This window comes from Kitasatospora indigofera (assembly GCF_014655955.1).
GTDB lineage: Bacteria > Actinomycetota > Actinomycetes > Streptomycetales > Streptomycetaceae > Kitasatospora > Kitasatospora indigofera.
This window is the reverse complement of sequence record NZ_BNBO01000012.1, coordinates 1-57,671: the sequence shown is the minus strand read 5'-3', so window position 1 is coordinate 57,671 and position 57,671 is coordinate 1. Positions and strand designations below refer to the sequence as shown.

Genomic DNA, 57,671 nt, shown 5'->3' with positions numbered 1-57,671 from the left:
GATCGCCCACGCCAAGGCCAACGTCACCCGCAACGCCTCGGTCTTCGGCTTCGGCGCCGGCCAGGACCTCCAGGTCAAGGACGTCGTCATCGACCCGGACGGCAGCCAGCACGTCCGTCTCGACCGCACCTACCGCGGGCTCCCCGTCGTCGGCGGCGACCTGGTGGTCCATCAGGACGCGAAGGGCCGGCTGAAGGACTCCTCCCGGGCGGCCGCGCACGACGCCGCCGTGAAGTCCACCGTCCCCGCCGTCCCCGCCGAGACCACGGCCGGCCGCGCGCTGGGCCAGGCGCCCGGCATCACGGCCGCCACCAGCAGCCCCGAGCTGGTCGTCTGGGCCGCCGACGGCACGCCCCGGCTCGCCTGGCGGACCACCGTCGCGGGCGTCGGCGAGCACGGCCAGCCCGCGAGCCGGATCGTCGTCACCGACGCCACCACCGGCGACCAGATCGAGGCCTACGACGCCGATCAGGAGGCCACCGGCACCGGGAAGTCCGAGTACACCGGCACGGTGGGCATCGAGACCACGGCCCAGACCGGCGGCGGCTACGCCCTGGTCGACGCCGTCCGCGGGCACAGCACCCGGGACGCCCGCAACGCCTCCGCGAACTCCATCGGCGCCACCTCCGGCGTGCTGTTCACCGACGCGGACAACGTCTGGGGCGACGGCAAGAAGTTCTCCACCGACCGGGCGACCGCCGCCGTGGACGCCCACGCCAACACGGCCTGGACCTACGACTACTACAAGAACACCTTCGGCCGGAGCGGCATCAAGAACGACGGCAAGGGCGCCACCGTCTTCGTGCACGTCGGCACCAAGTGGGACAACGCCCAGTGGTCCGACGCCTGCTTCTGCATGATGACCGGCGACGGCGACGGGGTGACCGACCCCGAGCAGGTCGACCTCGACACCATGGGCCACGAGATGACCCACGGCGTCACCAGCGCGACCGCCAACCTCCGCTACAGCGGCGAGTCCGGCGGGCTGAACGAGGCCACCAGCGACATCTTCGGCACCATGGTGGAGTGGTACGCCAACAACGCCGTCGACACCCCGGACTACCTGTTCAGCGACCAGTCCACGCCGCCGTGGCTGCGCCGGATGGACAAGCCCTCGCTGGACGGCGCCTCCGCCGACTGCTGGAGCAAGAAGGTCGCCCAGCTCGACGTGCACAACTCCTCGGGGGTGGGCAACCACTGGTTCTACCTGGCCAGTGAGGGCAGCGGCGCCAAGACGGTCAAGGGCGTCGCCTACAACAGCCCGACCTGCAACGGCTCCACGGTGACCGGCATCGGCAACGACAAGGTCGCCAGGATCTGGTACCGGGCGCTGACCGTCTACATGACGTCCACCACCAATTACAAGGGCGCGCGGGTCGCCTCGCTGAGCGCCGCCAAGGACCTGTACGGCGCGGGCAGCGCCGAGTACAACGCGGTCGCCGCGGCCTGGAGCGCGGTCAGCGTCAGCTGACCCGCCGCGCACCGCGCACCGCGCGCACCGCACAGCGGCACGCGCACGCCGCACCGCTCGCCGTCCGGGGCCCGTCCAGGTCCCGGACGGCGTCGCGCTGCCGGGGGTCGCCCCGGGCGGGAGGCCGGCGCGGGCCGGCTCCGTCGGGGCCGCGCGGATGTGGGACATGTCATGGCGAAGAGCCATGAAAACGGGACATTCCGGGCATCGGGTTTGCGCCCGGTGCCGGTGCGTGGGTACGAAGGGTCGGAGGACAACGTCAGGCCCGACCAGCGGAAGGAAACCTCATGCCGGCTCTGCGAGACGTGAAACCACTTCCCGACGGGGGGCCCGCGGCACCGTCCCGGGACCGGTCCGCCGACGGCCCGGCAGCCCTGCCGGCGCCGCCGTTCCGGACGGTCCGCCCGGGTGAGGACCTCGGGACGCTCGGGCCGGCCGACGCCCGGGCCCTGTCCAAGGAGCTGTTCGTCCGGCTCGGCCGGCTGGAGCAGGGCACCCGCGAGTACTCCTACGTCCGCGGGACGCTGGTCGAGCTGAACCTGACCCTGGTGCGGTTCGCGGCCGCGCGCTACCGCGGGCGCGGCGAACCGATGGAGGACATCGTCCAGGCGGGGACGGTGGGCCTGATCAAGGCCATCGACGGGTTCGACCTGTCCGCCGGGGTGGAGTTCCCGACCTTCGCCCTGCCGACCATCCGCGGGGAGCTCAAGCGGTTCTTCCGCGACACCGGGTGGATGGTGCACGTCCCCCGCCGGCTGCAGGAGCTCAGGCTGGCCCTGGCCAAGGCCGGCGACGAGCTGGAACAGCGCTCCGAGCGGACGCCCACCGTGGCCGAACTCGCCGCCTACCTGGACCTTTCGGAGCGGGAGGTCGTGGAGGGGCAGAAGGCGGCCAACGCGCACTGCCCGCGGTCGCTGGACGCGCCGGACGACGGGGACGGCGGCGGCACGACGGCGGACCGGTTCGCCGTGGAGGAGAAGGGCTTCGAGGCGACGGTGCACCTCGAATCCCTCAAGCCGCTGGTGGCGGAGCTCCCGGAGCGCGAACGGACCGTGCTCGCGCTGCGGTTCGGGGCGGAGCTGACCCAGGCGCAGATCGGCGAGCGGCTCGGACTGTCCCAGATGCAGGTCTCCCGGATCCTGCTGCGGATCCTCGGGCGCCTGCGCGCCGGCCTGCTCACCGACGACTGACCGCGCGTCCTCGGCCGTTCACGGGCCGCCGTTCACGTGCCGCCGCTCTCCTGCGGCCGTTCACTCCTGCCGTTCACGTACTGCCCTGCCGCTGCGCCGCCGTTGGCGCACGGACGTTCGTCCGCTGCGGAGCCTGCGGCCGCCCGTCCGGCGGCGGGATGGGCGCGGACCGGGCATCCGGCGGATTCGCGCCGACGTGAGCGGGTAGGAGGTCGTTCCAAAGTCCGCCGAGCGTAGGAGGAACCACCCCATGGGAATCCTGATCCTGATGCTCGCCCCGCTGCTGCTGGCCGTGATACTCGCCTGGGGCAGTCTGAACGCGTCCGCCGCACGGCACCGTGCGGAGGGCCACGCGTCGAAGCCGGGGCCGGACCGGCGCCGAGGTCCGGCGAAGCACGCCTGAGCGGTGCTGACGGGACGTCCGGCGGCCGACAGCCGGCCGGACGTCCCGTCGGCCGTTCGTCGGCCGGGCCTCCGGGCCGGGCCTCCGGGCCGGGTGGCGGGCCCGCCGTCCGGCCCGCCACCGCCCCTGCCGTGGGCCGTCCCCGTTCTTCCCTGTCGTCCTCCCCCCTCGCCTTCCCCTCCCGCGTCCGCCTGACGGCCCCTGGGCCGCCAGGTTCGCGCTGTTCGTTGACGCGTGCGAGGAAAGCGCTTACCGTCGGCCTCGCCCGGACCGGAGCAGCTCCTGCCGGGCGCCGCGGCGCGCATCCCCCCACAGCGCCCCGCGGCCCCCCGCTGCCCGGATCCCCGGCAAGGAGCCCGATGAGCGCCGACCCGCACGACCTCACCCCCTGCGAAGCGACCCCGTCGTCCGGTCCGGCCGGGCCGTCCCGCCGAGGAGTGCTCCGGCTCGCCGCCGGATCCGCCCTCGCCGGATCGCTGCTGCTCTCCGCCGCGCCCGCCCGGGCCGCCGCCGACGCCTACGACGTGCTCCGGCTCCGCTGGCGCGACCTGCTCACCGGCACCGGCTTCGCCCCCGCCGCCGAGCCGTACGCCACCGCCCTGCGCGGCCTCGGCGACCGGGCCGGGGCGCTGTACGGCACCATGGCGCCCGGTACCGGCTCGCTCTGGCCGGACCTGCCGCTCGGCAGCGTCTCCGCCAACATCACCGGCAGCTACGTACGGCTGCGCACGATGGCGCTGGCCTGGGCGCAGCCCGGCACCGGGCTCACCGGGGACGCCGGCCTCGGCGCGGCGATCGCCGCCGGCCTCGACCACCTCCGGGCGAGCGCCTACACCCCCACCGCCACCGCCTACGGCAACTGGTGGGACTGGCAGATCGGCGCGCCGCAGGCGCTGCTGGACACCTGCGTGCTGGCCTACGAGCTGCTCACCGCCGCCTCGCTGAGCGGGCAACTCGCCGCCGTCGACCGGCAGGTGCCGGACGCGAGGGTCGCCTCCTACACGGGCACCAGCACCGGCGCCAACCGGGTCGACCTCTGCCGGGTGCTCGCCCTGCGCGGGGTGCTGGGTCGGAGTCCGGCCAAGCTCACCACCGCCGCGGGAGCCCTCTCCCCGGTCTTCCCGTACGTGCGCAGCGGTGACGGCCTCTACGCCGACGGCTCGTTCGTGCAGCACACCTGGGTCCCGTACACCGGCTCGTACGGCGAGGTGATGCTCGGCGGGCTGAGCAAGCTCTTCGCCCTGCTCGCCGGGTCCGCCTGGCAGATCGGCGATCCCTTGCGCCAGACCGTCTTCGACTCGGTCGGCGCCGCCTACGCGCCGTTCCTGTACAACGGACTGGTGATGGACTCGGTGTCGGGCCGCGCCCCCAGCCGGGGCCTGCAGAGCGCCGACCTGCTCCAGCTCCAGCAGGACGACCACGGGCGCGGGCACGCGATCATCGGCCACATCCTGCGGCTCGCCGACTCGGGCGCCGCCCCGGCCGCGCAGTCCGCCGGCTGGCGGGCCGCCGTGAAGGGCTGGATCACCCGCGACCACTACCGCCCCTACCTCGCGAACGCGGCCGTCGACCTGCCCGAACTCGCCCGGGCGCAGCAGTTGCTGGCCGACAGCTCGGTGACGGCGAGCGGCGAGCCGGCCGGAGCCCGGGTGTTCGCGATGGACCGGGCGGTGGTGCGGCGGCCGGGCTGGGCGGCCTCGCTGAGCCTCTGTTCGGCCCGCACCACCTTCTACGAGACCGGCAACGGGGAGAACCTCCGTGGCTGGCACACCAACAGCGGCCTGCTGGCCTGGTGGGGCGCCGACTACGGCAACGGCCAGTACTCGGACGCGTTCTGGCCGACGGTGGACCCGTACCGGCTGCCCGGCACCACCGTGTCGCGCAAGCCGCTGGCCGACGCCGCGGGCGGTGCCTGGGGCGCCGCGCGGCCCGCCGCCGTCTGGGCGGGCGGCGCCACGGACGGCAGCTACGCGGCGGTCGGCCAGGACGTCCGCGGACTGTCCTCCACCCTGAGCGGCCGCAAGTCCTGGTTCCTGCTGGACGATTCGATCGTCTGCCTGGGCGCGGGCATCAGCTGTGCGGACGGCGTGCCGGTGGAGACGGTCGTGGACAACCGCAACCTGGGCGCTGCCGGCACGCACGTCCTCACGGTGGACGGTGTCCGGCAGCCCGACACCCTTGGCTGGTCCGGGCGGCTGACCGGGGTCCGGTCGCTGGCGGTCGCCGGCTTCGGCGGGTACGTCTTCCCCGGCGGGGCGACGGTGAACGCCACCCGCGAGGAGCGGAGCGGCAGTTGGCACGACATCAACGTCAACGGGAGTACGCAGGCACTGACCCGGCGCTATCTGACGGTCTGGTTCGACCACGGGACGGACCCGGCCGACGCCGCCTACGCCTATCTGCTGATGCCGGGCGCGGACGCCGCGGCGGCGGCCGCCAGGGCGGCCGCGCCCACCGTCACCGTGCTCGCCAACACCGCTTCGGCGCAGGCCGTTTCGGACAGTGCCTCGGGGGTCACCGCGGCCAACTTCTTCGCCGCGGGGACGGCCGGGCCGGTCACCGTGTCGGCGCCCGCCTCGGTGCTGCTGCGGGAGTCCGCGGGCGAGCTGGCGATCACGGTCTGCGACCCGTCGCGGGCGTCGGCGACCGTCACCGTCACCGTCGCCCGCTCCGGCTACCTGGGCGCGGTGGCCGGTCCCGGGGTCACCGTGCTGTCGGTGGACGGTGCGGTGGAGCTGCTGGTGGAGGTCGGCGGGGCGCAGGGCGCCGGCCGTACCGTCACGCTCAGCAGGACCGGTACGCCCGCCGGCGCCGTCGCCGCGGCCCTCGCCCCCACCCGGGACGGCTACCTGCGGGACGGCACCTACGGCGACACCAACTACGGTACGGCGAGCACCCTCACGGTGAAGAACACCAACACCGCCGGGAGCGGTTTCGGCCGCAGGGCGCTGCTCGGCTTCGACGTCCCGGCCGTCCGGGGGACGGTCCGCCGGGCGGTGCTGTGGACGTACGGGGCGGTGGCCGACTCCGGCGGTACCCAGGCCTCGCTGCAGGCCTTCGCCACCGGCGGCGAGGCCTGGACGGAGACCGCGGTGACCTGGAACCGCTCACCCTCGCTCGGCGCCGCCCTCGGCACCGGCCGGGTCTGCGACGTGGCGGACTGGGCCGGCCTGGACGTCACCGCCGCCGTGGCCGCGGCGGCCGGCGGCGAGCTGACCCTCGCGGTCTGGCAGCCGCTCGGCGCGGTGGGCCTGGCCGTCAACCTCAACAGCCGGGAGAACGCGGCCCGTCAGCCCTTCCTGGAGATCATCAGCTCCTGACCCGGCGGGGCGGGGGAGCGGTCCGGGGCCGGCGGCCGGGTGGCCCGTTGCCGACGGTGCCCTCTTGACCGAGTACCGTCGCCGCCCCCGACACTGGGGGCCGGGGACCGCCGGGCAGGGCCGGCGGTCCCGGACCGACCGGGTGAGGGAGCGTCAATGACCGGGATTTCACACCGTTTCGTCGAGTCGGCGAGCGGGCTGCGGATGCATGTCGCCGAGGCGGGCAGCGGGCCGCTGGTCCTGCTGCTGCACGGCTTCCCGGAGAGCTGGTACTCCTGGCGGCACCAACTGGTGGCGCTGGCCGATGCCGGCTACCACGCGGTGGCGCCGGACCAGCGGGGGTACGGGCGGACGGGCGGCCCGGACGAGGTCGACCAGTACAGCATCCTGCACCTGGCCGGTGACGTCGCCGGGCTGATCGGGGCGCTCGGCGCGGACCGGGCGGTGGTGGTCGGGCACGACTGGGGCGCGCCGGTGGCCTGGCACACCGCGCTGTTCCGTCCGGACCTGGTCCGCGGAGTGGTCGGCCTCTCCGTCCCGCCGTACCCGCGCGGGCGGGCCGGGCTGTCGCAGACGCTGCGCGGCCAACTGGGCGACCCGGCCTACCTCGCGTACTACATGATGTACTTCCAGCAGCAGGGCGTCCCCGAGGCCGAGCTGGGCCGGGACCTGGACACCACCTTCCGGCGGCTGCTCGCCGGAGCCCCGGTGATGGCCGCGCACGGCCTGCCGATGGTGCCGGAGGGCGGCGGGTTCCTGGACGTCTTCCAGGATCCGGAGGAGCTGCCCGACTGGCTCACCGAGGCCGACATCGCCTTCCTGGTGGCCGAGTTCGAGGAGAACGGGTTCCGCCGCCCGCTGCACTGGTACCGCAACCTGGACCGCAACTGGGAGCTGACCGCGCCCTGGCACGGCGCGAGCATCCAGCCGCCGGCCCTGCTGATCGTGGGCGACAAGGACCTCGTGGTCGCCAACCCCCAGGCCCGGGAGAGCCTTTCGACGCTGTCCGGCCACGTGCCCGGTCTGCGCGAGGTCCGCCTGCTGTCCGGCTGCGGCCACTGGACCCAGCAGGAGCGGCCGAAGGAGGTCTCCGAGGCGCTGGTGGACTTCCTGGCCGGCCTCTGACCGGGCCGGGCCCTGGAAGGGGAGCGGGTGCACTCGGCGTCCATCCCCGCGGTCGCGTGACGGATGGCACGTCGAGTGCCGTCTGACCCTGACCGGGAGATGCATAAAGAATTCATATAAAGTTGCTATGCTTCAGGAATGAGCCGCCGAGACGCCCCGCACGCCGCTTCCGATGCCATCGGGTCAGCCCTCTACGGTCTGGCCACCAGGGCCGTGAGACGCCTTCCCCGCGACATGAGCCTGACCTCCGCCGCCACCTTGGCCACCCTGGACAGGACCGGTCCGCGACGGATCACCGACCTGGCGGTGGCCGAGGGCGTCACCCAGCCCGCGATGACCGTCCTGGTCCGGGTGATGGAGGAATCCGGGCTGGTCGAGCGGAAGGGCGATCCGTCCGACAGGCGGGTCACGCTGGTGTGCCTGACCGAGGCCGGCGCGTCGTACGTCCGGACGCGACGCCGGGCGGGCGTCGAAGCGTACGCGCGGTTGGTCGACGAACTCACCGGTGACGAGGCCGAGGCCCTGGCAGCTGCCCTTCCGGCGCTGCTGCATCTGGCGGAGCTCCAGAGCCACGTCCGAGAGGAGTCGGACCGGTGACCGCGGCCCAGGCTCATGACCAGCCCGTGAGCACGGCCCTGGCACGTCCCGGGGCACGTCTGCTGGTCCCCGCCCTGGTGTTCGTCGCCCTGGTCGTGGCGGCGGTCGCCAGCCTCGGGACGCCGCTCATCACCAGCGTGGCGACCACGTTCCACGTCTCCCTCGACAGCGCGCAGTGGACGCTGACCATCGCCCTGCTCAGCGGCGCCGTCGCCACACCCGTCCTCGGCCGGCTCGGAGCCGGTCCGCACCGGCGGGCCACGATTCTCGTCACACTGGCGATCGTCGTCGCCGGCAGCGCGCTCACCGTGCTGCCGCTGCCGTTCGCCTGGCTGCTCGTGGGCAGGGCGGCCCAAGGCGTCGGACTCGGTCTCACGGCGCTGATGATGGGCGTGGCCCGCGACCACCTCCCCGAGGAGCGCAGCGCGGCGACGATCGCCCTGATCTCGGTGGTCTCGGTCATCGGAGCCGGCGTGGGCTACCCGCTGGCCGCGCTGCTCGCCGAGTTGGGCGGACTGCGGGCCGCCTACGGCCTCGGCCTGGTCGTCACCGCCATCGCCTTCGTGACCGCGTGGCGCTCCATGCCCGCCGCTCCCGAAGGCCGCTCCGCTCGGGTGAACGTGGGCGGTGCGCTCGCCCTAGCGGGTGGACTGCTCCTCGTCCTGTTCCTGGCCGGCGGGAGGAGCCTCTGGAGCCGGCACCTCGCCGTGGCGGTGGCCCTGGCCGTCGCCGCCGTACTCCTGCTCTGCTTCTGGACCCTTTCCGAGCTGCGGACCAGGACGCCCCTGGTCGACGTCCGGGCGGTACGGCACCCGGCGGTCGCCGGGGCGAACATCGCCATGTTCGTCGGCGGGATCGGCATGTACCTCCTGCTCACGCTCATCACCCGCTACGCGCAGACGCCGCACAGCGCCGGCTACGGCTTCGGACTGACCACCTTCGTGGCGGGGCTGGTCCTCGTCCCGTTCTCCGTGCTGGGGTTCGTCGCCGGCAAGCTCACGCCGCGGGTCCGGACGCGGATCGACGGTCCCCTGCTCCTGGCCGGCAGCGCCGCCGTCGTCGGCGGCGGGTTCGTCCTGTTCGCCACCGCCCGGTCCAACCTGGCCGAACTGCTCACGGCCATGGGCGTGCTGGGCTTCGGCGTCGGCAGCTTCTCGGCCGCCGTGCCCGGCGTCATCCTGGCCGTCACCCCCAAGAGCGAGACGTCCAGCGCGATGAGCTTCAACTACGTCGTCCGCAGCGTCGGGTACTCCCTGGGCAGCGCCGTCGGCGGTCTGGTCCTGGCCGCCGGCACCGCCACGGGCCACCTCTTCCCGGACGAGGACGCCTACACGACCGCGGCGCTGGTCGGCGTCGCCGCGATGGCGATCACGACGACGGCCGCCCTCGCCCTCGCCCGCCGACGCTCACCCGGGACCGATCCGGTCACAGCCCCGGCCGAAGAGATCGAGAAACGGCACGCATAGGATCCGGCGTGACGACCGACGCACGAAAGGCATCGCGAAGGCGAAGAATCCAGAAATACCAGGGATGGATTTCGCGGGCCCGCTGGCTTTCCGTCGGGGCCTCCGGGTCGATCCGGTGACCCGGGACCACAAGGCCGAGGACGGGAAAGGACCCGCTGCGGTTTCCCCGGGAGCGGTATTCCTTTTCGTCGAATTCGGCGTCGGAAGGCGAGCCTCCTCGGCAGGGGGTGACTTCGCGGGTGCGGGTGCGGGTGCGGGTGTGGGCGCGGTTCCGGTGCCGCGTGCGAGGTACCCGTCCCTGGCCGGCAAGGGCACTTCGGCGCCGGGCCCGCCGGGCGGACAACCGCCCCGCAGGCCCGGTGTTCAACTCCCGGTCAGGGCGCGACGGCCATGGCGAAGACGTGCAGAGCGGTGCCGGAGGTGCCGGTCCCGGCGGGGAGCGTGACGGAGGTGAGCTGCTTGCCGGCGGGCAGCGCGATCTTGTCGAGCCACAGCGAGGCGGTGTGGTTGTAGGCGGGGGTGCTGGCGTCGTTGTAGGCGACGTCGTGCTGGTTCTGGTGGGAGACCTGCTTGACGAGGGTGTTGCCGTTGGTGGCGGAGGTGTTCCACCAGTCGGTCAGGGCGAGGGTGAAGGCCTGGGTGCTGCCGTCGGAGAAGCGCAGGGTGCCCTGGGCGGAGGGGGCGTTGCTGGTGGCGAAGCCCACGATGCCGAGGGTGGATCCGGTGCCGCTGACGGCGACGGTCTGCCCGGTGGCGTGGATGTTGTCGGGGGTGCCGTAGCGCCCGGGGTGCCAGGTGAAGGTCACCCCGGCGGTGGTGACCTGCCGGCCGGGCGTCAGGCCGGCGGCCTCCAGGGCGTCGCCCGAGAAGGTGCGGCCGCTGAGAGTGGCGGAGGCGTGTCCGCCGGCGGTGGCGTTGTCGTCGGCGGTGACCCCGGTCTCGTTGTACAGGCTGGTGATCGGCAGCGCCTCGTCGGCGCCGTCGCCCTGGTAGGCGCCGCGGTTGGGGGAACCGGTGGCGGGGACGGCGTGGCCGAAGAAGTCCAGGCCGCCGTTGTCCGCGATCACGGCGCCGCTGCCGAGGGCGGGCGAGCCGGACCTGAGCCGCAGGCCCTTGGCCGCCGAGTCACCGGTGAGCCTGGGGTCGGTGGTGACGGCGTGGGTGTCCCCGGCGGGGGCGGCGATGCCGCCGTAGTAGACGTTGGAGTCGAGGACGACGCCGCTGCCGGTGGCGAAGGAGCCGGAGGGGGCCACGAAGATGTTGTTCTTCATCACCTTGTTGTTGCCGATCGTGTCGACGACGGGCCGGGACGGGCAGTAGAAGGTGTTGTTGTAGATGTAGTGGGTGCCGGGGGCGCCGCTGCTGAGCACCAGGCGGCAGTCGTCGACGGCGACGTTGTAGCGCAGGACGACGTCGGTGGTGCTGGGGCCGGCGGAGGCCGGGTTGGAGACGCAGCCGGACACGCAGTTGAGGTAGAAGCCGCCGGCGTTGCCGTACGAGTAGTTGTACTGGTAGGTGCAGGTGCCCGTGACGCTGATGTCGCAGTCCCAGGCGGTGGCGTCGAAGGTGGAGGGCTTGCTGCCCCCGACGCTGTTGTACTGGAAGGTCGGGTTGCTGCTGTTGTAGGGCCACATCCCCGCGAAGTTGCCGGCGACGAAGGGGTACTTGCCGAGGCCCAGGTCGGTGGCGGTGTTGTGCTCCACCAGCGGTGAGGCCGAGTTGTGGACGACGATGCCGTCGCCGCCGGCCTCGTCGATGGTGTTGCCGGCGATCCGGACGGAGGTGTGCTTGGTGCTGGTGTCACCGGCGAGCTTGATGCCGCCGCCGCCGGTGTCGTGGATGTGGTTGTCGGTGACGGTGATGCCGTCGAAGTGGCCGGCGCCGGTGCCCGAGACCTTCACCACGATGCCGGCGGAGGCGGAGAACCAGGGGGCGTTGGCGCCGGTCTTGTCGCCCCAGCCGGAGGTGTCGGAGACCTCCAGGCCGGTGATGACGATGCCGGCCTTGTGGGCGCTGGTGGTGGACTCGACGAGGACGCCGTCGCGCAGGCCGCGGTCGCTCGCGTCGTTCTTGACGTGCAGGTCGCTGACGGTCCAGTAGGACTGGTCGACGAGGCGGACACCGGCGGTCGCCCCGGCCCCGTCGACGACCGGTGCGGCGCCCGTGCCGTACGCGGTGATGCTGGCCGGCTGTCCGGCTGCGCCGGATCCCTGCGGCTGCAGGGTGCCGGTGCAGGTGGTGCCGGCCTTCAGGCTGAGGGTGTCCCCGGGGCCGAAGACGTGCGCGTTGGCGCCGCTCAGGGAGTTCCAGGGGCTGGACTGGGTGCCGCTGCCGGCGGAGCCGGCCGAGCAGTCGAGGAAGTACGACGTGCCGGTGGCGGAAGCGGTGGTGCCGGTGCCGGTGCCGAGGGCCAGGCCCGCCACCAGGGCGGCGGCGCCCAGCAGGCTGGTCGTGGTGCGTCCGAAGGAATTCATCGGGGCCTTTCCACAAAAGGGTGGGGGGTGAGCGTGGTGCTCCGATGCCGAGCGGGAATTCAGCCGTCCGTGGCCGGGAGAACGAGGCGGACGGCATTCGGCGGTGTGCCGATCCTGGGAGTCGTGGAGTCCGGCTGTCAATACGTCTGACGAGGACATCGGAATGTCCGGGGCCCGCCCGGAAAGGAATTCCCTGGCCTGACGGGACGCGGCCGTCGTGGCCCGGTGGCGTTTTTCCCGGGCGTGCGGAAAGCCGCGATGCCGAACGGCGACGCGTGATGTCCGGCCGGGAAATAGCTCGGCCGGTTCGGGTCCGGAATGCATTCGGGAGGATTCTCGGGAACGGTCGCCGCAACAGTGCGGTGGTCCGGGGCGCCGGGGGCCGGTCCTCGGCTTTCGCGGGGCTGCCCGGCGGGTGGGAAGGTGCCCGGTCATGTCCCCGGGGTGACCGTCCCCCGGCGGCCCGGTGGACCGGTCCGCGGGAAGGGAGCGGTGGTCCAGCCTCCCGCCGGGAGCGGTCCGCGCGGCGTGACCGGCGGGCTGACGGCCGGACAGGGCCGGTACGGCGGCGGCGGGTTGCGCCGGGGCGCCGGCGGCCGAGGGGGCGGGGGCATGCGCGGGCTCCTGACGGCAGCGGGTGGCGGGCAGGAGCGGGAGGGGGCGGCGGGCGGTGCTCCGGCCGGGCTGGGTACCGGACATCGTGAGCGGCCGCGCTGATCGGAGTCAAGATAAAGGGATCAAATGATCAAATGATCTGGGAAAGCGCGGGAATCGCGATCATCTGCTCAGGGCTCGGATGTGGGGCTGCACCGGGGCAGCCCGGGGCCGCACCGGGCTCCACGAGCCGCACGCGGCGCCCGGGCGCCCGGCGGTCAGGGGCGGGGCCGTCCGCGCTCCTCCGCGCACTGCGGGCAGGCCCGGGCCGCGTCGGCCGCCGCCCCCGGCCGGGCCCGCACCCGCACACCGGGCCGGCGACGGCACTGCCGCCGGCCGGGTCCGGACGGGTGCGACCGGTCGTGCGGCTACAGCTCCGTCAGCGGCCGGGCGGGGTCGGCCAGGGCGGCCGGGTCCACCGGCCGGCCGGAGCGGACCAGCTCCCGGATCGGGTCGGTGACGTCCCAGACGTTGACGTTCATGCCCGCCAGCACCTTGCCGCCGGAGAGCCAGAAGGCGATGAACTCGCGCCCGGGCACGTCGCCCCGGAACACCACCCGGTCGTAGCCCTCGGGCTCGACGTACCCGGTGTACTCCATCCCCAGGTCGTACTGGTCGGAGAAGAAGTAGGGCACCCGGTCGTAGGCGGCGTCCTGACCGAGCATCGCGCGGGCGGCGGTCTGCGGCTGGTTGAGGGCGTTGGCCCAGTGCTCGACCCGGATGTGCTTGCCGAACAGCGGGTGGAAGGCGTTGGCGACGTCCCCGGCGGCGTGGATGTCCGGGTCGGAGGTGCGCAGCCACTGGTCCGTCCGCACGCCGTTGTCGGTCTCCAGGCCGGCGGCCTCGGCGAGTGCGGTGTTGGGGGTGATGCCGATCCCGACGATCACGGCGTCGGCCGCCACCGTGGCGCCGTCACCCAGCCGCACCCCGGTCACGGCCCCCGGGCCGCCGGTCAGGGCCTCGACCTGGACGCCGAAGCGCAGGTCCACCCCGTGGTCGCGGTGCAGGCCGGCGAAGACCTCCGCGACCTCCCGGCCCAGCACCCGCAGCAGCGGCAGCCCGGCGCTCTCCAGCACGGTCACCTCGGCGCCGGCCGCGCGGGCCGCCGCGGCGGTCTCCAGGCCGATCCAGCCGGCGCCGATCACCACGATCCGCGCCCCCGGGCGCAGCGCCTCCTTCAGCCGTTCGCTGTCCCCGACCCGGCGCAGGTAGTGCACGCCGGGCAGGTCGGCGCCGGGCACGGGCAGCTTGCGCGGGGAGGAGCCGGTGGTGAGCAGCAGCTTGCGGTACCCGATCCGGCCGTCGTCGGCCAGCGTCACGGTGTGCGCGGCGGGGTCGACGGCGGTGACGGTGGTGCCGAGCCGCAGGGTGACGTCGTGGTCGGCGTACCACTGCGGCGGGTGGACGTAGATCTTCTCCCGCTCGGTGCTGCCGAGCAGGTACCCCTTGGAGAGCGGCGGCCGCTCGTACGGGCGCTCGTGCTCCTTGCCGAGCAGCAGGACCGGCCCGTCGTGCCCGGCCTCGCGCAGCGCCTCGGCGGCCTTGGCCCCGGCCAGGCTCGCGCCCACGATCACGATTGCTTCGTCCGTGCCTGTGCCCATGGTCAGCTCCTCGTCGGTTCGCCCGCGCCCTGCCCCGGACAGCCTGCCCGGCGGCCGGGGGCGAGTCGAGACCATAGGGCGCGCGGCGCGACCGGCTCCCCTGTTCGGGTGACGGCCCGCGCCGGGCGGGATCGCCGCAGGCCGCGGCCCGGCCGGCTCAGCGCACCTGCGCGAGCGCGGAGCCGGTCGTCGCGTCGCGGACCAGGGCGGTGTCGGCGAACTGCTCGAAGCGCACGATCAGCCCGCCCCGGACGACGAAGTGGTGCGCCACCCGGACGGCCAGCGGCTTGCCCGTGGTCCGGTGGCGGGCGGTGTAGCGGGCCAGCACGACCACGTTCTCGCCGTCCACCACGTAGCTGTCGTCGTGGGCCGTCCAGTCCTCCCAGTCGGCGGCCAGCCGCTCCATCACGGCGGCGGTGACGCCGGCCGGGGTCCGGTACGTCCCGGCGAGCGGGAACCCGGCCATCTCGGTCCACTCGACGTCGTCGGCGAGGGTGGCCCGCAGCGCGGCCAGGTCGCCGCGGGCGGAGGCCAGGTACTGGCGGCGCACCACGTCGGCGGGGGCGGCGGAGGGCTCGGGCGTGCCGGTCATGGTCAGCCCCACGTCGTCTCGCCCTTGGCGACCTTGGTGCCGAGGTCGACGGCCAGGGGCAGGCCCGCGTCCGGGTAGAGGCGCTCCAGCTCGGCCCTGGCGGCGGCCGCGTCCGGCGACTTGCCCACCTCGGTCTCGAAGGTGCGCAGGTAGTCACGGGTGTAACGGATGGCGGTGGTGTCGGTGGGCGCGCCGGCGGTGCGGTGGCCCGCCACCACGAACTCCGGTCCGAGCGCCTCCAAGCCGTCGAGCAGGTCGATCCAGGCGGCGCGCTGCTCGGCGGCCGGGGTGTCCGCCGTCCAGACGTGCAGGCCCTGGAAGAGCAGCACGCCGCCGAGCAGCGCGCGGTGCTGGTGCTGCCAGAGGTAGTGCCGGTCCGGCAGGTGGAAGTCGGCGCCGCGCAGCTCGAAGCGGTGGCCGGCGAAGTCGATCTCGTCGGTGGGCAGGATCTCGGGCAGCACCAGGCGGGAGGGGAGTTCGTCGTCCCCGAGGTGCGCCCAGGCCCGCAGCTTGGCGGGATAGGTCTCGGTGATGTGCTCGACCACCAGGTGCGGGGCGAGGAACCGGACGGTGGGGAAGGCGTCCTGGATCTCCTCGGCGCCGAAGTAGAAGTCCGGGTCGCCGTGGCTGATGAAGACGGTCGTCAGCCGCTTGCCGGTGGCCCGGACGGCCTCGACCAGGCGGCGGCCGTCGGAGCGGGTGAGGCCGGCGTCGACCAGCATCGCCTCCTGCTGCCCGGTCACCAGGACGGCGGTCTTGTTGAGCGAGCTGTCGGGGCTGTCGACGACCTGGAAGTCGAGGGTGCTCATGGGGGTCCTTCCTCGGGTGGCGGGGTGCCTCAGCCGGCCCGGACGGCAGTGGCGGGGGCGGGAAGCTGCGCCCGCACGCCGGGGCATTTCTCCTGACCTTGCAGTAACTGACTGAACAGGCATTGTCGCCGTCGTGCACTCTGCCGTCAGCTTCCGCCGTCCGGTGCCCGCCCGCACCCACGGCTGCGCCGAACAGGGCAGCCGGGCGGGAGCGGCCGGCAGCCCGCCGGAAGCCGTCCGGGACGCACGGCACGGGCCCCGGCGGGCCCCGGGCGGCCCCGGCGCTCAGTGCAGCCGGGGCAGCGCCTCCCGGGCGCTCCGGCTGAGCATCCGCAGATCACTCACGAAGCGCTCGCGCCGCTCGGCCGGCAGCCGGTCGAGGAAGAGCCGCTGGACGTTCTCGGCGTGCACCCGGGCCGCCCGGACGCAGGTCTCCTCGCCCAGCGGGGTGAGCGTCACCAACTGCACCCGCCGGTCCTCCGGGTGCTGGGTGCGGCGCACCAGCCCGGCCGCCACCATCCGGTCCACCAGCCGGGTCACCCCGCCCGTGGTCAGGACCCGCTCGCGGCCGATCTCGCGCATCGGCAGACCGGGCGCACCGGCCCGCCCGAGCACCAGGAGCACCTCGAACACCGAGTGGCCGACCCCGCACTCCTCCTCGACCGCCCGGCCCAAGATGTGCTCCAGCCGGCCGGCCGCCCCCAGCAGATGACCGAACGCCAGCACCCTGTCGTCCCCCGCCGCCTGCGCCGCCGTCGAGATCTCCCTGCCGCCTGCCACCGGACACCCTCCTCGCCCCGCGAGCCACCACCGCGCCACCGCGTCACCGCGCCGCCGAGAGCACAGCATCGCGCATCCGCCGCCCCGCCCGGCGCACCCGGGGCGGGGCGCGCGGCAGCACCCGGCGGCGCTTCCCCCGTCCGGGAACACCGTACGGGCGCGTCGCGTTCGATTGGCATGACCAGCGAATCCGCACCCCGTACCCCCGAGATCCTGCGCTACGCGGCCTTCGCCGCCGACCCGGCCGGCGGCAACCCCGCCGGGGTCGTCCTGGACGCCACCGGGCTGGACGCCGGGGCGATGCTGGGGATCGCCGCCGGCCTCGGCTACTCCGAGACGGCCTTCCTCACCCCGGGCACGGCCCCCGGCCACCACACCGTGCGGTACTTCAGCCCCCTGATGGAGGTTCCGTTCTGCGGCCACGCCACCGTCGCGTCCGCCGTGGCGCTGGCCGAACGGGCCGGGCCCGGGCGGTTCACCCTCCACACCGGCGTGGGCGAAGTCCCGGTCGAGGTCGAGCAGGACGGATCGGGCCTGCTGCGCGCCACCCTGACCAGCCTCGCGCCGCACACCGAGCCGGTCACCGAGGCGGACGTCGAGCAGGCGCTGGCCCTGCTCGGCTGGGCCGCCGCCGACCTCGACCCCGAGCTGCCGCCGCGAATCGCCTACGCGGGCGCCCGGCACCTGGTGCTGGCAGCCGGGACCCGGGCCCGGCTCGCCGACCTCGCCTACGACTTCGACGGGCTCGCCGCCTGGATGACGGCCCGCGACCTGATCACGCTGCAACTGGTCTGGCGGGAGGACGCGCACACCTTCCACGTCCGGGACCCGTTCCCGGTCGGCGGCGTGGTCGAGGACCCGGCCACCGGCGCGGCCGCCGCCGCCTTCGGCGCCTACCTGCGCGAGATCGGCGCGGTCAAGGCCCCCGTGGAGCTGACCCTCCACCAAGGGGAGGACCTCGGGCGTCCGGGCGAGCTGCGGGTGACGCTGCACGAGGGCGACGACCGGGTCCGGGTCTCCGGCACGGCGGTCGTCATCCCGTCCTGATCCCGTCCTGATTCCTTCCTGGCCGCCTGGCCGTGCCCGCCTGACCGCCTGCCCGTGCCTGCCCGCCTGCCGGACCGCGCGACCGCCGCCCGGCCGGGCGCCACCCGATATTCGGTGGCGCCCGGCCGGGGTGTGCGGAAGCCTGCCCGGATGGAACAGACGAACGGTCGAACGGTCACCGTCCATCTCACCCACCGGGGGAGCCGGCTCGGGCGGCTCGGTCCGTTCGAGGTCGACGGCGTCCGCTGGCCGATGGTCGGCAGCACCGTGGCCCGGCTGGAGGAGCAGCTCGGCGTGCCCGTGGCGGTGTTGCGCCTGATCGGCGTCACCGACGGCGAGGGCGGCCGGGGCGGGCACACCACGTACCACGCGGAGGCGCTGGAGCGCCCCGTCCGCGGGCTCCCCGGAGCGGTGGACGAGGACGACGCCGCGTTGCTCGGCCCCGCCGCCCGCCGGGCCGACTGGGCCACCGCCGAGGGGCTGCGGGCCGGCCTCGACTGGGCCGGCCAGGCCCTGCGGGCCGCCGGCCGGCCGCCCGTCGGGCCCGCCGAGCAGATCCGCACCTGGAACCTCTCCGGCCTGTTCCGGCTGCCCACCGGGAGCGGCGCGGCCTGGCTGAAGACCACCAACCCCGCGTTCAACGCCTGCGAGGCGAGCGTCGCCGGGCTGCTGCGCGCCGTCGACCCCGGCCTCGTCCCCGAGGTGATCGCCGCCGACCGGGACCGCCGCCGGCTGCTGCTCGCCGAGGTGCCCGGCGAGGACTGCTGGGGCCCCTCGGCCGAAACCGTCGCGGACGTCGTGCCGCGCCTGGTCGCCGCCCAGGCCGCCCTCGCCCGCAGCGGCGCCGCCGCCACGGCCGGCCTGCCCGACCGCACCCTCGGGCACCTCCCCGCCCGGCTGCGCCGGGTACTGGACGGCGAGGCCGCCCGTGACCTGACGCCCGGGGAGCTCGCCGCGGCCCGGAGCCTGCTCGGCCGGCTGCCCGCCCTGATCGCCGGACTGGAGTCCTGCGGGCTGCCCGACACCCTCGTGCACGGCGACTTCCACCCCGGCAACTGGCGCTCCGACGGCCGGCGCACCGTCGTCCTGGACTTCGCCGACAGCTGCTACGGCCACCCCGCCCTGGACGGGCTGCGCCCGCGCGCCTTCGTCTCCGAGGAGCGCTGGGCCCAGGTGGCGGACGTCTGGGCGCGCGCCTGGGCCGTCCACGCCCCCGGCTCCGACCCGGTCCGCGCCCTCGCCCTGGCCGAGCCGCTCGCGCACCTGCTGTACGCGGTCCGCTACCAGGAGTTCCTGGACAGCATCGAGGCCACCGAGCGGCCCTACCATGAGGGCGATCCGGCGTCCGAGATCCGCGCGGCCCTGGCCTGCGGCTGAGCCCCGGAACCCGTACCCCCGTGATCGAGAGGCACCACCCATGGCGTCCGCCCGCCCGTCCCTGCTGTACGTCTCCGACCCCGCCTACCCCGCCAACGGCCGCAGCTACGGGGACGAGGACATCCGCCTCACCGCCCGCCTGCGCGAGTACTTCGACCTCGCGCTCTGCCACCCGCTGGACGCCCGCGCCCTGATGGGGCGCTTCGACGCCGTGGTGGTCCGCAACAGCGGCCCGGTCCTGCACTACCAGCAGGAGTACGAGGACTTCCGGCGGGCCGCGCTCGCCGCGGGCGTCCGGGTCCACAACCCGCTGACCGGCCGGGGCGACATGGCCGGCAAGCAGTACCTGCTGGACCTCGGCGCGGCCGGCCACCCGGTGATCCCCACCGCCGACGGCGACCTCGGCGCCGCCGCGGCTCTGGCCGCCCTCCCGGCGGCCGGCCGGTACGTGGTCAAGCCCCGCCTCGGCGCCGACTCGCTCGGCCTGCGCGTGCTGGACGCCGCCGCCCTCGCCACCGAGCCGCTGGCCGGCTGCCTCGTCCAGCCGTACATAGCGCTGCGCCACGAGGTGTCGTTCTACTACGTGGACCGCGAGTTCCAGTACGCCCTGTACGCCCCGGACCCGGCCCGTCGCTGGGAGCTGGAGCCCTGGGCGGCCACCCCCGAGGACCTCGCCTTCGCCGCCCGGTTCATCGAGTGGAACACCCTGCCCTTCGGGATCCAGCGCGTCGACGCCTGCCGGACCGAGGACGGCGGGCTGCTCCTGGTCGAGCTGGAGGACCTCAACCCGTACCTCTCGCTCGACCTCGTGGACGCGGACACCCGCGAGGCGTTCGCGCAGGCCTTCCGGCGGTCGGTCGAGGGGCTGCTGCGGGCCGGCTGACCCGGTCGGCAGTCGCGGAGGGGCCGGGCCCGGCGCGGGCCCGGACGCGCTCCCCGGACACGCTCCCCGAGGTCGGTCGGCGGGGTGCGACTGCGGGCCGGCGGTCACTTGACGCTGATGTGACGGGTGCTCGTCCGGTGCAGGTGGGCGTCGATCAGGGCCGTGGTGGCGTCCGGCTGTTCGATCTGCGGAAGGTGGCCGGCCCCGGGGATGATGTCGAGAGAGCCGTCGGCGAAGGCGGCGGCGTACGCCGCGCCGTAGGCGGGGGTGACGATCCGGTCGCTCTCCCCCCAGAGCAGGAGGGCCGGCGCGTGCACGCGTCCGAGCCGGCGCAGGAGTTTGGGGTCGTGCATGTAGGGGTCGCCCGCGAGGGTGCGCATGGTGGCCATGTTGCCCTGCCGGCGGGCCAGTTCACCGGAGGGGAGACCGGCGGGGTCGACGTGGAAGCGGTCCGGGTCGTGCCAGGAGTGTTCTGCCGCGCCGCGCGCGTCAAGGGCGAAGAAGTCGGTGATCGGTTCCGCTTCGACGTTCACGCCGACGGCGTCGATCAGGACGAGGCCGGTGATGACTCCGGCGGTGTCGCGTACGGCCATCTCGGCGGCGATCCAGCCACCGAGCGAGGAACCGACGACGAGGACGTCGTCCAGGCCCCGGTCGTGCAGGTGGTGGAGGTAGCCGAGGGCGAGGTCGTCGATGCCGGTGAGCCACTCGGGGCGGTGGGTGCCGTCCCAGCCGGGGTGCACCGGCGTGATGGCGTGGGCGGTGCGGGAGAGGTGCCCGGCGAGGCCGGCGACCGTGGCCGGGCCCCCGCCCCCGTGCAGGATCAGGACCGGCCGGCCCGTTCCGGCTTCGGACAGGGTGAGGGGCAGGTCGGAGTACCCGGCTGAGGGGTGGTCTGGAAGCATGCCCCCAGAGTAACTAAAGATCTTTATATAAGCTAGTTTGGTTGAGTCGTAGACTGGGCCCATGATGGGTGAGTTGCAGGAACTCGGCAGAGCGGTCAAGCAGGCGCAGTACCGGCAGCACCGGGCGCTCGACACGGCGCTCTCGACGGTCGGCACCACGCTGGCCCAGTGGGACGCCCTGCGGGCGATCGGCCGCGCAGCAGGGGCGTCGGCCCGCGAACTGGCCGCCGCGACGTTCCAGAGCGAGCAGGCCTTCGGAGCGCTCGTCGGCCGCCTGACGGCCCAGGGCGTGGTCGAACGGCGCCCGGGACACGGCCGGCGCATCGAACACCACCTCACCTCCGCCGGTGAGCGGACCCTGGCGGCCGCCGACAAGATCGCCGACGAGGTTCTCGCCACCTGCTTCGCCGCCCTGCCCGCGGCGGACCGCGTGACCCTGCTCGACCTGCTCCGGCGCCTCAACGCGGAGGAAGCCGGACGGCCGGGCCGGGTTTCCCGACCGGACTGATCGTGCCCTTGGCCGGGGGAGGCCGTTCCTCGTCGTCCGCCTTCTCCCCGGGCAGGCGGACTCGGCTCCTGACGGCCTCCGCGACCTGCCGGGCGGCCTGATCCGGCGTGTTGTCCGTACGGGTGGACTCGTCGTCGCCCTGCCTGCGCCAGGGGTGCTGTCGAGCCGTACGATCACCTGTCCGACCTTGGCGTCGTGGACCGCGAGCCGTGCCGGTCACGTCACACGGAACGGGCACGGCGCGCGGCCGGTCTCCCGGGGGCCCGGCGGCCCGGCGGCGGGCGCCCGGACTGTCGGCCGGGTGCGATAGTTTGTGCTCGCCCCGGGGGAGGCCACCGGAATTCGGATGCCCGGGCCAGGGCTCCTGTGCTTGCCTGTGTCCTGCCGAACGCAGGCAGCGGACCAGTCGCTTCCATCATCTTGACGACGCAGCAGCAGGAGTACCTCATCAACACCGTGATACGCAGGACCGTCCGTACCACCCTGGTCGCCGCCACCTGCAGCACCGTTCTCGCGGCCGGGCTCGCCGCCTGCGGCACCGTCCAGCAGCTGTCCGCCGCGCAGAAGGTCTCCGACGCCTTCGGGAAGCTCGGCGACAGCAAGTCCTTCTCGGCCAAGCTCTCGGTGGACGCCACCGCGGCCCAGATCGAGGCCTTCGGCGCCGCCACCGGCGACAAGATCGGCGCCGACAGCGCGGCCGCGCTGTCCACCGTGAGCCTGGCCGTCTCGTTGAGCGCGGACAAGCCGCTCAAGGACCTGCAGTCGCCGAAGGGCGCGGACGGCAAGCCCGCCGACCCCGACGCACTGCTGGGGGACAAGGCGCTCTCGTTCTCGTACGCGCTCACCGGCAAGGGCGGCAAGTCGCTGCTGGAGCTGCGTCAGGTCGGCGGCAGGACCTTCGCCCAGGCCGACCTCGCCGGATTCGCCACCCTGGTCGGCGAGGACCCGTCCGAGGTCCGGGAGATGACGGCGGACCTGCCGGCCTCGGTGCGCGGCGCACTGGACGGCAAGTGGGTCTCGCTGGACGCCGGGACGCTGCAGGACTTCAGCAAGTCGCTGCGCGGCGGCCGGGGCGCGGCCGGCGGCAAGGCCGGTGCCACGCCGTCCGCACCGCCCACCCTGGCCCCGGGGACCGAGGAGAACCTGCTCAAGTCCCTGAAGGACGTCTTCAGCCGCGACGTCTCCTTCGAGGACAAGGGCAAGCAGGACGGCAAGGACCGCGTGACCGTCAGCGTGCCGTCCCGCAAGCTCGCCGAGGACCTGCTGAAGGCCTTCCAGCCGCTGGCCGGGGAGATCCCGAACCTGGGCAAGCTGCCGACGGCCGTCCCGAGCGACCTGCCCGACCGCAAGCTGGCCATGGACGTCCTCCTCGACCACGGGGCGCTGTCCGCCGTCACCTTCGACCTCGCCCAGCTGGACGAGAAGATCGCCCCCGGCACCAGCCTGCCGATCAAGATCGCGTTCGGCAAGGACGCCCCGGCGGTCCAGGCGCCCGCGGGCGCCACCGAGATCACCAAGGCCGACCTCGACAGCCTCTTCGGCGAGATCTCCGGCGGGGGCCGGGGCGGCCTCGGCGGCGGCCTGGGCGGCCCGGCCGAGCCGCTGACCGACGCCCAGGTGAAGGAGCTGACCCAGGGCGGCGGGCTGACCGAGCAGCAGGTCCGGACGTACAACAAGCTGGGCCTCGGCTTCGAGGAGATCAAGGAGCTGGCGGTCGCCCGCGTCTGACCCTCCCGGCTCACCGGCGCGCCCGGCCCCCCGATCACGGCGGGGCCGGGCGCGCCGCTGTTCCGCCGCCCGTTCCGGCGCGGCTGCCCGTACGGCGGGCAGGGGCGCAGCCGGTACGGGTGCGGCCAGGGGGACGGGTTCGGGGACGGAGGCCACGGGTGCGGCGGCCTCACAGCACCGGCGCGATCCGCCGTCCGTCCAGCGCGGACAGGACGGTGATCGCCTCCACCGGGCACATCTCGGCGGCCTCGGTCAGCTGCTCCCCGGGCGCGCTGACCGGATGCCGTGCCCGGGCCCGGCCGTCCTCCCCGAGGGCGAGATCGTCCGGCGCGGTGGCCGCGCAGAGGCCGGTGCCGACGCAGCGGGCCCGGTCGACCCGCACCACGACATCGCCGGCCGCGCCGCCGGTGGCGTCCGTCCTGTCCGACCCGCTCGTCCTGCCTGTCCCGTCCGTCCCACCTGTCCCGACCGACCGGCCTGTCCCGTCCGTCCCGCCCGTCCCGACCGACCCGCCGCCCGTCACCAGGCCACCTGGAGGGCCAGCGGACTGCGGGTCAGCAGGCCCTCGCGCCAGACGATCGCCTCCTGCGGGCCGGCCGCCCGCAGGCCCGGGAGCCGGCGGGCCAGCCGGTGCAGGGCGAGTTCCAGCTCCATCCGGGCCAGCCAGGCGCCCAGGCAGTGGTGCGGGCCGGCGCCGAAGGTGAGGCTGGGGGAGCCGAGCGGCGCGAACAGGTCCTCGGCCAGGGTGCGCGGGAAGACCGCCGGGTCGTGGTTGGCCGTGGCGGCGTCCGCCGCCACCACGGCACCGGCCGGAATGGTCACGCCGCCGATCTCCACGTCCTCGGTGGCCCGGCGCAGCAGACCCGGCAGCGCCTCGGTGTCCCCGAGCGGGATCGCGCGCAGCAACTGCTCGGTGGCCGCGCCCGCGCTCTCCTCGTCGGCGGCGAGCCGCTGCCAGGCGGCCCGGCCGTCGCCGAGCAGGTACACCACGGCGTTGCCGAGGGTCGTCATGGTGGTCTCGTGGCCGGCCACCACCAGTCCGACGACCAGTGAGACCAACTGCCGCTCACTGACCCCGCCGCTCTCCCGCGCCGCCGCGAGCAGACCGCTCACCAGGTCGTCGCCGGGGGCGGCGCGCCGCTCGGCGATCAGCTCGGCGGCGAACTGCGCGAACTCGCCCATGGCGGCGGCGATCGCCCCGGCCGAGTGGGCGGTGGCGGAGAGCGCGTGGTCGCTCCAGTGACCGAGCCGTTTCAGGTCCAGCCCGTCCAGGCCCATCAGACGGCTGATCACGGCCACCGGGAGCGGCCTGGTGTACTCGGCGACGATGTCGGCGGGGGAGCCCTGGTCGATCAGGTCGTCCAGCAGCCCGTCGACCACCGAGGCGACCCAGGGCCGCCACCGGGCGATGGCCCGCGGGGTGAAGGCGCGCTGGACGGTACGGCGCAGCCGCTGGTGCTCGGCACCGTCGAGGTTCAGCAGTGCGTCCGGGTCGTCCAGGATGTTGGGCACCACGGACACCGGCGGCGCGTCCGGGGTGTACAGCGAGGCCCGGTTCAGGCGGGGGTCGGTGAACACCTGGCGCACGTCGGCGTGCCGGCTGACCAGCCAGACCGGGGTGCCGGTGGGCAGGGCGGCCAGGCGCGGCGGCCCCGGCTCGGCGTGGCGCAGGCAGTGCAGCGGGACGAGCGGCGGTGCGGACTCGGCCGGGCGCTGTTCGACGGACATCCATCCTCCTGGCGGTCGACCGCGGGGTGCGGTCTGCGAAGTCGGCGAGGTCTGCGAGGTCTGCTGGCTCTGGCGGGTGTGCTCGGGGGCTCGGGGCACCGGTGGGGGTGTCCCCGGTGCCGGGGAACGGGTGGGGAACGGGTGGGCCCGGTCGGCGGGCGGGGGTTTCGAGAGGTCCGGGGCCCGGGTACGGCGATGGGGTGCACGAGGCAGTCGCTGCGTACGACGGTATGTGCGCCGGATGCCCCGGGACAGCGGCAGATCCGGCCATCGACGGGCGGATCCCGCCGAGTTCGCCGGCCGCGCGGGTGGGCGGCGCCCCCGGGCGGCCCGGCCCGTCGGGGCCGCCGGCCGGCTGCTCCCCGGCCGCGCTCGGCGGGTCGGCCGCCGGCCGGGGCTAGGCTTCGTGGGCAAGCGGAATTCGAAGTCCCGGCGCAGAGCCGCGCCGGCCGACGGAGGTGGGAACCGGATGTCCCAGCAGGTGAAGGCAGTGATCGCGCGCGCCAAGGGTGCGCCCGTGGAGGTCACGACGATCGTCGTGCCCGACCCGGGGCCGGGCGAGGCGGTGGTCAAGGTGCAGGCGTGCGGGGTGTGCCACACCGACCTGCACTACCGCGAGGGCGGCATCAACGACGAGTTCCCCTTCCTGCTCGGCCATGAGGCCGCCGGCGTGGTGGAGTCGGTGGGCGAGGGCGTCACCGAGGTCGCCCCGGGCGACTTCGTGGTCCTCAACTGGCGTGCGGTGTGCGGGCAGTGCCGGTCCTGTCGGCGCGGGCGGCCGCAGTACTGCTTCGCCACCCACAACGCCAAGCAGAAGATGACCCTGCTGGACGGCACCGAGCTGTCGCCCGCCCTGGGCATCGGCGCCTTCGCCGAGAAGACCCTGGTCGCGGCCGGGCAGTGCACCAAGGTCGACCCGGCGGCCTCGCCGGCCGTGGCCGGACTGCTGGGCTGCGGGGTGATGGCGGGCCTGGGCGCGGCGATCAACACCGGTGGCGTGGGCCGCGGCGACTCGGTCGCGGTGATCGGCTGCGGCGGCGTCGGCGGCGCGGCGGTGATGGGCTCCCGGCTGGCCGGTGCGGCGAAGATCATCGCGGTGGACATCGACGACCGCAAGCTGGAGACGGCCCGCCGGCTCGGCGCCACCCACACCGTGAACTCCCGTACCACCGACCCGGTGGAGGCGATCCGCGAGCTGACCGACGGCAACGGCGCCGACGTGGTGGTCGAGGCGGTCGGCCGTCCGGAGACCTACAAGCAGGCCTTCTACGCCCGCGACCTGGCCGGCACCGTCGTCCTGGTGGGCGTCCCCACGCCGGAGATGACCCTGGAACTCCCGCTGCTGGACGTCTTCGGGCGCGGTGGCGCGCTGAAGTCCTCCTGGTACGGCGACTGCCTGCCCTCCCGGGACTTCCCGCTGCTGATCGACCTGCACCTGCAGGGGCGCCTGGACCTGGACGCCTTCGTCACCGAGACGATCGAACTCGACGCGGTGGAGCAGGCCTTCGAGCGCATGCACCACGGCGACGTGCTCCGTTCGGTGGTGATCCTGTGAGCGCCGCCCGGATCGAGCACCTGGTCACCTCCGGCACCTTCGAACTGGACGGCGGCAGTTGGGAGGTGGACAACAACGTCTGGATCGTCGGGGACGACACCGAGGCGGTGGTGATCGACGCCGCCCACGACGCCGAGGCCATCGCCGGCGCGCTCGGTGACCGCCGGCTGGTCGCCATCGTCAGCACCCACGCCCACAACGACCACATCGACGCGGCCCCGGCGCTGGCGGCCCGCACGGGCGCGCCGGTCCTGCTGCACCCCGACGACCTGCCGCTGTGGAAGCTCACCCACCCCGAGCGGCTCCCCGACGGCGAACTCGCGGACGGCCAGGCGATCGAGGTGGCCGGCACCACCCTGACCGTCCTGCACACCCCCGGCCACGCGCCGGGCGCCGTCTGCCTGTACGCACCGGAGCTGGGCACCGTCTTCACCGGCGACACCCTGTTCCACGGCGGGCCGGGCGCCACCGGACGCTCGTTCTCGCACTTCCCGACCATCATCGACTCGATCCGCGAACGGCTGCTCACCCTGCCGCCGGAGACGGTGGTCCGCACCGGTCACGGTGACTCCACCTCGGTCGGCGCCGAGGCGCCGAGCCTGGCCGACTGGATCGCGCGCGGTCACTGAAACCTCGACGGCCACCGCCGCCCGACGACGGCCCGACGGCGGCCCGGTGCTCGGCCGCCGCCCGCCGCCGGGCCCGTCCCGGGAGCCCGCCGGGGCGTCAAGTAGGCTCGTCCCCATGACTGTTGCTCCGCAGCTCAAGCTGGAGGCCGACGGCCTGGCCGTGACCGTGGACGACCTCGCGTACCTTGCCCTCGGCGGGTACGGGCACTTCACCGCCATGCAGGTACGCGGCGGCCGCACCCAAGGCCTGGACTTCCACCTGGCCCGGCTCGACGCCGCCACCCGGGAGTTCTACGGCGAGCCACTGGCCGGGGAGCGGGTCCGCGAACTGATCCGGCACGCGCTCGGCCAGGGCGCGGACGGCGCCGACGACGGCGACGACGGCGACGCGGTCCTGGACGCCTCGGTACGGGTCCACGTGTTCCGGCCCGAGGACGCCCCCGGCGCGCCCGTCCGGGTGCTGGTCGCCGTCCGGCCCCCGGGCGAGGCCCCCGCCGAGGTGCTGAGCCTGCGCGCGGTGGACTACCAGCGGCCCGTGGCGCACATCAAGCACAGCGGCGGCTTCGCCCAGACCTACTACCGGCAGGTCGCGGTGGCGGAGGGTTACGACGAGGCGCTGTTGGTGGGTCAGGGCGGCGTGATCGCCGAGGGTGCGATCACCAACGTCGGTTTCGTCGAGGGCGACACCGTGGTCTGGCCGGACGCTCCCGTGCTCCAGGGCATCGCGATGCAGGTGCTGGTACGTGAACTGGCCGCCGCCGGCGTGGAGTCCAAGCGCCGGCCGGTCTTCCTCAGCGACGTGGCGTCGTTCGACGGTGCCTTCCTCACCAACTCGCGCGGCTTCGCTGCAGTCGGCCGGATCGACACCGTGGACCTGCCGCTGGACGCACCCCTGCTGGCGACCGCCCGGCGGCTGCACCGAGAGGCGCCCTGGGACGAGATCTGACGGGCCCGCCCGGTTGGGGGAGCGGCCCGCCGGCGCTGCCGCCACTGCGCTGACCGGTGTGACGAGTTGGTCCGGGAACGGTCGCGCGGCCCGCCCGTGGCGGGCGCGGGTCGCGGGGGGTGGTGGTTGCCGGTCGCCGGTCTCGGTCGTGCGCGGCAGCGGCCGCGCTCGTCGTCTCAGCCGGAACACGGGGCACTCCTCGGGGATACGTGGTCTCCAACACCGACTATCCGGGCACCCGCACCGCCACCGTCAAGGCCGCCAAGGACCTCTACGGCGCCGGCAGCACCGAGTGCGCCACCGTGGAGAAGGCCTGGAGCGCCGTGGACGTCACCCCGACCGGCGTCACCTGCGGCGGCAGCACCCCGACGCCCACGCCGGGCGGAAACCTGCTGCTCAAACCCGGCTTCGCGTCCGGCTCCACCTCCTGGAACGCGACCTCCGGTGTCATCACCAACGGCGACGGCGCCACCCCGCACACCGGCTCCTCCTACGCCTGGCTGGACGGCTACGGCTCCTCCCACACCGACACCCTCTCCCAGGCGGTCGCCGTCCCGGCCACCGCCACCGCCCCCAAGCTGAGTTTCTGGGAGAAGATCACCACCCTGGAGACCGGCAGCACCGCGTACGACACCCTCAAGGTCCAGGTCGTCGACGGCACCACCACGACCACCCTGGCCACCTCTCCAACGCCGACGCCACGGCCGGCTACGTCCAGCGCACGCTCGACCTGACGGCCTTCAAGGGCAAGGCCGTCACGATCAAGTTCACCGGTACCGAGGACGCCAGCCTCAGAACCAGCTTCCTGATCGACGACACCGCCGTCACCACCGGCTGATCCACACCAACGACCGGCGGCCCGAGCGGTGGACTGCAAGCCCCGCTCGGGCCGTCCTCGCTGCCATGAGTGTCGTTGCCCGTGGCTCGAACCGTTTTCACGACACCGTCGCCGTGGACACTTCCCCCGCCGTCCAGCCCATCGTCCAGCAGCGGACCGGCGGCGGACGGATCGTGCTGAGTGGCTCCATCCGGATCGTCACCCCGTCCACCGACGAGGCCGCCAACGCCGCCGGCTTCGCCGAGGCAGCCCCGGGCTGCGCGGCGATCTGGCCGACTCCGCAGCTCAGCACGGACAGCTCGCCGTGGGGGTGGTCCTCAGGGATAGTCGACGGTGCTGTGGGGGCCGGGGATTTCGTCGCGGGTGGTGTGGAGCTTCTTCAGCGTCTTGGCGACGTGTTGCTCGACGGTGCGGGGCGAGAGGGAGAGGGCTTGGGCGATGTCCTTGTTGGAGGCGCCGGTGGCGAGGAGTCGGGCGACCTGGGTCTCGCGGGGGGAGAGCCGGTCGCCGTAGCCGCGGCGGCCACGCGGTGCCGGGCGGCCCAGGCCGAGTGCGCGCAGGTGCTGTTGGCAGCGGGCGGCGTCGGCGGTGGCACCGAGTGCGGTGAAGGCGGTGGCGGCGTGGGTGAGGTGGCGGGCGGCGGTGTCGAGGTCGGCAGGGGCGAGGGCGAGGGCGGTGAGTTCGAGGGCGAGGGAGGCGTAATAGGGGCGGCCCATGGCGGTGAGGATGCGGCGGGCACGGTCGAGGCATGCGGTGGCGCCGGCACCGTCGCCGTCGTACAGCAGGATCCGACCGCGGCCGTATGCGAGGACTGCGAGGAGAACAGGGGCGTCCTCACCCTCCAGAGCCTCTTCGGCCTCGGCGACGATGCCCCGCGCGGCCTCGGGATGACCGTCGGCGAGCGCAGCATTGACGGCAGCTGCGATGAAGAGGGAGGACTGCCCCCAGTCGGACGTGCCGCGCAGCTTCTCCAGGGCGGAACGCACCACGGCCCAGGCCTCCTGCGGCTGACCGCGGTGAATGTGGATGGTGCTGATGGCGGTCGCCGCACGCAGGGCGCAGTCGGCCTCCAGGGCCGTTTCCCCGAGGCGGGCGGCGTACCGGAGGTGCTCCAGGGCAAGCTCCCACTGCCCGCGGACCGCAGCCACGGCTCCACGGCCCAGGCAGGCCTCCATCAGGATGTCGGCGTTGTCGGGATAGCGCGCAAGCAGGGTCGTATGGTCCTCCTCCAGGTGTTCCCAGCGGCCTGCCATCCAGTCCAGCCGCAGCAGTTGGCTGGCACTGCAGGACTCGATGAGAGGAGCCGTGCCCAGCCGACGGGCGAGGTCGAGGCTCTCCCGCAGCAGGGCTTCCGCCTGGCGGTCGTGCCCGGTCGCGAGGGAGTAGTAGCCGACGTTGAAGAGGGCACGGGCGCTCTGGCGCAGGACTTCGGGATCCGTGTCATCGCGGGGCAGCCGCTCGGCGAGGTCCCGGACGGCCATGTCGTTGGCCCTGGCCATCAGCGTGAGACGGGTGGCGTGGACGGCGGCGCGCGCGCCACGGTTGGGGCTGTCGTGGACGGCGTCCTCGGCGCGCGCCATCCACGCCTGCACCTCCCGCGGGGGCCGGCTCGGGTTCACGGCGAGGGCGACCATCGCGCGGGCGGCCACGTCGGGCCGGGCGGCCAGTTCCTCGATCGCCCGCTCCAGTTCGCGTTCGCCGCCCGCCGTGTCGCCTCCCTGGTTGACCATGAGCAGGCCGAGAGCGAGGCGGATCTCGCCGCGTGCGGCAGCCGGCAGGTGGGAAGCGGCGAGAATGCGGCGCAGCGCGGTGGCGCCGGTGGTGTGGTCGACACCGTTGACGGCGATCCGGGACAGCGCCAGGGCGGCGCGGGTACGCAGGTCACCCTCCAGGCGGGGTAGGGCGAGGATCTCGTGGATGAGGGTGGCGGCCGTGCCGTCGTCGCCGAGGGTGATGGCCTGGTCGGCAGCGGCTTCCGCCTGACGCAGCCAGGCCGCGGTGTCGCCGAGGGCGCGGGTGTGATGGGCGATCTGGACGAGGGGAGGCGAGGGGGCGGAGGAGAGTGCCCGGACGGCTTGACGGTGCAGATCGAGGCGGCGGGGGCCGAGGATGCCTCGGTGGACGGCCTGTTGGGCGAGTGCGTGGCGGAAGGTGTAGTGACCAGCGGTGCCTTCGCGGAGGACGGTGGCCCGCAGGGCTTCGGTGAGCGCCGCGTCGGCGCGGTCGGGGTCGATGCGGGCGACAACGGTGAGCAGGTGCTGGTCGGCGGGTACGGCGAGGACGGCGGCGGCTTCCACCAGGGCGACTGCGGAGTCGGACAAGGTTGCCATGCGCGAGGCCACCGCTTCGCGCAGTCCTCGGGGGACCTCCGCTTCCGCCAGCACTGCCACGTCGTCCGCCGGAGGGCCGTGATTGAGGTGGCGGGGGCGGGGGCGCGGCTGAGCGGTGAGGGTGAGCAGGTCCTCTTCCACGACGAGGGGCAGGCCCGCGCTGCGTTCGAAAAGGGTCCGGCTCAGGGCCGTGCTCACGCGTGGGCCGAGCACGGCGGCGGCGAGATCGTGCACCTCGTTCTCGGTGAGGGGGCCGAGGTGGATGTCCGCGCCGCCGGTCCCCGGCGGGCGGCGGTAGGGAACTCCGAGCACGGGGGTGTCGTCGGAGAGGTCCTCTCCGCGGTAGGTGAGCACCAGGCCGAGCCGTTTGGGGAGGTCACGGGCGAGGAGCAGGAGCAGCTCGCGGGTGGCTTCGTCCGCCCAGTGCAGGTCTTCCAGCACCAGGACCAGTGGACCCACGGCGTCGAGCACGGAGCGCACCGCGCCCATCAGCTGGAAGCGTCCGGCGCGTACGTCCTGCAGCTGCGCCGTGGCGGGGGGCAACCGGTGGGCGAGCGCGGGCAGCAGCGGCGCCAGTGCGCCGGCCTGCGGGTTGAGGCGCTCGGGAGGGGGCAGCCAGTCGGTGGTGTCGCTCAGGGCGTCCAGGACCGGGCCGAACGGCAGCGGTTCACGCAGCGGGTGACACATGCCGGTGACCACGCGCACCCCGCGCCTGGTCAGGGCCAGGGTGGCTTCGTGGATCAGGCGGGACTTGCCCACTCCGGGCTCGCCCTCCACCAGCACCACGGCCGGCGGGATCTCCAGCGCAGTGAGCAGGAGATCCAGTTCCCGGCGTCGGCCGACCCAGGCGAAACCTCGCCCCGTAGCGGCGTCGGAACGACGGTCTACTGCCACAGCCGGCCTCCAAGCGGCACAGCCTTTGGCTTGCGCCCCTCTGGATCCCAACGTAGTCGCCGCCGGCTTCCCTGCCAATGTGCGGATGAGGTGACTCGGGGCGGGGGCCGGGCTCGGGTGCGGTGCGACCAGGCTGATCCCGGGCGCCGGTTTCTGTCGGAGGTGTTGGTTATGGGGGTGAGGAGGCTGGTCTGGGTGAACGGCGAACTCCGGTGGTTTGGGGCCTCCTGTGAGGGCGCCCCGAACCACCGGAGCCGTTGTGCGGGTGTGGCGGGCCGGGCGGACGGCTCGGGTCTGCGGCCTACGTGATCACTTGTTCATCCCGGGCTTGCAGGAACCGCCCCGTCGGGCCACGGGGGCGCTCCGGTATCCCTACCAGCTGTACACCTGGAAGGACCAGAGCGAGTAGCCGTAGCCGGTACCGCGGGTGGTGCCGTTCATCCGGATGTAGCGGCCGGAGCCGGCGAGGCCGGTGAGGTTGTCGGTGCCGCCGTCGCCGGTGGTGGTGGTGTAGACGGTGGTCCAGGTGGTTCCGTCGTTGGAGGTCTGGATCTGGTAGGCCTTTCCGTAGGCGGTCTCCCAGGTCAGCTTGACCGCCTTGATCGGCTGGGTGGTGCCGAGGTCGATCTGCAGCCACTGCGGGTCGGAGTTGGCGCTGGCCCAGCGGGTGCCGGGGTTGCCGTCGGTGGCCTTGTCGGCGGTGAGGCTGGTGTTGTTGCCCTCGACGGAGGAGGCGGTGGTCGGCCGGCCCTGGGCCCGGTCGGTTGTGGTGACCTCCAAGGTGAAGGTGGAGGCGCCGGAGGCGCCGGTGGTGTCGGTGGCGGTGACGGTGACCGAGGTGGTGGTCATGGAGGCGGGGGTGCCGCTGATCTGGCCGGTGGTGGAGTTGATGCTCAGGCCGGCGGGCAGGTCGTAGGCGGCGTAGGTGAGGGTCTGGCCGGTGGCGGAGTCGGTGGCGCTGACCTGGAACGGGGTGATGGCGGTGCCGGGCGCCGCGCTCTTGTCGCCGGGCTTGGTGACGGTGACGGTGTTGGCGGCGGTGGCGTTGGTGCCGCCGACGGCGGTCAGGGTGAGGGTCTGGGCGTTGGCGGGGCGGGTGTCGGGGCCGGTTCCGGCGTTGTCCCAGTTCCGCTGGGGGGAGGTCAGGACGGACTGGGTGCCCTGGTTGGTGAGGCTGAGGGCGAGGCCGCTGTAGCGGTTGACGAGCCGGACGGCGCCGGTGGGGGTGGAGGCGCCGCTGGGGTTGGGCGTGGTGCGGGTGGCTTGGATCGACCACTGCTGGCCGATGCCGGCGGGGGTGCTGAGGGAGCCGAGACTGACGGCGGCGCCCCAGGCGCGGCCGGCGTTGCCGGTGCCGACGCCCAGTGCCTGGCCGGAGGCGGCGTTGGTGATGGTGTAGAAGCCGTCACCGGTGGCGGTGAACTTCCACTGCTGGGAGGAGGCGGTGCCGCTGGTCGCCAGGCTGCTGCCGCTCTGGTCGAGGTAGCGGCCGTTGCCGGCGGCGATCTGGTAGGTCCGGCCGGTGTCCACCGGGGACGGCAGGTCGGCGCTGCTGCGGGGCCGGAGCGTGATCTCCCGCGAGCTGCTCCCGCAGAAGAAGGTGCAGTAGGAGCGGAAGGTCTTGCCGAGGACGGTGTTGTCGGTCTTGTTGCCGGAGTCGACCAGCCACCGGTACCAGGAGCCGTTCTCGGTGCCGGCCACCAGGCCCATGTCGGTCCACTTCTGGGTGGCCAGGTCGTCGGTGGAGTAGAAGTGCAACGGGGTGCCGACGTTGGTGTTCTGGGCGACGTTGTTCTGCGGGGTTCCGATGTACTTGCCCAGGTAGGCGTTCCAGGCGATGTTCATCACCGCGAGCTGCGAGTTGTCCGGCAGGGTGCCGGCCTTGACCTGCTCGGTGGTCCCCTCGGTGGTGGCCGGCTTGTAGTCGTCACCCGACGGGATGTAGCCGAGTCCGCCGCCGTCCGCGGGGATGATGTCGCTCTCGGCTCCGCCTACGCCCGGGGTCTGCCAGGCGCCGTTGTACCACTTCTTCCAGGAGGACGCCGCCATCTTCCCCGAGATCGGGGCACGGGCGACGTGCTGCTCCCAGATGGCGCCGCCGGCAGCACCGGGCTTGCTGAGGACACGGGTGGCGTGGAAGACGTAGAAGTAGCCGGAGGCGTAGTCGACGAACAGGCGCTGGTCGCCGTCGCCGTAGTAGTAGGTCTGGTTCGGGAACGCCGCGGTGTCGCCCCGGGTGGTGCTGTAGGGCGAGGTGAGGGCGTGTTCCTGGATGGTCCAGGTGGCGCCGTGGTCCTTGGAGACGGCGTTGTCGATGGCGTCGAAGTGGAGGTTGTCGCCGAAGGGCTCGCCGGTGAACTCGTTGTGGATCAGGCCGTACCACCAGCCGGTGTCGGGGTCGACCCAGACACCGACCAGGTCGCAGTAGTTGGGCTGGGAGTAGGTGGTGCCCGGCGCGGTGGGGGTGGCGTTCAGACCGGTGGGGCTGTTGTTGCACCGCCAGGTGGTGTCGTTGTTCTGGTCCAGGGCGTTGTTCGGGTTGACGGCGTTGCTGATGGGGTCGAGCGTGGCGCTGTCGTAGTTCGCGCCCGAGTAGAACCTCCAGTACCGGAGGTCGTTGCCGTACCCCGCCAAGGCGTTCTGGACGTAGAACTTCCCGTCGGCGTCGGTGTAGCCCGAGCTCGGGGAGTCGGTGCCCTGGTTGAAGGAGAGACTGTTGCCCGCGGTGAGGAAGACACCGGGCTGGGGGGCGGCGGCGGAGCCCCACTTCTGGGTGCTCTGCGCGGGGTCGCAGGAGGCCAGGCCGATCCGGGCGTTGTTGACGACGGCCCCCTGGACGGCGAGGCACTTGCCGGACTTGGCGCTGTAGATGGTGCCGTCGGGCAGGTACTTGAACCTCTGCTGGGGCGCGCCGGCGTTGCAGTCGTAGAGCTGGACGAGCGCGCCGGTGGCGTTGGAGCCGCCGGCGACGTCCAGGCACTTGGTGGTGCCACCGACGGTGACGGTGAGGCTGCCGTTGTCCTGCCAGGTCCAGTTCTGCGCGCCGGCGCCGTTGCAGTCGTAGAGCTGGACGGTCGCGCCGTTGGCGGTGTTGAAGTTGGCGTCGTCCAGGCACTTGCCGCCGATGGTGACGGTGCCGGGGGCGCCGGCCGCGGTGGCGGCGGGGGTGACGGTCACGGCCGCGGCCGCGGCCACCGCGAGGGAGAGGGCGGCGGCGAGGCCGGCCCGTCCCGCGGTCATTCTTCGGTACATGACGTTCTCCGTACCTTGTGGGGGTGGATGGTGCGCTGAGCGCCGTGGGGGGTGCGCTCAGACCTTGATGTGGGCGACCAGTTGGTCGATGAAGGAGGCCCACTCAAGCCTGGTGGAGGGCTTGCCCTCGATGCCGGGCCGGGTCTGCCAGGGCAGCGGGCCGGTCTCGCGGCGGTATTCGACGCCGATCGCCTCCAGCCGGGGCAGGTGCGTGGCGAGGCGGGTGCGGAAGTCGTCGAAGTCGCGTTCGCCGGTGCTCCAGAGCGCTTCCGCGATGGCGCACAGCCGCGGGAAGGCGTAGTAGTCGACGGTGCGGGGGTTGTCCATGTGTTCGGTCCAGATGTTGGCCTGGCCGCCGAGGACGTGTGCCGCCTCGTGCGGGGAAAGACCGGAGGGGACGGGCTCGAAGCCGTAGGCGTCCTGGAGGGTCAGCGGGACGGCGAAGGGGATCGGCTCGTCGGGGTGCTCGGACTGGCGGTAGTCGAGGTAGACCTGGTCGTCCGGGCACGAGACGACGTCGTGGCCCCTGCGGGCGGCGGTCCGTGCCCCGGTCATGCCGCGCCAGGAGGCGACGGCCGTGCCGGGCGGGACCGGCCCCTCCAGGAGGTCGTCCCAGCCGAACACGCGGCGCCCGCGGGTGGCGAGGTGCTCTCCGAGCCGGCCGATGAACCAGGACTGCAGCGCGTTCTCGTCCGTCATTCCCCGCTGCCGCATCAGTTCCTGGGTGCGGGGGTCGGCGCGCCACTGGTCCTTGGGGCACTCGTCGCCGCCGATGCCGATGAACCGGCTGGGGAAGAGGTCGGTGATCTCGTCGAGGACGTCGCAGTAGAACGCGACCGTGCTCTCCTCGGTGTTGAGGACGTTCGGGTTGACGCCCCACCGGGTGTGGACGGCCAGCACCTCGCCGCCGACGCCGAGCGCCGGGTAGGCGGCGATGGCCGCCTGCGAGTGCCCGGGGACGTCGATCTCCGGCACCACGGTGACGTGCCGGTCGGCGGCGTAGGCGACGATCTCGCGGATGTCCTCCTGGGTGTAGAAGCCGCCGTGCGGCCGGCCGTCGCCCGGGGCGTCCTGCGGCACGCCGACCTGGGACTCCCTGCGCCAGGAGCCGACCTCGGTCAGCCGCGGGTGGCGGCGGATCTCCACCCGCCAGCCCTGGTCGTCCGTCAGGTGCAGGTGCAGGACGTTCAGCCGGTGCATGGCCATCAGGTCGACGAACCGCAGCAGATCGTGCTTGGGCATGAAGTGCCGCGCCACGTCGAGCATCGTGCCGCGCCATCGGAACCTCGGCGCGTCCTGGACCGTCACGGCCGGCACCGCCCACCGCTGCCCGGAGGCCCGGGCGCGGCGGTGGACCGCCGGCGGCAGCAGTTGGAGCAGGGCCTGGCAGCCGTAGAAGACCCCCGCCTGCGAGCCGCCCTCGATGAGCACGCACTCGGCGGTGACGGTCAGGTGGTACGCCTCGTGCCCGAGGTCCGGGCGGAGCCCCAGGCGGATCGGCCGCCTGGCGACGGGGCTGATCGGGACGGGAAGGCCGGTGGCGGGACGCAGCACGGACTGGAGCCACAGCGCGGTGGAAGTGAGGTGACTGCCGGCGGCGATGGCGGTGGAGACATCGAGAAGGAACTCGCCTTCGCCGGTCTGGAGCGAGGCGGGGCGGGGCAGCAGCATGGGGTGGGGTCAGCCTTTCACGGCGCCGGCGGAGACGCCGGAGACGAGCTTGCGCTGGATGATCAGGAAGAAGACGACGACCGGGAGCGAGAAGATGACGGAGCCGGCCATCTGGCCGCCGAAGTCGGTGCCGGTGATCGGGGTGCTGAAGGAGGCGAGCCACACCGGGAGGGTGTACTGGTCCTGGTCCTTCATGAAGGTGTAGGCCACCAGGTAGTCGTTCCAGGCCGCGATGAAGGCGAAGATGCTGGAGGCGACCATGCCCGGGGCGACGAGCGGGAAAAGGATCTTGTACAGGATCTGCCAGGTGGAGGCGCCGTCGATGCGGGCGGCCTCCTCGATCTCCACCGGGACGGCGATGAAGAAGCCCCGCATCACCCAGATGGAGAAGGGCAGGACGACGGCGACGTAGGCCAGGATCAGGCCCGCGTAGGTGCCCAGCAGCCCGACCCGGTTGAACACCAGGAAGGTCGGGATCAGCAGGGCGGAGCCGGGCAGCATCTGGACGATCAGGATCGCCACCATGATGGCGCGCCTGCCCCGGAACCTGAACCTGGAGAGTGCGGCGGCCGCGAACATCCCCAGCACGACGGCCAACAGGACGGTGCCGCCCACGACGATCAGGCTGTTCCACAACGTGCGGTAGAACGTGGTCTGGTTGATCGCCGCGTCGAAGTTCGACAGGGTCGGGGACTTGGGAAGGAACAGCGGGGTGGAGGTCATCGCCTCGGAGCGGGGCTTGAAGGCGGTGTTGACCATCCAGTAGACGGGGAAGACCCACACGAGGCAGAACGCGACGGCGATCGCATTGGCGAGCGCGCCGCCCTTGGGATTGCCGGCCCGGCTGCGGCGAAGGCGGTTGTTCACAGGTCCTCCCCGGAGCGCAGCAGGTTGCGGATGTAGAGGGCGGTGACCGCCACGAGGATGGCGGTGGTGATGACCGACAGGGCGGCGCCCTGGCCGATCCTGAAGGCGACGAACGCGGTCCGGTAGGCGAAGATCCCGAGGGTGGTGGTCGCGGAGTCGGGGCCGCCGGCGGAGACGAGCCAGATCTGGTTGAAGACGTTGAAGTCCCAGATCACTGACAGGAGTGCGACCAGCATCAGGGTGGGGCGCAGGAAGGGCAGGGTGACGGACCACCAGACCCGGAACTCGCCGGCGCCGTCGAGGCGGGCGGCCTCCTGCAGTTCCAGGGGTAGCTGGGTCAGCGCGGCGTACAGGGTGAGGGCGATGAAGGGGACGGCCTGCCAGACGATCAGCAGCCAGATCGACAGGTACGCCAGGAACGGGTCGTTGGCCCAGTCGGTGTTGGTCATGTCGCCGAACACGCCGGCTTGGGTGAGCAGCCAGTTGACGACGCCGTAGCCGGGCTGGAAGAGCCACTTCCAGACCAGGGAGGACGCCACGGTCGGCATCGCCCAGGCGAGGATCAGAACGATCGTCACGGTCAGGCGCATCGCGGTGGCGAGGCGGGTGAGGAGTTGGGCGACGGCGGTGCCCACCGCGATGCTGCCGGCCACCATGGCGGCGGTGAACAGGACGCTGCGCAGCAGGGCCTGCCAGAACTGCGGGTCGTCGAACAGTGCGGTGTACTGCCGCAGGCCGACCTGGTGGTAGGTGCCGGTGAACAGGGAGCGCTGACTGTAGTCGGTGAAGGAGGTGTAGATCAGGAAGACGATCGGGGCGGCGGTGACGGTGAGCATCACCAGGCCCGCGGGGGACAGCAGCCACCACGGGGCCCACGAGGGGCGACGGCGGGACGGGGCGTGCGGGCGGAGCCTGCTGGTGCGGCTCGTGCCTGCCAGGGGTTGGGTCGTCATGGGTGTTCTCTTGTCCGGTCGGCGTAGGGCGTGCCTCACGGGTCGCGTCGTGCGCCCGGCGGGAACGGTGAGCCACGCCCTAGGGCGGGAGGGGCGCCCCGGGATCGTCGGGGCGCCCGGGGGCACTACTGACCGGCGTTCAGCGCCTTGGTCGCCGTGGCGTCGAAGGCACTCGCGGCGTCCTTGGTGCTCTTGCTTCCGGAGGCGACCGCCGCGAAGAGGTTGTTGATGTCCTTGTTGGCCTCGATCTGGGCCCAGTTGGCGTTGGCGGGGGTGGCCTTGGAGCTGAGGGCGGCGTCGAAGAAGCCCTTCTTCAGCTCGCCGACCGAGGCCATGGCGGCCTTGATGCCTTCGAGGCTGTTGGGGATGAAGCCTTCGTGGCCGACGACCCACTTGCCCTGGATGTCCGGGCCGGCGGCGATCTTCGTCCACTGCAGGGCGAGGTCGGGGTTGGCGCTGCGGGCGGCGATGCCCCAGTCGGAGCCGCCGAGCATGACGGGCTGGGCCTTGCCGGACTTGCCGGGCAGCGGGAAGGTGCCGAGGTCGGAGTCGGTGAGGTTGGGGTTGGCCTTCTGGATGCGTCCGATGAACCCGCTGGTGGCGATGATCGCGGAGGCCTTGCCGTCGGCGAAGACCTGGACCTGGTCGGGGGTGGTGGTGTCGACGGTCCGCGAGGCGGCGGTGGAGAACTGGTTCTGGAAGGCCTTGAAGTCGGCGAGGCCGGCCTGTGCCGCGTCGGCACCGAAGCCCGCGGTCCACTTCGACCCCGCCTCGGCGGCTATGTCGCCGCCCGCGTCCCAGATGAACTGCATGCCCGCGTACCAGTTCTGGCCGGGGAGGTAGAGCGGGGAGAAGTCGGTGCCGGGGTTGGCGGCCTTGACCTTGGCGAGGTCGTCGGTCAGCTCGGTGAAGGTGGTCGGGGCCTTGTCGACGCCGGCCTTGGCCCACATGGTCTTGTTGTAGATCACCGCGCGGGCGCCGGCGAAGCCGGGGACGGCGTAGAGCTTGCCGTCGACGGTCGCGGGGGCGACCAGGCCCGACAGCCAGGTCTGACCCTGCCTCAGGTCGGCACCGTAGGGGGTGAGGTCCTTGAGGCCGCCGTTGGCGGCGAAGCTGGCGACCTGGGTGTTGCCGAGGTCCAGCACGTCCGGCGGGTTCGAGGTGGCCAGCGCGGTGGTGACCTTGGTGGTGATTCCGTCCCAGGCCTGGACCTGGACGTCGACCTTGGCGCCGGTCTGCTGGGTGAACGCGTCGTTGATCGCCTGGAGCGACGGCTCCGAGTAGTCGCCGTCCATCACCCAGACGGTGAGGGTTTTGCCTTCGCCCTTCGCGGTGGCGACGGGTTGCGGCGTGGTGGCCGCGGAGGGCGCCGTGCCGGCGGCCGAGCAGGCGCTGAGTGCGACGGCGACGGCCAGGGCGAGGACGGTGGCGGCACCGCTTGATCTGTGGTTCATGGGTTTTCCTAGCAGTATGTCCGGCAGGTAGGATCACCGAACTGTTGGGTAGTACTCACGGGTTTCTGGGTCGAGCCGGCGATTCGCGGTTGCAGCCGCGGTGCCGCCGGGTGATCTCGACCCAGAGATCTGTTGGCCGGTCGGGGATCGGCCGGGGCTCAGAGGACGCCGAGTTCGCCGGCGAGCACCAAACAGGCCCCGCCGAGCAGGATCAGGTCGTCGTCCCCGGCCAGTGAACGGATCTTCAGCGAGGCGCCGATCGGGGCGAGCGTGCGCGCCTGCACCGTCTCGACGGCTGCGCGCAGTAACGGGCCGTCGATCAGGTCGGCGGGCCCGGTCAGAACGATCTCGTTCAGGTTGAGCGCGCAGGCGATCGGGGCGAGTGCCGTGCCCAGGGCCTGGCCGGCGTCGGCCAGGATCGCGTCGTGCCCCGAGTCCGCAGTGGCCGCCAGGCGTGCTCGCAGATGCCCGGCGTCGATCATCGGGTCCAGGCAGCCCCGGCGCCCGCAGACGCACGGCTCGCCGTCGACGTCGACCGTGAGGTGTCCGATCTCGCCGGCCGCGAACTGCTCCCCGGCCACCAGCTCGCCGCCGACCACCAGTCCGGCACCGACACCGTGCTCGGTGGCGATCACCATCAGGTTCTGCGCCTCGGTGCCGCGGAAGTGCAGCACGGCCAGGGCTGCCGCGTTGACGTCGTTGCCGACGTAGGCCGGGACCCCGAAGTCCTCGGTGAGCTGACGGGCCATCGGCAGGTCGTGCCACTCCAGGTGGGCGGCCTGCCGGATGACGCCTGTGTCGTCGACGATGCCGGGCGAGCCGACGCCGATCCCCAGCACCCGGCGGGGAGCACGCCCCAGCAGGTCGGCGACCAGCTGGTTCACCAGGTCGCGGGCGGCCTCGCCGAGCGCGGTGCCGATGGCGACCTGCGACCGTTCGACGATCTCACCGCGCAGGTTCGTCACCGCCCCCCGGAAGTACTCACCGGGCGACAGGTCGAGCACCACCAGGTTCACCGCGTCGTCCTGGATCTCCACCAGCATCGAGGGCTTCCCCCGGCGCCGGCCGCCTTCCTGGCGGGGCTCGACGTCCGCGACCAGGCCGTCGGACTCCAGATCGGCCACCAGCGCGGAGACCGTCGGCGCGGTCAGGCTCGACACCCGCGACAGGTCCGCGCGGCTCATCGCACCCTCGCGGTAGAGCGTCGCCAGGAGGAGAGAACGGTTGTGGACCCGGTTGTCCTGGGTCTGCGCCTTGGTCCGCCCCGCCCGCCGACGTGGGGCCGGCGGCGCATCGAACAGGCCTCGCGGCGGGCGGCGGCCCGGGGCCGCTGCGGGGCGGAGGGGATCACTCACGGCGTCTCACTCTCTCCGGCTCGGTCGTCCGCCGTAGTTTCTTAGACGGTTTTACTTAAGATGTTTTAAATAATCACCACCTGCCCCAACTCCTGTCAAGGGCACGAAACTCGGCCGATGTAACGATTCCGCACGCCTCGCCGGGGGTTGCATCGAATCCTGGGAGGGGGAGGAGCTGCGCAGGTGGGGCCGCAGCCCGGTCCGCCTGCCCGACGACGCCTCTCGGTCACCGCCCCGCCGTTGCCACAACCGCCTTTCAAGCCCGACACCTACTCGGTGTGCTCGTCGGGCAGGTTGAGCCGAAGGCGCCAGGCCGTGGCGAGCGGCGTGGGCAGGATCAGGATGCGGCGGCACCCGGCGGCCATGAGCACCCTGTAGGCCAGACGGACGCGGTGGTCCTCGCTGGAGAAGACCCATGGCCCCGGTATCAGCAGCACCCGGTGCGAGCCGTCCATCACCGCGTGGACGAGCGCCTCGAACTGAGGCCGGGGCCGCGGGCCGCGGGCGGCCGGGAGGTCGTCGAGGTAGAGCGCCGGTGCGGGCAGGCCCAGTCGGGCGGCGAAGCGCCGGAAGGTCTCACGGTGGACCTCCACCGGCGACGCCGGACCGGGCGAAGGGCAGCGGCGCAGGTATGCCGCGGGCTGCAGAGGGATGGACGTGTCAGACATGTGCGGATGCATCTGTAGTGCCTCCGGAGAGCTCGACGAAGGATCGCCTGCCGACACGGGGGCCGCCGTTTGCCCGCCCCGGGACAGCGGGGCTCCCCCGTGACCTGGCTCGGCGATGCGGGACCCCACGTCGACCGACACGGGCCACCGCGCGTCCGAACGATCCCGCGACATCCGGCGGGTCGTTCACAGGTGGGCCCAGTAGGCGGTGCCGTGGGGTGCGGTGCGGTGGCCGTGTGCGGTGGCCAGCCGGGCGATGATGGCGTGGCCGCGGCCGTGTTCATCGGGTGCGCGGCCGGTGGTCCGGGTGCCGTCCCGGGTGGTGGGGCCGCCGTCGTCGACCTGGATATGGAGGGCGTCGCCGGGGGTCGCGTGGTCGAGGTGGAGGGTGATCGGGGGGAGGGCGTGTTCGACGGCATTGGTGACGAGTTCGGAGACGACGAGCAGGGCCTGGTCGATGGTGTCTTCGTCGAAGCCCCAGGTGCCGAGCACATCGCGGGTGATGCTTCGGGCGGCGCCCGCCGATGTGGGGTGGTGGGCGAGTGACCACACGGTGTCGGTCCGGTCGCCGGCCGGCTCGTCGCCGGCGCGGGAATCCGGACGGCCGCCCGCAGGATCTGCCGTGCGGCCTGCAGGCTCGGTCGGCGTTCTGCCGGGAAGGGTGGCGACGGCGTCCATGAAGGCTCTCCTCTACCGACACGCTGGTCGGAATAGTCCGCTCCGTCCCCCTCGCTCCCGTCCATGAGGCCTGTGAACGAAGATCGACCGATCGCGTCAGCAGTCACAGCCAGGTAACGGAAGGCTCCGGAGGCACGGGCTCGATAGTGGAAGACCAGGTGGTCGATGGGTGGAGCCGTAGGTACGGCCCGGGTGCTGCAACGCTCTGTTCTGTGACGTCAGCCGAGGGTTGCCAGGTGGGGACATGGTCGCTGCCAGGTTGCCGGCACCGTCGCGCGGAACCTCGAGTGAACTCGTGTGGTCGATGCCACTGCAGAGCGGCCGGGATGCCTGGGCCTGCGAGGTTCTCCAGCCGCCGTCGCCCGACGCATCCGGCCCCACCGCTGTCGCGGTGGGGCCGGGGTTGGTTGATCGAATGCTGACCGGCCGGCCCGGCTGCCGTAGATGCTGACTCCGTCGAGGGTGGCGTACCCGGCCGGAGAGCTTGGTCGCCACGAGGGTTGGCTGCCCGGGGAGAGGAGGCCGCGGAGCCGTACAGGGCGACGTTGGCGTGCCGGGGACCGTCTGTGGGCACGTGTTGACGGGCTGCTGCGCTCCTCCGTCGATGCCGACGCCGATGTTCCCCCGGTTGGTGGACCGCTCGCCGCGAGCCTGGATCCCCGCGCCGGTGAAGGTGAAGGAGGCGGTCGAGCCGTTCGCCGTCGCGTGGTGGATGTCGTTCTGGTAGTCGCCGTAACCGCGATTCCCGGAGTGGGCGAAGTTGGCGGACGTGATCGCGGTGTTGGTGTCGTCGACCCCGAGGGAGATCACCGCCGCCCTGGCCGCCGCCCCCTGACCCGAGCCGGCAGCCGGATCCCCCGGCCGGTCCACGGCCGCCGTCTTCACCCGCGACTCGGCGCGCTGAGCCGTGCATTCGGCGTCGCGGCCGCTCCAGGAGGTCGGCCGCAGAGTCGGCGATGCGCTTCTCCTGCCTCGCAAGGACCGGCTGCCCATCCTGTCCGTCGAACTCGTCCCGGTCGGACCGCCGCCACCGCCCCGCAGCGTCTCGGCCCCGACCCGGAGGAGATGCAGACCTGCTCCGAGACGGCCCGGCACACCGTGGACAAGGAAGTCGCCAGGCTGCTCGGGCAGCCGGACCCGGTCGGTCTGGTGCACGGCCACCGCGAACAAGTCTTCCCGGCGGTCGGGCGACAACCTGGAGCCGTGAGGACGTGGGCCCGCTCGCCACGAGCCATTGATTCACCTGCGCCCCCAGCGTGCCGGTGCCGGGATCCACATGACTGGATTCGTGGCCGGGGCTACGCTGAGGACGACGCTGGGGGCCGGCGGGTGCCAGTCTCCGTGGAGGTCGGCAGTGGAGCGTGATCCCTACGACGGTGCGGGGCGTGGCTTTGCCTGGACCGGCCGCAGCCGTGAGCTGGACCTGCTGCTGGCCGCCCTGGAGATACCGCCGGCCGTGGTGACGGTGGAGGGCGAGCCCGGGATCGGCAAGTCTCGCCTCCTCCAGGAAGCCGGCCGCACGCTGACCGGCCGTGGCATCCGAGTGGTGACCGGACTGTGCCATCCCCTGCGCGAACCTCTGCCGTTCGGCCCGGTCCTGGACGCCCTGCGCGGCACCGCCGACTGGCTCCCCGAACCCGACCGGCTCAATCCGCAGACCGGCGCACTCGCACCACTGCTGCCCGCCCTCGCCCGACGGCTGCCCCCACCGCCGGCCCGGCCGGAGGACCCCCGGACCGGACGCTTCCAGCTCATGGGGGCGGTACGGTCCCTGCTGGACGCCGTCGGCCCGCTGGTCCTGGCGATCGAGGACCTCCACTGGGCGGACGAGGCGACCCGCGAGCTGCTCCTCCTGCTGGCCCGGGACCTGCCCAAGCAACTCGGGCTGGTGCTCACCTACCGCCGCGAGGACCTGCCCGCCGACACCCCCGTTCTCGGCGCCCCCTACCGGCGCCCGCCCGGAACCAGCGGCGCGGAGATCCACCTCGACACCCTTGCCGAGGAGGAAGTCCACGCCCTCGCCGCCGCCGTGCTCGGCCCGCGGGCCAACCCCGCCCTGAGTCGCACGCTGTTCGAGCGCAGTGCGGGGCTGCCCCTGGTCGTCGAGGAGGACCTGCTCACGCTGACCGACCGGGCCCGCGACGCCCGGCGTGGTTCCGGCCGCACGCCTCGGAAGGACGCCCTTGCGGACGACATCTCGGTCCTGACGGAGGCCGCCGTGCCCCGGGGACTGCGCGAGGCCGTGACCGCCCGTATGTCGGCCCTGTCGGAGCCCGCCACCGCCGTGGTGGAGGCCGCCGCCGTCCTCGCCGTCCCCGCGAGCCGGCACCTGCTCACCGAGCTCACCGGCCTCGACCCCCGCCAGGCCGGCCCCGCCCTCACCGAGGCTCTCCGAGCCGCCGTCCTGCGCGAGACCGCGCCCGGCCACTACGGCTTCCGCCACGCCCTCGCCCAACAGGCCGTCTACCAGGACATTCCCGGCCCCCACCGGCAGGATCTGCACCGCCTGGCCGTCCGCGTCCTGTGGACCACCCCGCAGCCCCCGCTGGTCCAGATCGCCCACCACACCCGCGCCCTCGGGGACATCCCGGCCTGGCTGCGGCAGGCCGAGGCCGCCGCCGACCAGGCCACCGCGCTGGGCGACGAAGGCACCGCCACCACCCTCCTGCACGAGATCCTCGCCGAACCCCGCCTGGAGCCCGACCTGCGGACCCGCTCCGCCCTCGCCCTCTCCCGCATCGCCGTCAACGGCGTCGACTACACCACCACCACCAGCACCCTGCGCCGCATCCTCGCCGATCCTCAGCTCCCCACCGCCGCGCGCGGTGAGATCCGCCTCGCCCTCGGCCTCCTGATGTTCAACCTGGCCCGTGATGCCGCCGCGCCGACCGAGCTGGAACGGGCCGTCGAGGAACTGGCAACCCGCCCCGAACTCGCCGCCCGAGCCATGGTCGCCCTCGCCATGGCCCACCAACGGTCCTCGCAGGCGGCACGGGCGTGGATGGACCGCGCCGAGAAGACTGTCCGCGACAGCCCCGACCACGCCGCTCGGGCCGCGGTCCGCGCCACCCGCCTCAGTCTGATGGCCTCGGCCGGGGACCGCGACGTGTGGGGCCTCGTCGACGCGCTGCCCCTCGACGACCCCGACCCCGAGGTCCTGCGTCAGACCAGTCGTGCCCTGTTCAACGTCGGTGACACGGCGCTCGGCACCGGGTACGACACCCGCGCCGCGGCCCTGATCCACGAGAGCCTGGACCTGGCCCGGCGACTGGGCACCCTGGTGGTCGTGGAATGCCTGGGTGCCTTGGACCTCCTGAGGCTGGACTGGCTGGCAGGGCGCTGGGAACACCTGGAGGCCGACCACGCCGCGCTCACAGCCCAGTACCCCGACATGGCCGGTGCGGCTTTCGACGCGCACCTTGCCTCCGGCTGCCTGGCCGCTGCCCGCGGGCGGTGGACCCGCGCCCTCGACCAGCTCGGCCAGGCCGCCCACATCGCGGAGGCAGCCACCGAGGCCGAATGGAAGCTACGGGCGACGGCGGTCCTCGTCCACGTCCATCTCGCCCGCGGTCAGGCCCAGGCCTGGACCGTCACCGTCCCGGCCCTGGCGGCCCTGCGCTCCGCCGCCTGCTGGCCGGTGGCCTGCGACATGGTGCCCGTAGCAGTCCAGGCGGCACTCGCCGGCGGCCACCACCAGGACGCCCACGATCTCGTCACCGAGGCCGAACACGCCCTCGAAGGTGTCGACGCGCCTGCCGCGCATGCCGAGACGCACCTCGCCCGCGGCCTGGTCCTCCAGCACGACGCCGACAGCGAAGGCGCCGCCGGTCACTTCGACCGCGCCCGCCTCACCTTCCAAGCCATCGGCCGCCCCCACCACACCGCCCGCGCCCTCGAACACCACGCCCGCGCCCTCGCCCCCACCGATCCCCAGACCGCCGCCGACCACCTGACCGAAGCGGCCGCCACCCACGCCGCCCTCGGTGCCACCGCCGACGCCGCCCGTTGCCAACAAGCCCTGCGCGAACTCGGCCTGCACCGCCCCACCCCGCGCGGCCGCCGCAGCTACGGCGAACACCTCTCCCCCCGCGAGACCCAGGTCGCCCAACTCCTCGCCACCGGCGCCACCAACAACGACATCGCCCACGCCCTCGCCATCTCACCCCGCACCGTCGAACAACACGTCGCCAACACCCTCAAGAAACTCCGGACCACCCGCGACAACATCCCCGGCCCCCACACCGCACCCCGGGCCCCCTGATCGAGGCCGGAACACCGCTGCCCAGCCGCAGCGCCACGTCCGGAGCCCGACTCACCGGGCCGCCTGCGGCACCGGCGACGAATCCCCACGGCCCGCACGGCCACCCCCCCGGGCCAGCCCGGGCCACAGGGCAAGGGTGACCGTCGTCCCGGGCCGTGGGGGAGGTGTAACCGGCCCACGTGTGTGCCGCCGTGTCGGGATTCCTCGTCGATCGCCGGCCGGCCGGCCGGCGTTGGCGTGCGGGTCGGGACTGTGGGCGGTCGAGCGCTCGGTACGTGGTCTTCCGCGTGCCGATACCGTACGACCGCACCCAACCGAGACCCTGCTGTGACCCTCCCGGCGGCCATCCGATCTTGGTTCACACGCTTCATGGAGACAGACCGCCGGTGCGGAACAGGCGACCGGCCGCAGGACCGGCCGAGGAGGCCCCGCCATGGACGAGATCGCCACCAGCGGCAGCAGGACCGCACCCACCAGCCCGTGGACCGGGACGGCGGACGCCGCGACCGCCGTCCCCGCGGTTTCGGTACCGGGACGAGGTCGGGCCGACCTGAAGCGGTCCGGGATCTCGGGCACCGCCCCGGAGCGGTGGGGGCCGCGTGCGGCGCTGCCCGTACCGTGCCCAGCGCCTGGGAAGGGGACGAGGGGACCGGTCAGAGCGCCCTGCTCGCGCTCTCCGAACTCGTCACCGGCGCCATCGAGCATCCAGGGCCGCCGACAGCACCAAGTACAGGCCGCCCCGCCTCGTCCCACATTCCTCGCGTCGAGGTTCACGACGACGGCCCCGCCCCCCGCGACGGTGCCTGGAACACCGGGCAGGCGCCTGACGAAGACGGGCGTGGCGCCGCCATCGTCGCCCGGCCGGCCACCGTCCACGGCCATCAACCGGCCACACCACGGCGCCCAGCACCGGGCGGACCCGAGGCCACCGCGGCGGCCGCCCTCCCGGCAGCCGCCCAGGGGACTGCCGGCCGAGGTCCTCGGGGGCCGGCCCTTCAGTCCGAGGCTCCCCGAACGGACTCGAACAACCCCTGGCCGGCGGAACGGCCTGTGACCGGCGCACCGGTCCCGGCGACCTTGCGGCCGCCCTCGGTATGAGCGCCGAACAGTTCGGCGTTGGTGTGTTCCAGGGCCAGCCGTACGGCGCCGAGGGCGACCGCTTCGACGCCGACGGTCGAGGCGGCCACCTGCGGCGGGTCGAGGCAGAGCTTGTCGAGATGACCGCGCACCGGCCCGGCGAGTGCCTCGCCGGCCTGGGAGAGACCGCCGCCGATGACGACGAGGTCGGGATTGACGGTGAGGACCATGGCGGCGATGCCCTGGGCGAGGACGCGGGCGAAGCGGTCGACGCGGGCGGTCGCGGAGGGGTCGCCGGCGGCGGCGTCGGCGAAGATCTGCGCAGGGTCGGGGGAGGCGCGCACATCGTTCATGGCGTCACCCTCCCAGCCGAGGAGAGCCAGGGCGCCGATCTCTCCGGCCGCGCCACCCCGGCCGCGGTGGAGGCGTCCGCCGAGCATCATGCCCGCGCCGGAGCGTTTGCCGGCGATCAGTTGGATGAAGTCGTCGGCGTACCGCGCGGCGCCGCGCCAGTGCTCGGCGAGGGCAGCCAGGTTGGCGTCGTTCTCGACGTAGGCGGGGCAGTCGAACCAGGTCCCCGCAATGCTGGCGAGGTCGGTTCCGCTCCACTCCGGGAGCGGGGTGGAGAGCCGGATGCGGCCGTACGTGTCGACGATGGCGGGCACGCCCAGGCACAGGGCTCGAAGCCGTGCGTGCGGGTGCTCGGCCAGGAAGCCGGCGGCACAGGCATGGATGCGTGTCAGACGGTCCGGGCCGCTGATGCCCGGGGCCATCTCGGCACTCCGGGACGCGACCACGGCGCCGTCGAGGTCGGTGAGGGTCATGCGGATGCCCGCGACACCGACGTCGATGCCGAGGACGTGGCCGGCCTCGGCGCGGAAGCGGTAGCGACGGGCGGGGCGGCCGATGCTCCGTTCGGGGGCGACCTCCTCGATCCAGCCCGCCTCGTCGAGCTCGGCGATCACGACGTCCACGGTCTGCCGGGACAGCGAGGCCGCTCGGCCGATCTGGGTGAGCGTCATCGGTTCCGCGCTGCGCATGACGCGCAGGACGGCTTCGACGTTCAGGCGCCGCAGCAGGGCGGGATCGCCGCCGGTGAGACCAGTGCGGTTCACGAGACCTCGCTTCTTGTCCGGGACGCCCCTGCGGCCCGCATCCACGCTGCCATCTTACGGCAAGTCATTACGTAACGGTATTGCATATATGTCTTGACCAATGTCGGAGGCCACTCCTAGCATCGCCTCAGTTTAGAAACAGCTCGACGTAATTCGTTCGAGCGCTGACGCTGTCCGTCGTCCCGCAGGTCACCTCGTCCTAGGAGCCCCCGATGTCCGCAAGATCCCCCCGCCGCACCGCGGCGATGTGCGCCCTGCTGGTGGCGGCCACCGGCCTGACCGCCTGCAACGGCCTGACCCCCGGCGGCGGCACAAAGAGTGCGGCTACCTCCGGCCCGGTCTCCACCGCGCTTCCCACCGGCAATGCCACGCTGACCGTCGTGAGCTCCGAGAACGCGGGCACGACCAAGGCCCTGGCCGAGGCCTTCCACGCCAAGCACCCGAACATCACGGTGGACTTCCAGTACACCGGCCCCGACGACTACGACAAGAGCCTCAACCTCAAGCTCTCCTCGGACAACGCCCCGGACCTGGCGCTGCTGAACAAGCTCGGCACCACCGTCAAGGGCAACCTCGTCCGCGACCTGGACCCCTACACCCGGGCCTACGGCTGGGACACCAAGTACCCCAGCAGTCAGCTCGACCAGTGGCGCGCCTCGGACGACGGCAAGCAGCTGGGCACCGGCCACCTGTGGGCCGCGCCGGCCGGGTTCTCGGTGGTCGGCGTCTACTACAACAAGGAGATCGCCGCCAAGCTCGGCATCGGCGTGCCGAAGACCCGGGCGGAGTTCGAGGCAGCACTCGCCAAGGCGAAGGCCGCGGGCGAGCTCCCGGTGCAGCTCGGCAACCTGCAGGGCCACTCCTCCTTCGTCGTCCAGTCGATCGTCGACTCCGTGGACGGCGCGGCGAAGACCGGCGACTGGGTCAACGGCAAGCAGGGCTCGACCGTCGACACCCGCGGCGGCGCGGACGCGGCGACCACCCTCTCCGACTGGGCGAAGAAGGGCTACCTGCCCGAGGGCGCCAACGGCACCGACCTGCCGGGCTCGGTCGCCGCCTTCACCAAGGGCTCCGGGTTGTTCCTGTTCGACGGCAGCTGGGACGCACAGGTCATCGACAAGGCCGCACCCGGCAAGGTGGGTTTCCTGCCCTTCCCCGGCGCCGACGCCGCCTCCAAGGCCACCGGCATCGGCACCTCCGTCGCCTACGCCATTCCCGCCAAGTCCAAGAACCCCGACCTGGCGGCGGCCTTCCTCGACTTCATGAACACCCCCGAGGCCGCGCAGATCCAGTTCTCCACCGGCTTCCTGCCCGTCGCCCACGCCGACCAGGTCAAGGCCCCCGCCAACAGCGTGATGAACGAGGTCACGGCCGCCTGGGGCAAGGTCAACACGGACAACGGCCTGGTGAACTTCTTCGCCAACACCGACGCCACCATGAACGACACCCTCACCTCCCAGGGCCAGCAGCTCATCGGCGGCAAGACCACCCCGGACGCCTACCTCGCCGCACTCCAGGCCGACTGGCTCAAGGGGCACCAGTGAGCACCACCACCCCCTCCCACCGGCGCGACACCACCACCCGGCGCGCGGCCGGCCCGGCAGGGGACGCACCGTGCGGTCACCGGACGCAGGCCCCGAGCGGACGGTCCGCGCGCACCCTGCGCGCAGGCCCGGGCCGGCCCCGCTCCCGCCGCATCGCCTACCTGTACCTCGCGCCGGCGCTCGCCCTGTACACCGCCTTCGTCGTACTGCCATGGCTGCACACCATGTGGCTCTCCTTCTTCGACTGGGACGGCGTCACAGTCGGCACCGGGGCCGGCCTCGCCAACTACCGCGAGGTGCTGACCGACCCGGCCCTGCGCTCCTCGATCGTGCACGCGCTCGGCTTCATCGGCTTCTACTCGCTGCTGCCGATCGCGCTGGGCCTGCTCCTGGCCGCCGTCATCGGCGGCCGGGGCGGGCGCCGCCACCCCGTCAGCCGCACCGTCCTGTTCCTGCCGCAGATCATCCCGCTGGTCGCCGTCGGCGTCACCTGGAAGTGGATGTACTCCACCGACGGCATCGTCAACCAGGCACTGCGCGCCGTCGGCCTCGGCTCGATCACCCGCGCCTGGCTCGGCGACTTCACCTGGGCCTACGTCGCCGTCGGCCTGGTCGGCACCTGGGTGATGCTCGGCCTGTGCCTGATCGTCTTCCAGGCCGGAATCCAGAAGATCGACAGCAGCCTGTACGAGGCCGCCCGCCTCGACGGCGCAGGCCCCGTCCAGGAGTTCTTCGCCGTCACCCTGCCGGGGCTGCGCGCCGAGATCGGCGTCGCCCTGACCATCACCGTCATCTCCGCGCTCGCCAGCTTCGACGTCGTCTACGTCACCACCGGCGGCGGACCGGGCGACTCCACCACCGTTCCCGGTGTGCTCATCTACCGGCTCGCCTTCACCAACGGCGAGGTCGGGGCCGCCTGCGCCCTGGCCGTGGTACTCAGCGCACTGATCGCCCTGATCGTCCTCGCGATCAGCCGCATCACCCGGGAGAAGACATGAACCGCCGCTTCGAAGGCCTCGCCGGCCGCGCCGTGATGGCCGCCTTCACCCTGGCCGTCATCGTCCCGTTCGCCGGCATCGTCCTCGCCGCCCTCAACCCGCCGGGCACCATCGTCGACGGACTCCACTGGCCCGAACACCCCACCCTGGACAGCTTCGGCCGGGCCTGGTCCGACGCCGGCTTCGGCCAACTGCTGCGCAACAGCGCCGTCGTCGCCCTCGGCGTCGTCCCCATCGCGCTGGTCTGCGCCTCTCTCGCCGGGTACGCCTTCGCCACCATGGAGTTCCGCGGCCGCACGATGCTCTTCGGCTTCCTGCTGCTGGGCCTGGCCCTGCCCTACGAAGCCGCCGTCGTCCCCCTCTACTACGACCTGCGCGCATTCGGCCTCACCGACACCCCGCTCGCCCTGATCCTTGCCCTGGTCGGCCTGTTCATGCCGTTCGGAGCGTTCTGGATGCGTGAGCAGTTCCTCGCCCTGCCCAAGGAGATGACCGAGGCGGCCGCCGTCGACGGCGCCGGCAGCTGGACGGTGCTCTGGAAGGTCCTGCTGCCCTGCGCCAAGCCCGCACTGATCACCCTCGGCCTGCTCTACTTCCTGTGGGCCTGGAACCAGTTCCTGCTCGCCCTCATCCTCATCCAGGACCCCCGCGGACGCACCGCCCCCGCCGGCCTCGGCTTCTTCGTCGGCGCCCACAACATCGACGTCCCCCTGCTGTCCGCAGCCACGCTGATCGTCATCGCCCCCGTGGTCGCCGTCTACCTCTTCTTCCAGCGGCACTTCATCGCCGGCATGCTCTCCGGCGCCGTCAAGGGCTGACCGCACGCCCACGACCGCACCGCTGCCCGCCTCTCCTCACTCGTCCCCGGAGGACACACCGCCATGAGCCATGCCCGCGTACCCGCCACCACCCGGCCCCGAACACCTGGAGAGCCGCTGCGCCTGATGCTGGTCGGCGCCGGCGGACGCGGATCCACCTACGCCACCTACGCCGCCACCACCGGCCGTGCCAGGATCGTCGCGATCGCCGAACCCGACGTCGCCCGGGCCACCGCCGCGCGGGAGCGCCACCCGGGCGCCGAAGTCTTCGACGACTGGCGCGCCCTCGCGGAGCAGACACCCGAGGCCGACGCGGTCCTGATCACCACACAGGACGCCGAGCACGTCGAGCCGGCCGTGCGCTTCGCCGAACTCGGCTACCACATCCTGCTGGAGAAGCCGATGGCCACCAGCGAGGAGGACGCCCGGCAGATCTCCGACGCCGTGGCGAAGGCCGGCGTCATGCTCGCCGTCTGCCACGTCCTGCGCTACACCCCCTACACCACCGGGGTGAAGGAGATCGTCGACTCCGGACGGCTCGGCGACATCGTCAGCGTCGAGCACCTGGAGCCGGTCGGCTGGTGGCACCAGGCCCATTCCTACGTCCGCGGCAACTGGCGGCGTGAGGACCAGGCCAGCCCGATGCTGCTCGCCAAGTCGTCCCACGACCTGGACTGGATCTCCTACATCATCGGTGCGCCGGTGCGGAAGGTGTCCTCCTTCGGTTCCCTCATGCACTTCCGCCCCGAGAACCGCCCCGCCGAAGCGGCCGACAACTGCCTGGACTGCCCGGTCGAATCCACCTGCCCCTACTCCGCGAAGCGCCTCTACCTCGGCTGCCTCGGTGACGCGGACCGGGAGCGCTGGCCGCTGAACGCCGTCACCGGGGCCCGCACCCCGGAGGGCGTCGAGCAGGCACTGCGCGAGGGACCGTACGGGCGGTGCGTCTACGCCTGCGACAACGACGTCGTCGACCACCAGGTCGTCAACATCGAGTACCAGGGCGGCGCCACGGCCTCCTTCACCATGACCGCCTTCACCCCGTTCACCCACCGCAAGACCCGCATCTTCGGCACCCTGGGCAGCCTCGACGGCGACGGCGTCCACGCCACGGTCACCGACTTCGTCACCGGCCGGGAGGAGACCCTGCTCCTGGGCGTGGACGGCCCCGACGCCGGAAGCGGGCACGGAGGTGGCGACGAACGCCTGGTCGACGCCTTCCTCGACGCCCTGACCAGCGGCGACCCCGTCCACATCCTCTCCGACCCCGCCACCAGTCTGGAGAGCCACCTCGTCGCCTGGGCCGCCGAACGCGCCCGCCGCACCGACACCGTCCAGGCGCTCGCGAACTAGGGCACCGTCCCTCCGTCTCCGGCCCCGAGGCCCCCGACTCACAGGGGCCGGACATCCGGGGTGCCGGCCGGACCCGCCGCACCGGGCCCGGCCGGCACCCCACCTCCCACCGTGAGCCCCGCCCCCCGCCGATCCCGCCCCCCGCCGGCAGAAGGCCCCGGACCTCACCCACCAGGCCGGCAACCGCCGGCCCCCAGAACCCCGGTTCCGGACAGAGCGCCCCGCCGCCCCGCCCGCAACCGGCCGCCATGCACCACCCCACCCCCACCCCCGAAGGGAAAGCGTCATGGCAGAAACCCCCGGCACCACGCCGGCCCCCACCCCCACCCGGCGCCGCCGGCCCCTCACCCACAGCGCCCTCATCTGCATGGCGGCAGCGGCAGCCCTCCTGCTGCCCGCCGTCGCCCACGCCGCCGACACCCCGCCCAACCCCACCACCAAGTCCGGCTACACCCTGGACTTCCAGGAGGAGTTCGACGGCACCTCGCTCAACACGAGCAAGTGGCTGCCGTCCTACCTCCCGCACTGGACGTCGACCCCCGCCAACGCCCAGGCCCGCTACACCATCGCCAACGGCACCCTCACCGAGCGCCTCGACGCCGACACCCCCGCCTGGAACGCCCAGTACGACGGCACGGTGAAGATCTCCAGCATCCAGTCCTACGAGAAGGACAACTGGCACCGCTTCAACGGCTCCATGCCCAACGACCACCACGAGCCCGACTTCAACGGCTACTCCACCAAGTACGGCTACTTCGAGATGCGCGCGAAGAACTCCAACGTCGGGGGCGGCGGGCACCAGGCGCTGTGGCTGGTCGGCACCGACGACACCACCCTCGGCAACGCCAACTCCGAGATCGACATGGTCGAGACGTTCTTCTCCAACCCGAACAACTGGCGCATCGCGGCCTACGGCTGGGGCGACCCCAACTTCCTCGGTGACTGGTACACGTCCGACAACCCGGTGCCCAGCGGCAGCCCCACCACCGAGTACCACCTCTACGGCATGGACTGGACCCCCACCCAGCTCAACTTCTACTACGACAACCAGCTCTACAAGACCATCAACGACGCCCCCAACATGCCGATGGGCATGATCCTCGGCCTGTACACCGACGCCGGCTCCGGCGTCCACAACAACGTCTGGCCCAAGACCTGGAACGTGGACTACCTCCGGGTGTTCAAGGACAACGCCGGCTACTCCGAGGGCTCGGGCTACCAGCGGATCAAGAACCACCAGACCGGCCAGTTCCTGAACATCGAGAACCAGACCGGCAACGTCCAGTACGGCAACGTCCCCGCCACCTACTGGAGCTCCCAGTGGGCCAAGGAGACCACCACCGACGGCTACACCCGCTACCGCAACCGGTGGACCGGCGAGTACATGAACACCACCACCGGCAACGCCGTCGTCCACTACGGCAGCCTGCCCGCCACCGACACCACCAGCCAGTGGACCGAGGAACCCATCTCCGGCTACACCCGGCTGAAGAACCGCTCCACCGGCACCTACGCCCACACCGAGAACCTCACCGGCAACCTCCAGCACGGCGCCGCCCCCAGCACCTGGTGGACCAGCCAGTGGACCTTCGAACCCGCCTCCTGACCCCCTGACCCCGGTGCGGGCCGCCCTGTCCGCGGGCGGCCCGCACCCCCCACCGAAGGGAAGCCGCCATGCTCAGGAGAACCGCTCCGCTGATCCTGGCCGCCCTCTTGCTCACCGCAGGATGCTCCTCCGCCCACACGGCCGCCGGAACCCCGGCCGCTCCGACAGCACCCGACCACTCCGGGCAGAGCCTCTGGCACGTCATCGACAGCAACGGCAGCACCGTCACCCAGCTGGGGGACGACGACCCCGTCGTCACCGCCGTCCGCAAGACCGTCGTCCTGCACTCCGGAGCGGTCGACAACCGCGACCACCGGACCATCGGCGACAGCACCGCCCAGGAGTTCACCTTCTACAACCAGGACTTCGCCGACCAACTGCGCTCCCAGCAGTACGACACCAAACTCGCCGCCCTGTTCACCACCAACCACCTCGCAACGCGGCAGGTCAGCATCGCCTGGTACCAGTCCACGTTCCCCAAGGACATGACCACCGCCAAGGTGCAGATGGACAGCACCATCGAGTTCACCGAGGCCGACCCCGCCTACCTGAGCGCCAACAAGTTCGAACTGAACAAGCCCTACACCCAGCACCGCACCATCAGCCTCGTCAGGACCGGCGACACCTGGACCATCACGGCCATCGAGAAGCACCCCCTCGAAGCGCCCGTTGCCCCGCCCAAGCCGACCGGCTGACAGGGACGTGGCCCCCGGCGGGGCCATCCCGCCCGGCCGCCGTACGACAGGACCCGCCTCTCCCAGGTTCGCCCCCGCCGCAGGCCGCCGCGGCGTCCACCGGGACCAGACGCCACCGACAGCCCGTGGCGTCAGCAGGCCGACCCGCTGTCCATCCCCATACAGGAGTGCTTGTTGATGTTCTGCTCCCTCACCAGGCGCTTCGTCGCCCCCACCTGCCTCCTCCTCGCGGCCGGCCTGGTCGGCGCGTGCTCCCGCCGGTGCGGATTCGGCCGACACCGGTGCCCCGCTCCCTCCGGCCTCCGCGAAGATCTCGATCACCTATCTGCAGAAGCAGGGCGATCAGAAGTACTTCCTCGACCAGGCCGCCGGCGCCCGCGCCAAGGCCGCCGAACTCGGGGTCGACCTGACGGTGGTGGACGTGGGCAACGACGGGGCCAGGACGCTCGCCGCGCTGCGCTCCGCCATCGCCAACCGGACCAACGGCCTGATCGTCGTCGTCCCGGACCCGGCGGTCGGCCCCGACGTTGCGAAGGCGGCCAAGGAGGCCGGGGTCGCACTGCTCACCTCGGACGACCAGATCTGCACCGATTTTCCGGACCCGAGTGTCTGCTCACATCAGAACCTCGTACCCCGCGTGGGCTTCAGCGGGGAGCAGATGGGCGCCCAGGTCGGCCGGCGTGCCGGCGAGGAGTACCGGAAGGCGGGCTGGACTGCGACGGACACCCGGATCGTCTACGCCTGGCAGCAGGACGTGAACGTCTGCCGCGAGCGGGTCAACGCGGCCGGCCTGGCCTTCGACCGGGTAGCGGGCCGCATACGCTCCCTCGACGTGGGGACCGACAACACCCCCCAGGGCGCTCAGCGCAAGGTCGCATCGAGAATCGTGACGGACGGCGCCGGCGTCAAGCACTGGGTGGTCTGGGGCTGTAACGACGAGAACGTCCAGGGTGCCGTCACCGCCCTCCAGAGCGCCGGCGTCAGCGCCGACAACGTCATCGGCGTGGGCCTGGGGGGCTACCTCGCCTGCAAGGACTGGGGCGGCCCCAAGCCGTCCGGTATGAAGGCCGCCCTGTTCATCAACGGCCGGGACGTCGGGGCGCTGGCCGTCCAGACGATGTACGACAAACTCCGGAAGGGGACGCCCTTCCCCGCCGAGGCGTTCGCCCCCACGACCATGATCGACGCCGCCACCTGGAAGAACTCCGGCGCCACCTGCAAGTGATTTCGACTTGTGACAGCGGCGGCCGGTGGCGCCCGGCATCCTGTCCGACCCGTACGGCGTGCCGGGTCCCTGCTCCAGCCGGCACCGCATCGTGCACCTGGACGGGGAGGCCGGCCACACCCATCGGTTCAAGCTCGCCCCGAAGGGCCAAGGCTGGTTCACGGCGACCGTTGCCGTCACCTACAACGCCTACCTGAAGCTCTACATCGGCGAGCCGCAGGCGGTCGACCA

Annotated in this window: 44 protein-coding genes (1 of these 44 running past the window's edge); 26 read left to right on the top strand and 18 right to left on the bottom strand. The window is 72.7% G+C overall.

Annotated features, from left to right (window positions below):
* The 7 genes from IE329_RS13530 to IE329_RS13500 form a co-directional block, all read left to right on the top strand.
* On the top strand, positions 1 to 1,471 hold the 3' portion of the coding sequence (locus tag IE329_RS13530; RefSeq protein WP_190211095.1) for a M4 family metallopeptidase. It extends 128 nt beyond the left edge of the window; 1,471 of the gene's 1,599 nt are visible here — the last part of the coding sequence; its start codon lies off the left edge, out of view; it ends in the stop codon at positions 1,469 to 1,471.
* A 287-nt stretch (positions 1,472 to 1,758) separates the two neighbouring features.
* Positions 1,759 to 2,661, top strand: coding sequence for a SigB/SigF/SigG family RNA polymerase sigma factor (locus tag IE329_RS13525; protein WP_190211094.1), 903 nt, complete (start codon positions 1,759 to 1,761; stop codon positions 2,659 to 2,661).
* 250 nt (positions 2,662 to 2,911) lie between these two features.
* Positions 2,912 to 3,064, top strand: a complete 153-nt coding sequence (locus IE329_RS13520; protein WP_190211093.1) for a hypothetical protein — start codon at positions 2,912 to 2,914, stop codon at positions 3,062 to 3,064.
* A gap of 359 nt (positions 3,065 to 3,423) precedes the next feature.
* Entirely contained in the window at positions 3,424 to 6,384 is a 2,961-nt protein-coding gene (locus IE329_RS13515; protein WP_190211092.1) for a polysaccharide lyase family 8 super-sandwich domain-containing protein, read from the top strand.
* A gap of 156 nt (positions 6,385 to 6,540) precedes the next feature.
* Positions 6,541 to 7,509 (top strand): alpha/beta fold hydrolase, encoded by a 969-nt coding sequence (locus IE329_RS13510; protein ID WP_190211091.1) that lies wholly within the window; start codon positions 6,541 to 6,543, stop codon positions 7,507 to 7,509.
* Positions 7,510 to 7,743: 234 nt separating this feature from the next.
* Complete coding sequence (locus tag IE329_RS13505; RefSeq protein WP_190211090.1) at positions 7,744 to 8,106, top strand: MarR family winged helix-turn-helix transcriptional regulator; 363 nt, start codon at positions 7,744 to 7,746, stop codon at positions 8,104 to 8,106.
* Positions 8,107 to 8,132: 26 nt separating this feature from the next.
* Entirely contained in the window at positions 8,133 to 9,572 is a 1,440-nt protein-coding gene (locus IE329_RS13500) for an MFS transporter (RefSeq protein WP_190211089.1), read from the top strand.
* A gap of 374 nt (positions 9,573 to 9,946) precedes the next feature.
* Here the strand turns inward: IE329_RS13500 and IE329_RS41490 are convergent, their stop codons facing one another.
* The 5 genes from IE329_RS41490 to IE329_RS13475 form a co-directional block, all read right to left on the bottom strand.
* Entirely contained in the window at positions 9,947 to 12,046 is a 2,100-nt protein-coding gene (locus tag IE329_RS41490) for a right-handed parallel beta-helix repeat-containing protein (RefSeq protein ID WP_190211088.1), read from the bottom strand.
* 1,022 nt (positions 12,047 to 13,068) lie between these two features.
* Complete coding sequence (locus IE329_RS13490; RefSeq protein WP_190211087.1) at positions 13,069 to 14,301, bottom strand: NAD(P)/FAD-dependent oxidoreductase; 1,233 nt, start codon at positions 14,299 to 14,301, stop codon at positions 13,069 to 13,071.
* 157 nt (positions 14,302 to 14,458) lie between these two features.
* Positions 14,459 to 14,893 carry a nuclear transport factor 2 family protein gene (locus IE329_RS13485; protein WP_190211086.1) on the bottom strand — a complete coding sequence of 145 codons (435 nt, stop codon included), beginning with the start codon at positions 14,891 to 14,893 and terminating at the stop codon, positions 14,459 to 14,461.
* 2 nt (positions 14,894 to 14,895) lie between these two features.
* Complete coding sequence (locus IE329_RS13480) at positions 14,896 to 15,702, bottom strand: MBL fold metallo-hydrolase (RefSeq protein WP_190211085.1); 807 nt, start codon at positions 15,700 to 15,702, stop codon at positions 14,896 to 14,898.
* 285 nt (positions 15,703 to 15,987) lie between these two features.
* Positions 15,988 to 16,482: a MarR family winged helix-turn-helix transcriptional regulator gene (locus IE329_RS13475; RefSeq protein ID WP_229927411.1), complete on the bottom strand. Its 495-nt coding sequence runs from the start codon at positions 16,480 to 16,482 to the stop codon at positions 15,988 to 15,990.
* 177 nt (positions 16,483 to 16,659) lie between these two features.
* On the opposite strand from IE329_RS13475, the gene IE329_RS13470 reads away from it, so the two are divergent.
* From IE329_RS13470 to IE329_RS13460, 3 genes are all read left to right on the top strand, one after another.
* The gene (locus IE329_RS13470) at positions 16,660 to 17,529 is read left to right on the top strand and encodes a PhzF family phenazine biosynthesis protein (RefSeq protein WP_190211083.1); all 870 of its coding nucleotides are present in this window, start codon (positions 16,660 to 16,662) and stop codon (positions 17,527 to 17,529) included.
* Positions 17,530 to 17,679: 150 nt separating this feature from the next.
* Entirely contained in the window at positions 17,680 to 18,906 is a 1,227-nt protein-coding gene (locus IE329_RS13465; RefSeq protein ID WP_190211082.1) for an aminoglycoside phosphotransferase family protein, read from the top strand.
* A 40-nt stretch (positions 18,907 to 18,946) separates the two neighbouring features.
* The gene (locus tag IE329_RS13460; protein WP_190211081.1) at positions 18,947 to 19,789 is read left to right on the top strand and encodes an ATP-grasp domain-containing protein; all 843 of its coding nucleotides are present in this window, start codon (positions 18,947 to 18,949) and stop codon (positions 19,787 to 19,789) included.
* Between the two features lie 104 nt (positions 19,790 to 19,893).
* On the opposite strand, the gene IE329_RS13455 is transcribed toward IE329_RS13460, so the two are convergent.
* Positions 19,894 to 20,694: an alpha/beta fold hydrolase gene (locus tag IE329_RS13455; RefSeq protein WP_190211080.1), complete on the bottom strand. Its 801-nt coding sequence runs from the start codon at positions 20,692 to 20,694 to the stop codon at positions 19,894 to 19,896.
* 61 nt (positions 20,695 to 20,755) lie between these two features.
* On the opposite strand from IE329_RS13455, the gene IE329_RS13450 reads away from it, so the two are divergent.
* The gene (locus IE329_RS13450) at positions 20,756 to 21,202 is read left to right on the top strand and encodes a MarR family winged helix-turn-helix transcriptional regulator (protein WP_190211079.1); all 447 of its coding nucleotides are present in this window, start codon (positions 20,756 to 20,758) and stop codon (positions 21,200 to 21,202) included.
* Between the two features lie 420 nt (positions 21,203 to 21,622).
* Positions 21,623 to 22,930, top strand: a complete 1,308-nt coding sequence (locus IE329_RS41485) for a hypothetical protein (protein WP_268257279.1) — start codon at positions 21,623 to 21,625, stop codon at positions 22,928 to 22,930.
* A 169-nt stretch (positions 22,931 to 23,099) separates the two neighbouring features.
* Here IE329_RS41485 and IE329_RS13440 read toward each other — a convergent pair whose 3' ends face one another.
* Entirely contained in the window at positions 23,100 to 23,312 is a 213-nt protein-coding gene (locus IE329_RS13440; protein WP_229927410.1) for a ferredoxin, read from the bottom strand.
* 137 nt (positions 23,313 to 23,449) lie between these two features.
* Entirely contained in the window at positions 23,450 to 24,658 is a 1,209-nt protein-coding gene (locus tag IE329_RS13435) for a cytochrome P450 (RefSeq protein ID WP_190211077.1), read from the bottom strand.
* 469 nt (positions 24,659 to 25,127) lie between these two features.
* On the opposite strand from IE329_RS13435, the gene IE329_RS13430 reads away from it, so the two are divergent.
* The 4 genes from IE329_RS13430 (at position 25,128) to IE329_RS13415 (ending at position 28,522) form a co-directional block, all read left to right on the top strand.
* On the top strand, positions 25,128 to 26,213 hold the full coding sequence (locus IE329_RS13430; RefSeq protein ID WP_190211076.1) for an S-(hydroxymethyl)mycothiol dehydrogenase: 1,086 nt from the start codon (positions 25,128 to 25,130) through the stop codon (positions 26,211 to 26,213).
* Complete coding sequence (locus IE329_RS13425) at positions 26,210 to 26,842, top strand: MBL fold metallo-hydrolase (protein ID WP_190211075.1); 633 nt, start codon at positions 26,210 to 26,212, stop codon at positions 26,840 to 26,842. The genes IE329_RS13430 and IE329_RS13425 overlap by 4 nt, the downstream gene beginning before the upstream one ends.
* 115 nt (positions 26,843 to 26,957) lie before the next feature.
* Positions 26,958 to 27,788 carry an aminotransferase class IV gene (locus IE329_RS13420; RefSeq protein WP_190211074.1) on the top strand — a complete coding sequence of 277 codons (831 nt, stop codon included), beginning with the start codon at positions 26,958 to 26,960 and terminating at the stop codon, positions 27,786 to 27,788.
* A 209-nt stretch (positions 27,789 to 27,997) separates the two neighbouring features.
* Positions 27,998 to 28,522 carry a M4 family metallopeptidase gene (locus IE329_RS13415; RefSeq protein WP_190211073.1) on the top strand — a complete coding sequence of 175 codons (525 nt, stop codon included), beginning with the start codon at positions 27,998 to 28,000 and terminating at the stop codon, positions 28,520 to 28,522.
* Positions 28,523 to 28,943: 421 nt separating this feature from the next.
* On the opposite strand, the gene IE329_RS13410 is transcribed toward IE329_RS13415, so the two are convergent.
* The 9 genes from IE329_RS13410 to IE329_RS13370 form a co-directional block, all read right to left on the bottom strand.
* Positions 28,944 to 31,850, bottom strand: a complete 2,907-nt coding sequence (locus tag IE329_RS13410; protein ID WP_190211072.1) for a helix-turn-helix transcriptional regulator — start codon at positions 31,848 to 31,850, stop codon at positions 28,944 to 28,946.
* A 372-nt stretch (positions 31,851 to 32,222) separates the two neighbouring features.
* Positions 32,223 to 35,102, bottom strand: a complete 2,880-nt coding sequence (locus tag IE329_RS13405) for an RICIN domain-containing protein (RefSeq protein WP_190211071.1) — start codon at positions 35,100 to 35,102, stop codon at positions 32,223 to 32,225.
* Between the two features lie 57 nt (positions 35,103 to 35,159).
* Entirely contained in the window at positions 35,160 to 36,773 is a 1,614-nt protein-coding gene (locus tag IE329_RS13400) for a beta-N-acetylhexosaminidase (RefSeq protein WP_190211070.1), read from the bottom strand.
* A 9-nt stretch (positions 36,774 to 36,782) separates the two neighbouring features.
* Entirely contained in the window at positions 36,783 to 37,640 is an 858-nt protein-coding gene (locus IE329_RS13395) for a carbohydrate ABC transporter permease (protein ID WP_229927409.1), read from the bottom strand.
* A complete protein-coding gene (locus tag IE329_RS13390; RefSeq protein ID WP_190211069.1) occupies positions 37,637 to 38,593 on the bottom strand; it encodes a carbohydrate ABC transporter permease in 957 nt (318 codons plus the stop codon). The genes IE329_RS13395 and IE329_RS13390 overlap by 4 nt, the downstream gene beginning before the upstream one ends.
* Positions 38,594 to 38,718: 125 nt before the next feature.
* The gene (locus tag IE329_RS13385) at positions 38,719 to 40,047 is read right to left on the bottom strand and encodes an extracellular solute-binding protein (protein WP_190211068.1); all 1,329 of its coding nucleotides are present in this window, start codon (positions 40,045 to 40,047) and stop codon (positions 38,719 to 38,721) included.
* 158 nt (positions 40,048 to 40,205) lie between these two features.
* A complete protein-coding gene (locus tag IE329_RS13380) occupies positions 40,206 to 41,402 on the bottom strand; it encodes an ROK family transcriptional regulator (protein WP_229927408.1) in 1,197 nt (398 codons plus the stop codon).
* Positions 41,403 to 41,671: 269 nt separating this feature from the next.
* Positions 41,672 to 41,995, bottom strand: coding sequence for a hypothetical protein (locus IE329_RS13375; RefSeq protein WP_190211067.1), 324 nt, complete (start codon positions 41,993 to 41,995; stop codon positions 41,672 to 41,674).
* 261 nt (positions 41,996 to 42,256) lie between these two features.
* Positions 42,257 to 42,748 carry an ATP-binding protein gene (locus IE329_RS13370; protein WP_190211066.1) on the bottom strand — a complete coding sequence of 164 codons (492 nt, stop codon included), beginning with the start codon at positions 42,746 to 42,748 and terminating at the stop codon, positions 42,257 to 42,259.
* Positions 42,749 to 43,352: 604 nt separating this feature from the next.
* On the opposite strand from IE329_RS13370, the gene IE329_RS41480 reads away from it, so the two are divergent.
* Positions 43,353 to 43,475 carry a hypothetical protein gene (locus IE329_RS41480; protein WP_268257278.1) on the top strand — a complete coding sequence of 41 codons (123 nt, stop codon included), beginning with the start codon at positions 43,353 to 43,355 and terminating at the stop codon, positions 43,473 to 43,475.
* 627 nt (positions 43,476 to 44,102) lie between these two features.
* The gene (locus IE329_RS41475; RefSeq protein ID WP_268257277.1) at positions 44,103 to 47,009 is read left to right on the top strand and encodes an ATP-binding protein; all 2,907 of its coding nucleotides are present in this window, start codon (positions 44,103 to 44,105) and stop codon (positions 47,007 to 47,009) included.
* A 995-nt stretch (positions 47,010 to 48,004) separates the two neighbouring features.
* Here IE329_RS41475 and IE329_RS13360 read toward each other — a convergent pair.
* Positions 48,005 to 49,201 carry an ROK family transcriptional regulator gene (locus tag IE329_RS13360; RefSeq protein ID WP_190211064.1) on the bottom strand — a complete coding sequence of 399 codons (1,197 nt, stop codon included), beginning with the start codon at positions 49,199 to 49,201 and terminating at the stop codon, positions 48,005 to 48,007.
* 212 nt (positions 49,202 to 49,413) lie between these two features.
* Here IE329_RS13360 and IE329_RS13355 point away from each other — a divergent pair, with 212 nt between their 5' ends.
* The 8 genes from IE329_RS13355 to IE329_RS13320 form a co-directional block, all read left to right on the top strand.
* Positions 49,414 to 50,745 (top strand): ABC transporter substrate-binding protein, encoded by a 1,332-nt coding sequence (locus tag IE329_RS13355; protein WP_190211063.1) that lies wholly within the window; start codon positions 49,414 to 49,416, stop codon positions 50,743 to 50,745.
* Positions 50,742 to 51,743, top strand: a complete 1,002-nt coding sequence (locus IE329_RS13350; protein ID WP_190211062.1) for a carbohydrate ABC transporter permease — start codon at positions 50,742 to 50,744, stop codon at positions 51,741 to 51,743. The genes IE329_RS13355 and IE329_RS13350 overlap by 4 nt, the downstream gene beginning before the upstream one ends.
* Positions 51,740 to 52,561 (top strand): carbohydrate ABC transporter permease, encoded by an 822-nt coding sequence (locus IE329_RS13345; protein ID WP_190211061.1) that lies wholly within the window; start codon positions 51,740 to 51,742, stop codon positions 52,559 to 52,561. The genes IE329_RS13350 and IE329_RS13345 overlap by 4 nt, the downstream gene beginning before the upstream one ends.
* 63 nt (positions 52,562 to 52,624) lie before the next feature.
* Positions 52,625 to 53,914, top strand: coding sequence for a Gfo/Idh/MocA family protein (locus tag IE329_RS13340; RefSeq protein ID WP_190211060.1), 1,290 nt, complete (start codon positions 52,625 to 52,627; stop codon positions 53,912 to 53,914).
* A gap of 286 nt (positions 53,915 to 54,200) precedes the next feature.
* Positions 54,201 to 55,520 (top strand): glycoside hydrolase family 16 protein, encoded by a 1,320-nt coding sequence (locus IE329_RS13335; RefSeq protein WP_229927407.1) that lies wholly within the window; start codon positions 54,201 to 54,203, stop codon positions 55,518 to 55,520.
* Positions 55,521 to 55,588: 68 nt separating this feature from the next.
* Positions 55,589 to 56,215: a hypothetical protein gene (locus IE329_RS13330; protein WP_190211059.1), complete on the top strand. Its 627-nt coding sequence runs from the start codon at positions 55,589 to 55,591 to the stop codon at positions 56,213 to 56,215.
* Positions 56,216 to 56,525: 310 nt separating this feature from the next.
* Positions 56,526 to 57,440 (top strand): substrate-binding domain-containing protein, encoded by a 915-nt coding sequence (locus IE329_RS13325; protein ID WP_190211182.1) that lies wholly within the window; start codon positions 56,526 to 56,528, stop codon positions 57,438 to 57,440.
* A 25-nt stretch (positions 57,441 to 57,465) separates the two neighbouring features.
* Positions 57,466 to 57,671 (top strand): hypothetical protein (locus tag IE329_RS13320; RefSeq protein ID WP_190211058.1); only part of this gene is annotated, 206 nt, incomplete at its 3' end.

Coding starts and splice junctions, on each gene's coding strand:
- IE329_RS41480 (WP_268257278.1), top strand. CDS start 43,353: ATGCCGACGCCGATGTTCCCCCGGTTGGTGGACCGCTCGCCGCGAGCC.
- IE329_RS13405 (WP_190211071.1), bottom strand. CDS start 35,102: ATGTACCGAAGAATGACCGCGGGACGGGCCGGCCTCGCCGCCGCCCTC.
- IE329_RS13330 (WP_190211059.1), top strand. CDS start 55,589: ATGCTCAGGAGAACCGCTCCGCTGATCCTGGCCGCCCTCTTGCTCACC.
- IE329_RS13465 (WP_190211082.1), top strand. CDS start 17,680: ATGGAACAGACGAACGGTCGAACGGTCACCGTCCATCTCACCCACCGG.
- IE329_RS13335 (WP_229927407.1), top strand. CDS start 54,201: ATGGCAGAAACCCCCGGCACCACGCCGGCCCCCACCCCCACCCGGCGC.
- IE329_RS13370 (WP_190211066.1), bottom strand. CDS start 42,748: ATGGACGCCGTCGCCACCCTTCCCGGCAGAACGCCGACCGAGCCTGCA.
- IE329_RS13450 (WP_190211079.1), top strand. CDS start 20,756: ATGATGGGTGAGTTGCAGGAACTCGGCAGAGCGGTCAAGCAGGCGCAG.
- IE329_RS41490 (WP_190211088.1), bottom strand. CDS start 12,046: ATGAATTCCTTCGGACGCACCACGACCAGCCTGCTGGGCGCCGCCGCC.
- IE329_RS13485 (WP_190211086.1), bottom strand. CDS start 14,893: ATGACCGGCACGCCCGAGCCCTCCGCCGCCCCCGCCGACGTGGTGCGC.
- IE329_RS13390 (WP_190211069.1), bottom strand. CDS start 38,593: ATGACGACCCAACCCCTGGCAGGCACGAGCCGCACCAGCAGGCTCCGC.
- IE329_RS13525 (WP_190211094.1), top strand. CDS start 1,759: ATGCCGGCTCTGCGAGACGTGAAACCACTTCCCGACGGGGGGCCCGCG.
- IE329_RS13490 (WP_190211087.1), bottom strand. CDS start 14,301: ATGGGCACAGGCACGGACGAAGCAATCGTGATCGTGGGCGCGAGCCTG.
- IE329_RS13400 (WP_190211070.1), bottom strand. CDS start 36,773: ATGCTGCTGCCCCGCCCCGCCTCGCTCCAGACCGGCGAAGGCGAGTTC.
- IE329_RS13430 (WP_190211076.1), top strand. CDS start 25,128: ATGTCCCAGCAGGTGAAGGCAGTGATCGCGCGCGCCAAGGGTGCGCCC.
- IE329_RS13505 (WP_190211090.1), top strand. CDS start 7,744: ATGAGCCTGACCTCCGCCGCCACCTTGGCCACCCTGGACAGGACCGGT.
- IE329_RS13520 (WP_190211093.1), top strand. CDS start 2,912: ATGGGAATCCTGATCCTGATGCTCGCCCCGCTGCTGCTGGCCGTGATA.
- IE329_RS13340 (WP_190211060.1), top strand. CDS start 52,625: ATGAGCCATGCCCGCGTACCCGCCACCACCCGGCCCCGAACACCTGGA.
- IE329_RS13435 (WP_190211077.1), bottom strand. CDS start 24,658: ATGTCCGTCGAACAGCGCCCGGCCGAGTCCGCACCGCCGCTCGTCCCG.
- IE329_RS13470 (WP_190211083.1), top strand. CDS start 16,660: ATGACCAGCGAATCCGCACCCCGTACCCCCGAGATCCTGCGCTACGCG.
- IE329_RS13455 (WP_190211080.1), bottom strand. CDS start 20,694: ATGCTTCCAGACCACCCCTCAGCCGGGTACTCCGACCTGCCCCTCACC.
- IE329_RS13355 (WP_190211063.1), top strand. CDS start 49,414: ATGTCCGCAAGATCCCCCCGCCGCACCGCGGCGATGTGCGCCCTGCTG.
- IE329_RS13515 (WP_190211092.1), top strand. CDS start 3,424: ATGAGCGCCGACCCGCACGACCTCACCCCCTGCGAAGCGACCCCGTCG.
- IE329_RS13510 (WP_190211091.1), top strand. CDS start 6,541: ATGACCGGGATTTCACACCGTTTCGTCGAGTCGGCGAGCGGGCTGCGG.
- IE329_RS13345 (WP_190211061.1), top strand. CDS start 51,740: ATGAACCGCCGCTTCGAAGGCCTCGCCGGCCGCGCCGTGATGGCCGCC.
- IE329_RS13460 (WP_190211081.1), top strand. CDS start 18,947: ATGGCGTCCGCCCGCCCGTCCCTGCTGTACGTCTCCGACCCCGCCTAC.
- IE329_RS13480 (WP_190211085.1), bottom strand. CDS start 15,702: ATGAGCACCCTCGACTTCCAGGTCGTCGACAGCCCCGACAGCTCGCTC.
- IE329_RS13385 (WP_190211068.1), bottom strand. CDS start 40,047: ATGAACCACAGATCAAGCGGTGCCGCCACCGTCCTCGCCCTGGCCGTC.
- IE329_RS13420 (WP_190211074.1), top strand. CDS start 26,958: ATGACTGTTGCTCCGCAGCTCAAGCTGGAGGCCGACGGCCTGGCCGTG.